The organism is Dyella sp. RRB7 (genome assembly GCF_022761115.1).
Lineage (GTDB): Bacteria > Pseudomonadota > Gammaproteobacteria > Xanthomonadales > Rhodanobacteraceae > Dyella.
The window spans coordinates 1-57671 of sequence record NZ_JAKWJS010000004.1 but is presented as its reverse complement, the minus strand read 5'-3'; the positions used below and the strand labels follow the sequence as shown (position 1 = coordinate 57671).

Here is a 57671-nt window from a genome sequence, read left to right as displayed (position 1 = left end):
GGCGACTTCGGCGTCGGCCACGTCGACGCCCAGCACGCGCTTGAGCCGGGCGCGGCGCAGCGTCACCGTGGCCGGCTTCGGCAGGTCGGCCAGATTCTCCGCCACCAGCACCGGGCCTGCCTTGCCGCCGGCGATGGAGAGCAGCAGTTCGGTAGCGCGCTCCAGCGCGCGGCGCGGCAGCGCCGGGTCGACGCCACGCTCGAAGCGATGCGAGGCATCGGTATGCATGCCGAGCTTGCGCGCACGACCCATGATCGCGGCGGGCGCAAAATGCGCGGCCTCCAGGAACACATCGTGCGTGTCGTCGGTAACGCGCGAATCGAAGCCGCCCATCACGCCGGCGACCGCCAGGCCGTTCTGCTCATCGGCGATCAGCAGGAAGCCTTCGTCGAGCTTGGCCTCGGAGCCATCGAGCAGCTTGAGCGTTTCACCGGCGCGCGCGTGACGCACCACGATGTCGCCATTGAGCTTGGTGTTGTCGAACGCATGCAGCGGCTGCCCCAGTTCGAGCATCACATAGTTGGTGATGTCGACCACGGCGCTGATGGGACGCAGCCCGGCGCGTCGCAGGCGCTCGGCCAGCCACAGTGGCGTGCGTGCTTTCGGGTCGATGCCTTCGACAATGCGGCCAAGATAACGCGGTGCGTCGACACCGGCTTCCAGGCGAATGCCACGACGCGCCTCGCTGCTGACCGGCGCCGCCACCTGCTCGCCCGTCTTCACGTGGCTGCCGAACAGGGCGGCCACGTCATGCGCCAGGCCGAACAAGCCCAGGCAATCGGGACGGTTCGGGGTGAGCTTGAGCTCGATGCTGGCATCGGGCAGCCCCAGGTAGGCAGCAAGCGGCTGGCCCACCGGCGCATCGGCCGGCAGTTCCAGCAGGCCGGACGCATCGGCATCGATGCCCAGCTCCTTGGCCGAGCACAGCATGCCGAACGACTCCACGCCGCGCAGCTTGGCTGCCTTGATGTTGATGCCGCCGGGCAAGGTGGCGCCCACGGTGGCGAGCGGCACCTTGATGCCCACGCGCGCATTCGGCGCGCCGCAGACGATCTGCAGCGGCTCGCCCTGCCCCGCATCCACCTTGCACACCTGCAGCCGATCGGCCTCGGGATGCTTTTCGGCGCCGATGATTTCAGCGACGACGACACCGTCCAGACCTTCACCCAGCGGGGTGAGTTCTTCCACTTCCAGGCCGGCCATGGTCAGCGCATGGGCCAGTACCGCGCGGTCCGCGTCGATCTCGACCAGTTCGCGCAACCAGTTCTCGGAGAATTTCATGCGTATCGATTCCTGCCGCGATTTAAGCGAACTGCTTGAGGAAGCGCAGATCGTTCTCGAAGAACGCGCGCAGATCGGAGACGCCGTAACGCAGCATGGCGAAACGCTCCACGCCCAGGCCAAACGCGAAGCCGGTATAGCGCTCCGGGTCGATGCCGCAGTTCTTCAGCACGTTCGGATGCACCATGCCGCAGCCCAGCACTTCGAGCCAGCGCGTGCTGCCGTCCTCCGCATCCCAGCGAATGTCCACTTCGGCCGAGGGCTCGGTAAAGGGGAAGTAGCTGGGACGGAAACGCATGTCGAAGTCACGCTCGAAGAACGCGCGGATGAATTCGGCCAACGTGCCCTTGAGATCGGCGAAGCTGGAGGTCTCATCGACCAGCAGGCCTTCGATCTGGTGGAACATCGGCGAGTGGGTCTGGTCCGAATCGCTGCGATAGACCTTGCCCGGCGCAATGATGCGGATCGGCGGCTGGCGTCCCTGCATCGAGCGCACCTGCACCGGCGAGGTATGCGTGCGCAGCAGGCGGCCATCGCCGAAGTAGAAGGTGTCGTGCATGGCGCGCGCCGGATGATGCGGCGGGAAATTCAGCGCCTCGAAGTTGTGCCAGTCGTCTTCGATCTCGGGACCGTCGGCGCGCTGGTAACCCAGCCGCGAAAAGATCGCGCTGATGCGTTCCAGGGCACGGGTAATGGGATGGATGCCACCACGCTCGCCATCGCGGCCAGGCAGCGTGATGTCGAGCTTCTCGGAGGCCAGGCGGCGATCAAGCTCGGCCTGCTCCAGCACCTGCTTGCGTGCGGCCAGCGCATCGGCAAGACGATCCTTCACACGGTTGACCTCGGCCCCGCGCGCCTTGCGCTCGTCGGGCGACAGCGCGCCCAGCGCCTTGAGCGCGGCGGTCACGATGCCGCTCTTGCCAAGCAGGCCCACCCGCAGCGCGTCGAGCGCATCGAGCGTATCGGCCTTTTCGATATCGGCCAGCGCCTGCGCGGCGCGGCTATCCAGATCGTCCATAGTGATGCGCTTCTCGCTACTTCCCCTCTCCCCTTCGGGGAGAGGGCAGGGTGAGGGGCCACTCTTGCGTTATCGCCGATTCGAAGCGCGCTTCGATTGAAGATTGGGGCAAGCCGTGACCCCTCACCTCAATCCTCTCCCCGGAGGGGAGAGGAGGCAAACGTCGTGAGCACTATCCAAACAAAAACGGGGAGGAGGCGTTTGGCCTCCTCCCCGCTTGATCACATCATATCGTCAGTGCGCGATGCGCTAGACGATCAAGCGGCCAGACTGGCCTTCGCCTTCTCTGCGATCGCGCCAAACGCCTTGATGTCGTGCACGGCGATATCAGCCAGCACCTTGCGGTCGACGGTGATGCCGGCCTTGGCCAGGCCATTGATCAGGCGGCTGTACGACAGGCCGAACTGACGGGCGGCAGCGTTGATACGCACGATCCACAGTGCGCGGAACTGGCGCTTGCGCTGCTTGCGGCCGATATAGGCGTACTGGCCAGCCTTGATGACGGCCTGGTTGGCAACGCGGAAGACCTTGCGACGGGCGTTGTAGTAGCCCTTCGCGCGGCCGATGATCTTCTTGTGACGACGACGGGCGGTAACGCCACGCTTTACACGAGCCATGGTTTATCTCCTCGCCTTACAAGTACGGCAACATGCGTGCTACACCCTTGGTGTCGCAAGCCTTGACGTGGTTGGTGGCGCGGAGACCGCGCTTACGCTTGGTCGACTTCTTGGTCAGGATGTGCGACTTGAAGGCGTGACCGGCCTTGAACTTGCCCGACGCGGTCTTGCGAAAACGCTTCGCGGCCGCCCGGTTGGTCTTGATCTTGGGCATCGGAATGCTCCTTGAGTGGGGATTGGGACCCCGGTTTCTGACTGATCTGGCGGTGACCCTCTGGGCCACGCTTTCCGTCCTGCCACGATCGGTTCACGACCCGTCCATAGGGGTCGAACCGGCGATTATACGTGGGAGTGCCAGTCATTACCAGCCTTGCCCCCTGCGGAAAGGGGGCAAGAAAAAAGCGGCCCGCAGGCCGCTTTTTCGATTACTGCTTCTTCTTGGGGCCGATCATCATGACCATCTGACGACCTTCCAGGCGGGGGAAGGACTCCACCACGCCATTCTCGCCCACGTCTTCCTGGATCTTCTTGGCCAGGTTCTGGCCCAGGTCCTGGTGGGACATTTCACGGCCACGGAAGCGGATGGTGACCTTGACCTTGTCGCCCTCCTCGAGGAAGCGAAGCATGTTGCGCAGCTTGATCTGGTAGTCGCCCACGTCCGTGACCGGACGGAACTTCACTTCCTTGATCTCGACCTGCTTTTGCTTCTTCTTGGCCGCCTGGGCCTTCTTCTGGGCTTCGAACTTGAACTTGCCGTAGTCCATGATGCGGCAGACCGGTGGATCGCCGTTCGGCTGGATCTCGACCAGGTCCATGCCCGCTTCTTGTGCCAAGGCCAGTGCCTCGTCACGGGTCAGGATGCCTAGCTGTTCCGAATCAGCGCCGATCACGCGAACGCGCGGGACGCGAATCTCATGGTTACGGCGATTGCCCTTAGTGTCGGTGGTAGCGATACCACAATCCTCCAGAAGAGTTCTTAAAAGTGCCGGCCCGCGCGCTTAGCGACGGGTCTCGGCTTCCAGGCGTTCGATAAACGCGGCCAACGGCATGCTGCCGAGGTCCTCGCCCGAACGCGTACGCACGGAAACGGCCCCTGATTCCTTCTCGCGATCTCCGACCACCAGCAGGTAAGGGACTTTCTGCAACGTATGTTCGCGGATTTTATAGCCGACCTTCTCATTGCGCAAATCGGCGTGTACGCGGAAACCTTTATCGACAAGGGTTTGCGTCACTTCGCGAACATAGTCGGCCTGGGCATCCGTGATGCTGAATACGGCAGCCTGGACCGGCGCCAGCCAGGCCGGCAACAACCCGGCGTGGTGCTCGATCAGGATGCCGATGAAGCGCTCCATGGAGCCGACGATGGCACGATGCAGCATCACCGGGTGACGACGCTGTGAATTCTCGTCCACATATTCGGCACCCAGGCGCTCGGGCATCATGAAGTCCACCTGCATGGTGCCGACCTGCCAGGCACGACCGATGGAGTCCTTGAGGTGATACTCGATCTTGGGTGCGTAAAAGGCGCCCTCGCCCGGAAGCTCCACCCACTCTACACCCGCGGCACGCAGCGCGCGACGCAGCATTTCCTCGGTGCGATCCCAGAACTCGTCGGAACCGATGCGCTTCTCGGGACGTAGCGCCAGCTTGACGGCGATATCGGTGAAGCCGAAATCGGCGTAGACCCTCATCGCCTGCAAGTGGAATGCCGTGACCTCTTCCTCGACCTGCTCGGGCGTGCAGAAGATATGCCCATCGTCCTGCGTGAAGGCGCGCACGCGCATGATGCCGTGCAGCGCGCCCGAGGGCTCATTGCGGTGGCAGGCGCCGAACTCGCCGTAGCGGATCGGCAATTCGCGGTAGCTGTGCAGGCCGGTATTGAAGATCTGCACATGACCCGGGCAGTTCATGGGCTTGAGCGCGAACGTGTGCTTCTCCGACTCGGTGAAGAACATGTTCTCCTGGTAGTTGTCCCAATGACCGGACTTCTTCCACAACGACACGTCCAGCACCTGCGGGCAGCGCACTTCCTGGTAGCCGCTGTTGCGGTACACGCGGCGCATGTACTGCTCCACCTGCTGCCAGATGGCCCAGCCGTTGGGATGCCAGAACACCATGCCCGGACCCTCTTCCTGCTGGTGGAACAGGTCGAGCGCCTTGCCGATCTTGCGGTGGTCGCGCTTCTCGGCCTCTTCCAGCTGGTGCAGGTAGGCCTTCAGGTCCTTGTCGTTGAGCCAGGCCGTGCCGTAGATGCGCGTGAGCATGGCGTTGTTGGAATCGCCGCGCCAATACGCGCCAGCCACCTTCATCAGCTTGAACGCGCGCAGCTTGCCGGTGTTCGGCACGTGCGGGCCGCGGCACAGGTCGGTGAATTCGCCCTGCGTGTACAGCGAGAGTTCCTCGTTCGACGGGATGCTCTCGATGATCTCGGCCTTGTAGGTTTCGCCCAGGCCACGGAAGAAATTCACCGCCTCGTCGCGCGACTTCACGCTGCGCGTCACCGGCAGGCCTTCCTTGACGATCTTTTCCATCTCCGCCTCGATCTTCACCAGATCGTCGGGCGTGAACGGGCGCTCATAGGCAAAGTCGTAGTAGAAGCCGTTGTCGATCACCGGGCCGATGGTGACCTGCGCGCCGGGATACAGGCGCTGCACGGCTTGAGCCAGCAGATGGGCGGTGGAGTGACGCAGGATATCCAGCGCCTCCGGGCTCTTCTCAGTGACGATTTCGAGGCTGGCGTCATGGTCGATCGGGAAGCTGGCGTCCACCAGCTTGCCGTCCACCTTGCCCGCCAGGGTGGCCTTGGCCAGGCCCGCGCCAATGGAGGCGGCGACATCCTGCACCGTCACCGGATGCTCAAAGGGGCGTTTGCTGCCGTCGGGTAGCGTGATCTCAATCATTTTCGCACCTAAAGAACACGCTCACATTGCGTGCTTTTCGTGAGGAGTCCGGCCATGGATGGCCGGTTTTTGTTTGTCCGCCCGGATGGCGGACAAAAATAAAGGACGCCACGCGCCCTTCCTGAGAAACAAGGCGTGGCGAAATCAGCGTTGGGAAATCGTAGTTGCCATGTCACACGCTCGACCGGCGCCTTCGCGCGGGCCACCTTGTCTCTTTGAGTCCGTGGGGACGCTAGTTTAGCCCAGAGTGGGCTGTCAATTCAGCGGCAGCCACACCCAGCCGTCGCCGGACGATAAAATCGGCGTTTTCACCCGGGGATTCACGATGCGCATACTCATCACCGGCACGGCCGGCTTCATCGGCGCGGCGCTGGCCGAACGCCTGCTGGCCCGTGGCGACGAGGTCTACGGCATCGACAACCACAACGACTACTACGACCCCACGCTCAAAGACGCCCGCCTGGCACGCTTTGCCCAGCACCCGAACTACACCCACCTGCGGGCCGACCTGGCCGATGCGGACGCGGTGAATGGGGCCTTTGGCGCGTTCCGGCCGCAGCGCGTGGTCAATCTCGCCGCCCAGGCCGGAGTGCGCTACTCGCTGAAGAACCCGCAGGCCTACGTGCAGAGCAACCTCGTGGGGTTCGTCAACATCCTGGAAGCCTGCCGCCATGGCAAGGTGGAGCATCTGGTCTACGCCTCGTCCAGTTCGGTCTACGGCGCCAACCGCAAGCTGCCGTTCGCCATCGAGGACGCGGTCGACCACCCCGTGAGCCTTTACGCCGCCAGCAAGAAGGCCAATGAACTGATGGCCCATACGTACAGCCATCTTTACGACCTGCCCACCACCGGGTTGCGCTTCTTCACCGTTTACGGCCCGTGGGGCCGGCCCGACATGTCGCCGATGCTGTTTGCCGACCGCATCAGCCGTGGCGAACCCATCGACGTATTCAACTACGGCAACCACAGCCGCGATTTCACCTATGTCGACGACATCGTGGAAGGCGTGACCCGCACATTGGACCATACCGCCCTGCCCGACCCCGCGTACGACGCGCTGCACCCCGGCCCCGGCACGTCCAGCGCGCCCTACCGCGTCTATAACATCGGCAACGACCAGCCGGTGCAACTGCTGCGCTTCATCGAACTGATGGAGCAGCACCTGGGGCGCACGGTGGAAAAGCGCCTGCTGCCGATGCAGCCCGGTGACGTGCCCGACACCTGGGCCGACGTGTCGGCGCTGCGGCGGGACGTGGGCTACGCCCCGGATACCTCGATCGAGGAAGGCGTGGCGCGTTTCGTGGCGTGGTATCGCGAGTATTACCCACGCAACGAGTGACTACACCTGCAGGAGCGCGACAGGACCGCGGAGTGGCAACGACAGGGTCCGCGGTCGCGCACAGAGCGTGCTCCTACGGAAAGCTCGCTCAGAACGGCTTGGCGATCACCAGATAGATCACCGCCAGCAGCACCAGCACCGGCAGCTCGTTCATCACGCGTAGCGTCTTCGACGCGGGCAACACACCGCCCTGCCCGCTGCGCTTGAGCAGACGCCCGCTCCAGATGAAATAAACCAGCAGCAGCGCCACCAAGCCCAGCTTGGCATGCAGCCAGTGGGCATCGCCAAAATTCGGCAACACCCCCGGGAACACCCGCCAGCCCTGCCACAAGGTGAGGCCCAACAGGAAAGCCAGCCCGAACATGTGGTGTCCGAAGCGATACAGTCGCCGCCCCATCAACACCAGCCTGGCACGCACCGCCGGCTCGTCTCCGGCCTCGGCGATATTCACCAGGATACGCGGCAGGTAGAACACCGTGGCCATCCAGGCGATGACGAACAGCAGATGGAAGCTCTTGATCCACAGGTAAGTCATTGGCTGCTCCGTTGGCGCAAAAAGAAACGGCGCGAACCCGAGGGCCGCGCCGTTTCGTCGGTATTGGTGGGCGGTACAAGGATCGAACTTGTGACCCCTACCATGTCAAGGTAGTGCTCTACCGCTGAGCTAACCGCCCGGATCTCGCACGGCGGACCGCGCGAGCCGCGCAGTATACGTGGTCGGGCATCCGGCGACAACTGGTCCGGCCATGGCCTTGCGGAAACGGGTCAGCGCGTGGCCCGTTCCCGCAGCTGGTGGATCTGGTCGCGCAACCGGGCGGCCTCTTCGAATTCCAGGTTCTCGGCGTGCTTGTACATCTGCGCCTCGAGCTTCTTGATCATGGCCGAGGCCTGGTCGGCACTGAGCGCCGCGTAATCGGCGCCCTTCTCGGCCACTGCACGGCGCTCGCCACGGCTGCCACGGCCACGGCTCGCCCCTTCGCTGCGCGCGCCCTCCATGATGTCGGCGATGCGTCGCACCACCGACTGCGGCGTGATGCCGTGCGCCTCGTTGTAAGCCTGCTGCTTTTCGCGACGGCGCGCCGTTTCGTCCATGGCCGCCTTCATCGAGCGGGTGATGGTGTCGGCATAGAGAATCGCCTTGCCGCGCAGGTTGCGCGCGGCGCGGCCGATGGTCTGGATCAGCGAACCGGTGGAGCGCAGGAAACCTTCCTTGTCCGCATCGAGGATCGCCACCAGCGACACCTCGGGCATGTCCAGGCCCTCGCGCAGCAGGTTGATGCCCACCAGCACGTCGAACTCGCCCAGGCGCAGGTCGCGGATGATTTCCACGCGCTCCACGGTCTCTATATCCGAGTGCAGGTAGCGCACCTTGACGCCGTGCTCGCCCAGGTATTCGGTGAGGTTCTCGGCCATGCGCTTGGTCAACGTGGTCACCAGCACGCGATCGCCCATGGCCACGCGCTTGTGCACCTCGCCCAGCAGATCATCCACCTGCGTACGCACCGGGCGCACCTCGACCTCGGGATCGATCAGGCCGGTCGGGCGCACCACCAGCTCGACCACCGCGTCGCCGGACTTCTGCAATTCGTATTCGCGCGGCGTGGCCGACACGTAGATCGAGCGCGGCGCGCGCTGCTCCCACTCCTCGAAGCGCAACGGGCGATTGTCCATCGCCGACGGCAGGCGGAAACCGAATTCCACCAGCGTCTCCTTGCGCGAGCGGTCGCCCTTGTACATGGCGCCCAGCTGCGGAATGGTCACGTGCGATTCGTCCACCACCAGCAGTGCATCGGCCGGCAAGTAATCGAACAGCGTCGGCGGCGGCTCGCCGGGACCGCGTCGCGTGAGATGCCGGGAATAATTCTCGATGCCCTGGCAGTAACCCACCTCGGCCATCATCTCGATGTCGAAGCGCGTGCGCTGATCCAGCCGCTGCGCCTCGACCAGCTTGTTGTCCTTGTACAACTGCTCCAGCCGCTCCTTCAGCTCGACCTTGATGGTCTCGATCGCGTTCAACACGCTCTCGCGCGTACTGGCGTAATGGGTGCGCGGATACACGGTGTAGCGCGGCACTTTGCGGATGGTTTCGCCGGTGAGCGGATCGAACAGCGACATGTTCTCCACTTCGCCATCGAACAGTTCGATGCGTAGCGCTTCGGTTTCCGATTCGGCGGGAAACACGTCGATGATCTCGCCACGCACGCGATAGGTGCCGCGCTTCAGCTCCATCTCGTTGCGTGTGTACTGCAGCTCGGTGAGCTGGTGGATCAGTGCGCGCTGGTCGATGCGCTCGCCCTTGGCCAGGATCAGGCGCAAGGACAGATAGTCCTCCGGATCACCGAGGCCGTAGATCGCCGACACCGTGGCGACGATGATCGCGTCCTTGCGCGACAGCAGCGCCTTGGTGGCGGCCAGGCGCATCTGCTCGATGTGGTCGTTGATCGACGCATCCTTCTCGATGAAGGTATCGGACGCCACCACGTAGGCTTCCGGCTGGTAGTAGTCGTAGTAGCTGACGAAGTACTCCACCGCGTTGTGCGGAAAGAACTCCTTGAACTCGCCATACAACTGCGCCGCCAGCGTCTTGTTGGGCGCCATCACGATGGTGGGGCGCTGCACTTGCTGGATCACATTGGCGATGGTGTAGGTCTTGCCCGAGCCGGTGACGCCCAGCAGCGTCTGTGCCGCGAGGCCGGCCTCGAAACCCTCAGCGAGTTTGCGGATGGCCTCCGGCTGATCGCCGGACGGCTTGTAAGGTGAGACGAGTTCGAAGCGGTCAGTCATGGCTGTCATCTGGGGGCGCCTCGGCCCATTTTAAATCGACCCTGCTGACAGGGCCTGTCAGCAGGCTATGACGCGGGGCGCGTCGGGGCGATGACTGCTGCCAGATCGCAGGCTGATTAGCCTGACTGGCCAGGCAACGCGGGGGAGCGATGCATGAAGGCATGGCATGAACCGGTCGCACCGGGGCGACAAGGCGGCTTCACGCTGATCGAGCAGATACTGACGATGGTGGTCCTGGCCACCCTCGCCTGCATCGCCGTACCCGCCCTGGGGCAGCTGCGGGAGCGCAGCCAGCTGCAGGTGGCGCAGTCGGACATCCTGGTCGCCCTGCAGCACGCGCGAGGCCTGGCCATCCATACCGGTCGTCGCGCCATGCTGTGCCCTTCACGCGACGGTGCCCAGTGCTCCGACGAGTTGCACTGGGAAGGTGGCTGGCTGGTCGGCCACTATCGCAGCGAACGCGCCGATCAGCTGGACGGCGCCCCCAGGCTGGCCGCCGGCAGCCATCATCGGCTCACCATCCTCAGCACCACCGGCCGTCAACGCATCCGCTTCCAGGCCGATGGCAGCGCGGGCGGCAGCAATACCGGCTTCACGCTGTGCCGCCAGGGCCACACGGAAGGGGCGCTGGCCGTCACCGTGTCCATTGCCGGGCGCATCTACGGCTCAAGAGCCAGTGACGAACAAGCCCATCGCTGCGCGGACGGCGGCTAGCTCACAACCGCCATGGCCGGGGCTAGAGACAGGCCTTGGCCGTCTCGCGATAGGCGCGCAGCGCCAGCACCTCGACGCGCTCATGCAAGATCACGTCGGCGCCACTGGCCCGGCTCAGAACGATCAGCAACTCTTCGCTGCGGGTACTGCCGTTGGACACCGTCACCCGGAAGCCGCCCGGCGTCTCCTCGGCATGCGTCGTGGGCGAAATCTTCGACCACTGGGCAACCACGCAGGCCACGTAGTGGGAATCGAGCTTGCTGGTACTCGCCTGGAATGTGGGCTTGCCCTGCTCCAGACCACCCTCGCTCGCGCAGCCCGCAAGGAGCATCCCCATCAACGCCAGCATGCACAGTCGCATGGCACCCCTCCGTTGCCCCGGCACAGTGTAGCGCTCGCCAGGCGACGGCCGTCTTCTACGGGGGCGCACAAAAAGACAAGGCCCTGCATCGCTGCAAGGCCTTGTCGAAGATGGCGCCCGAAGCTGGACTCGAACCAGCGACCCCCTGATTAACAGTCAAGTGCTCTAACCAGCTGAGCTATTCGGGCGGGGTGAGCTGGATAGTTTGTATATCCAGGAGCGGGCTGTCAAGACTTCCGCGCCACCTGAAATCACTCAATGGGCCGTCGCCCCGGTCAGCACCCGGTAGCAGGGCACATACGCCGTGCCGCCCGGCAGCTTCATGCGGTCCTGCGCCACGAAGGCCTTGAGCAACTCATCCAGGGCGTGCATGACGTCGGCGTCACCATCGATGTCGAACGGGCCGTGCTGCTCGATGGCGCGCATGCCCTCTTCCTTCACGTTGCCGGCGACGATGCCGGAGAAGGCGCGACGCAGGTCTGCCGCCAACTCGTGGCGCGGACGGTCGCGATGGATGGCGAGCGCGCGCATGGCCTGATGGGTAGGGCGGAACGGCAGCTGGAACGCATACGGAATATTGAGCGCCCAGTTGAAGAAGAACGCATCCTTGTTGTCCAGGCGATAGTTACGCACCTTGTCGATGCCACGCACCATGGCACGCGCCACCGCCGCCGGGTCATCCACGATGATCTGGTAGTGCTGGGCCACGGCGTCGCCCAGAGTGAGGCGCAGGAAGCGGTCGATCTGCTCGAAATAGGCGGACGACTGCTTGGGCCCGGTAAGGATCAGCGGGAACGGCACGCCGGCATTGTCCGGATGTAGCAGGATGCCCAGCAGATAGAGGATTTCCTCAGCCGTGCCCACGCCGCCCGGGAACACGATGATGCCGTGCCCCATGCGCACGAACGCTTCGAGACGCTTCTCGATGTCCGGCATGATCACCAGGTGATTCACGATCGGGTTCGGCGATTCGGCCGCGATGATGCCCGGCTCGGTGATGCCGATGTAGCGGTTGTTGCGGCGACGCTGCTTGGCGTGGGCAATGGTGGCGCCCTTCATCGGGCCCTTCATGGCGCCCGGGCCGCAGCCCGTGCAGATGTCCATGCCGCGCAGGCCGAGCTGGTAGCCCACCTGCTTGGTGTACTCGTACTCGTCGCGCGAGATCGAATGACCGCCCCAGCACACCACCAGGTTCGGATCGATCTGCGGCTTGAGGATGCGCGCGTTGCGCAGGATCTCGAACACCACATGGGTGAGGCCGACACTGTCGTCCAGGTCGAAGTTGCCCTGCTCCATCTGCGTCGACACGTAGACGATGTCGCGCACCACGGCCACCAGCAGCTCGTTGATGCCGCGGATGATCTGGCCATCGACAAAAGCTTGCGCCGGCGCATGGGTCAGCTCGATCTTGATGCCGCGATCCTGCTGCAGCACCTGGATGTCGAAATCGGGGAATTGTTCGAGGATGGTGCGCGGATCATCGCTCATGCTGCCGGAAGTCAGCACCGCCAGCGCGCAGCGGCGCAGCAAGGCGTGCAGGCCCGAACCGCTGGCGTCGCGCAGGCGCGCGACCTCGTTGCGGGACAGGATATCCAAGCCACCGGCGGGGGAAATGCGCGCGCTGACGGTGGGGGCTCGACCGGACTTGCCGGCTTGGGTGTCATTCATTGAAACATTCTCCTGGCCGCGCCCTCGCGGCTCATACGTCCGCTCGGAACGTGGCGGACCGGGTAGCTTCCCGCGGCAGGCATGGCAGGGTCAAGCCAAAAGAAGGCCGGCGCCCTTACGGACGCCGGCCTGACTTCAAAACCTTTGCAAGCAAAAGCGCTTAGAAGGTGTACTTCAACGTCAACTGAACCGACCAACGCTGGGCAAGGTCATCGTTGTTGTTGATGTAGGTGGGCACGGCCAGAGGCGAATACACGCCGCCGGAATTGTAGTTCGTGCAGCTCGCCTTGCCACCGCAGTCGATGTTGTAGATGTACTTGCCGGTCTTTGCATCGATGCCGTAGTAGTCGGCAAGGTAACGACCGTTGCTACTGAACGGCTGACGCTTCTCGATACCCCAATGCTTGTTGAGCAGGTTCGTGAAGTTGTAGACGTCAAAGCGAACGATGCCCTTATTGCCCTTGAAGATGCCGGGAATCTCCTGACTGAAGCTCAGATCGATCTGGTTGATCCAGCCAGCGCGGTCAGCGTTGCGGCGGGCTACCTGCCCCTGGTGATCCTTCAGGTAATCGTTCTTCTGGATATAGGCATAAAACGATTCGATCAGCTTCGGATCGGTACCCGGACGGAACACGACATCACCCGGACGCGGGATATAGACTAGATCATTGGTGTAGCCGTCACCGTTGGCATCGTTGCCGAACGTCCAGCTATACGGGGCCGCCGAATGGCCGTCGTAGAAGATGCTGGCGCTGGTGGCGTAGTCACCCCAGAAGCGATGCTGCCAGTTCAACGATGCGATCACGCGACGCGGCACGGAATAGTTGGACGTGCTGGCAACGTTCTCGTTCGAGTTGTAGACCTGGCTGTACTGGTAGTTCGAGTTCGCCACCGACGACGTACCCGGATTCACTTCGGTCGCGTGGCTCCAGGTGAAGCCGATCATGCCCGACCAGTCATCCGAGAACGGCTTCTTCAGGGACAGGGCGATACTGTCCGCCTGACCCTTGCTGGTGTTGGCCAGATTGATGACCTGACCAGAGAACGCCTGGTTGGCATTCGCGCGAACAGACTGCCCCTTGGCTGCCGGGTCCAAGCCCTGCACCGCGTAGTATGAGTTGCGGCCATCAGGCGTCTGGAACGTCGGTGCGCCCAGATTGAGGTTCTGGAACCACACCGCATCGCGCTGATCGATGTGTTCCCAGTCGGCCGTCGCAATCAGGCCGTACCAGGGCAACTCACGATCAACGCCCAGGCTGTACTTCCAGGCGGTGGGAATGTGCCAGCCCGGCGAGATGGTGTTGACCGTCATCTGGCCCGCACCGATCGCGCCGTCGTTCTGGCCGTGCGGGTCGGGACTGAACGCCGGCAAAGGCTGACCGTTAGCACCATTGCAGGGTGCCGCCTGGGTCGGGCCGCAGTTGAACTGCGTCTGCGTCATGCCGGAGTTGGAGAAGATATTGCCCAGCCACACGCCCGGCTGATTGGTCACGAACAGGCCCGCACCACCACGCAGCTGGGTCATCAGCTCGGTGTTGAAGGCATAGTTGAACGACACGCGCGGCTGCACCACGCGATTGCCATTGATCGTGGTCTGGTTTGTGCGCCCGAAGCCACCCGTAGCCTGGCCCTTTGCGTTGACACCCGGCGGGGCAGCAAAGGTGGCGTTATAGAGCGGCTTGTCGTCCATCAGCGGAATGTCGACGCGTACACCATACTGCAGCGATAGATTGTTGGTGACCTGCCAGGTGTCTTGCAGGAAGACGCCCCACTGATTGAGGTTGTAGCGCGCAGCCACGTCGCCGAGGCTCAAACCGGTCGTCGGACGGTTGTAGCGGTACTGGTAGTAGTTGAGCAGGTTGAAGTTCTGCAGACCCGAGTTCGGGTTGCCGGTGATGTCGCGGAAAGTGTACGAGCCGAAATAGTTCTGCAGGAACAAGTTGTAATACTTGTCCTTTTCGTAATCGAGACCACCCTTCAAGGTGTGATCGCCCAGGTACAGCGTACCGGCCCAGGCCGCATTGAGCGTCTTGACCTTCAGCACATTGGCCTGGCTCGAATATTCGGTGCCGAACTCTACTGCCGGACCACCCGATGTCGTCGGATACACCGTGATATCGGGCATATCCACGCCGTTGTACGGGCCGCGATTCTGCTGGAAATTGGCATATGACAGCGTGGTATCAGTCGAGAAGATGTCCGACCAGTCGTCGTAGAAATGCAGCGCGTAGCTCTTGTTGTCGACGTTGGTCTTGTACCAGCCGCTGGACAATACGAGCTTGGTGTTGCTGCCCGTGATGATCGGCTTGTTTTCCTTCGTCTCGCTATAGGTAAAGCTGGCGCGATGATTGTCGGTAATGTTCCAGTCGACCTTGCCGAGGTAGCGCTTGTCGATCAGGTTGGAGTTGCCGCCGCCGACCGAGCCGATATCGGTCAGGCCATACTTTGCAGCGATGTCACGCACCTGCTGCACCTGCGAGCTGGTCAGGCCCTTGATCGGCGTCGCGGCGCCGGAATCTTCCGTGCCATAGGGGCTGCCCGAACCCACCTGCTCGCTCTTTTCCACCGAGGCGAAGAAGAACAGCTTGTCCTTGATGAGCGGGCCACCGACCGTGGCGCCACCGGTCCACTGGCGCTTGAAGCCGGCGTAGTCCTTGTCCTGCTCGTTCTGGCCGATCATGTCCGTGTTCTGGAACACGTAGTAGACCGAGCCATGGAAATCGTTGGTGCCGCTCTTGGTGACGGCGTTGATGTTGGCGCCAAGGCCACGGCGGGTGGCCACGTCGTAGTTCGCCGTCGAGATGTTGTATTCCTCGATGGTGTCCTGCGAGATCGGCGTGCCCAGCGTCGGCAGGCCATTCGCATTCAGGCCGAACGGATCGTTCGCACTCACCGAGTCGACAGTGATGTTGTTGTAACGGCTGTTCTGGCCAACGGCGGAGATTTCGCCACGGGCGCGATCGGTAATGGTGATGCGTGGATCAAGGCGCACGACGTTCTGAATCGAGCGATTCGGGGTCGGCGTGGCTTCCAGCTCACGACGCGAAATGTTGGTCGACAGACCCTTGTTATCCGGCGTGAAGGTCTGCGACAGCGTATTGGCCGAGACGGAGATGGCTGAAAGATTCTGTGCCGCCTGAGCAGCGCCCACCGTCAGATTGACCGCGGTGTCCTGCGCCAGCTGCAGATAGATATTCTCCTGCTCGGTCTGGGTACCATCCTTGGAAACCTTCACATCGAACGGACCACCCACGCGCAGACCCTGTGCCGAATAGCGGCCGCTGGCGTCGGTGGTGGTGGTCTTGGTGGTGCCCGAGGGCTCATGCACGATCTGCACGGTGGCGCCGGCCACCGGCTGGCCGCTGGCATCGAGCACGCGACCACTGATCGAGGAGGAGGTGTCCTGCGCCAAGACTGGCGATGCGGCAAGCAGCGCCGCAATGGCCACCGGCAGCAATTTATTACGCAAAGCGATGTTCATCGAGATTCGACCCCTAAGAGATTCGCAAAAAAACACGGGATCAGCACAGAGGAGTCCCATGCCCCTCCGCCACCGCCTTAAGTGACTGATACCCTGAGATTATTTGATTAGTCCGGGGTGCTCGGAGGTAGCCACCGGCCTGAACTCATCACGGCGAATGTAAGCGCATAATATTACAAATTCGTAACTTATTGACGTATTCCTCACAAAACTTGCGCCTCATGCGGGCTGTCCGCGCATGAACTTGCCGCTGGCGAGTGGCTGTCGCAGGGGCGAAAGTGGGGCCTCACGGCGTTGCTGCAGTACCGGGACCGACGGATGACAGGCGGCTCCTGCCTGGCAGCCAAATCCCGCTCAGACGTGAAAACCACTTTTTCGTGGGGCAAAAAAAAGCCGGCCCCCGAAGGGGCCGGCCTGGATCGGACATGTGGTCCGTTGTTGCTTAGAAGAACGAAACGCCGAAGGTGACCATGTAGGTGCGGTCTTCCAGCAGCGAGTAGTACGGCGTCGAGGTGTACAGCGCCTTGCCGGTCGTCGGGTCCTTGTACTCATTACCCGGGTTGCTGGCCAGGAACGCGCCAATGTTGTTGGCGTTGGTCAGCGCACGCCTGTTGGCCAGGTTGAACACGTTCAACTTGATGTACGGGTGACGCAGCCAATCGGCGAAATCCGGCAGGTTCACGCCAGCGTTGAAGTTGAACACGGTGTAGCCACCGACCTTCTCGGTGTTCATCCAGTCGCCGTAGATCGAGCCGCGGTACTTGGCGTCCAGGCTTGCCCAGAACGGACCGTGGTCGTAGCCGACACGCACGAAGCCGGAGTTCTTCGGCGTGTTGAGGAACGTCTTGCCTTCGGTCGTATACACGCCGTCGCCGAACGTGTTCACGTTGCCGTCGAGGATGGCCTTCTGGTACGAGTAGTTGCCGTACAGCGTCCAGTCCTGAGCAAACTTGTAGCTGCCCTCGGCGGTCACGCCGCGCATGTGCATCTTGGGCAAGTTCAGGTAGACGGTCTGCCCGGTGGTGTTGTCGTAGCCCGAGATCTGCTTGTTGTTCAGATGCGATTCGTAGGCATCGACGTTGGCCGAGACCTGATCCGCGTAGAAGCGCCAACCCAGATCCACCGTGGTGGCCGTCTCAGGCTTGTTGCCGTACTTGCCGGCGGCGGCATTGGCGGCGTTGGACGGGAACTCCTCAACGGCAACGTTCTGCAGCAGTGCGCCGTTGATCGGTGCGCGGAAGGTACGACCCGCGCCGAGATACAGCTGGTTCTCTTCGTTGATCTGGTACTTCACGCCAGCCGTCGGGCTGACCTTGTGGTACGTGGCACTGCCCTCGCCACCGAACTGGTTGTACTTGGCATAGGAGCCGGTGTTGCCGCTGCTGCCCCAGTTCTCGTAGTCGTAACCGCTACGCTGTTCCCACAGGTACGCGGCACCGGCGGTAATGGTCCACTTGTCGTCCGGCGTCCAGGTGTTGGTGGCAAACACCTTGCGGGTATCGGAAGCGGTGTACTCGCGATACAGACGCTGGATCACGCCGTTGGAATAGCGGATGAGATCCGTGGTGGCCCAGAAATCGGTCGGCACGCCATTGGCCGTCGGGGTGAACACTTCCTGCTGCTGCTGGCGGGGACGCTCGTACCAGAAACCGTATTCCAGGCTGTCGTTCTCGCCGAAGTCCTGGTTCAGCTTGGCGATGATGCCGGGACGGTAGGTGAAGGTCTGGGAGTCGTCGTAGGCCACGGCCGTGCCGCCGATCTTGCCGTCGTTGTTCACGTCAAGGTTGGCGTAGCCGATGTTGTTCTGGGTCTTGGTCGACTCGGTGAACGAGTAGCCGCCACCGCCGCCGCCGTTGCCGTACCAGAAGTAAGGCACCACCGACAGGCGCAGGCTGTCACTGAGCTTGAACTCGCCGTCCGCGCTGGCCAGCCAGCTGGTGAACGGATTGGTGTGAAGCTGCCAATAGTTCTTGGCATCGGTGATGTTGTTCGGGTTGTAGGTTGCTTCGTAGCTCTGGAAGTAACCGCCCTGAGCGACCTGGGCCTTGGTCAGGCTGTCGTAGCTGTAGTTACGCTCGCGGTTGTACTGGAACGAGGCGGAGACGTAGTTGTTGTCGTCGATCGTCCACAGCGCCTTGCCGTCGACCTTGGTCACGTTCAGGTCGCCCGGGCCGCGCCAGAAGTCGGAGGTGTTGTTCGAGTACGACAGCCAGGCGCGCACCGGGCCGATGTCACCCGTGTTGAAGCGCAGGAAGGTACGGCGATAGTCGTGGTTGCCCAGGCTCTGGGCGAAATCCACGCCGGCGGTATGCGAGGGGTCGATGGTCACCCAGGAGATGGCGCCACCGGCGGCACCCGAGACCGGGGTGTCGACGTCCGGGTAGCCCTGCAGCACGGTGATGTCACCCATGTTCTCGGTGTCGCCGTACTCGGTCGAATAGACCTTGTAGTTGCCGCTGTCATTGATCGGCGCGCCGTTCACGGTCGTACCGATTTCGTCGCTGGTGAAGCCACGGATCTGGTAGTTGCCGTTGGCCAGGCCGCTCACGTCGTCGGTCGAGGCATTCACGCCGGGAATGCTGTCGATCATCTGCACGAAGGTGCCGCCCGGCGCAGCCTTGACGATGGCGTCGCGGGTAATGGTCGAAACCGCCTTGGGCGCCGTCTGCACCGACATCAGGCCGCCACCCAGCGACAGGCTCTGCGCCTGCACCGTCACCGTGTTCAGCTGCTGCACGCGCTTGGTGTCGTTGGAGGTGGTGGTGTTGGAGGTGCTGGATGCGCCGCGCAGAACGGTCGCTTCCTTGTTGACGGTGGTCTGATCGGCCTGGCCGGCGGCGTCCTGCGCGAACGCAGAACCCGCTGCCATACAAAACACGACAGCAATCGCCATAGAAAGGTGGTTTCGTTTCATCATCGTCGATTCCAGAGGTAACAAAAATTATGTGTGCCGCCCGCCCGGAGGCGGCCAGCAATCGGTTGTGGGATGGAGGAGCGGCAACTAATAAGCAACTTCTTTCGAACCACGAAATATATTTCGTAACTCCTTGCTCAAAATCGCAATTTCATGCCACTTAACGTAATTTTAAACGTTTCCCCCGGGCGTAAAAAAGCCCGATCGGGTGAGATCAGGCGGAGACAGCTAAATCCAGTGATGCATTATCGATCGATGCCGCGAAATAACCTTCGGCGCACCCAATCAATACCCTAAGGGTTACATAAGTATTTTACAGTAAATTTACCAAGTGATCACGGTTGCCCGGCCAATGCCGGTCATGGCGAAATAATCCGCCTCTTTCAAGGATCATCTTTCGCCCCTGACTGGCGCATCCTTGCGCCTTGCACGCAAGGATGCGCATAGGGCGCGGCGGCCCTTATTTGCCCAGGTAGCGGGCTCGCTTGGCCGGCTTGAGCGTCGCCAGGTCGAGCATCACCAGCCCATCGACGCAGCCTGAAAAACCCGGGTCCTCGCCAAAGGCGAGGAACTGCACGCCCTCGGGCTCCACCAGATCAACATACTGGCGATACAGCACCGGCAGGCTCACGCCCAGGGCATCGAGATGATGCTTGAGCTTGCCCAGGCCGGCAGCAGGATCAAGACCCGCCAGGGCGCCGCGTACCAGATCGATCACCCCGGGCGACACTACGAACGGCTGCCGCGCCGAGGCCAGGCCAGGCGCGCCGAAGTAATGCTGGTGAGCGGCCGCGATCCACTCGCGCGCCTCACGCGGCAAGCTGACCGACATACTGACGGGGCCGAACAGGTAACGCAGCTCCGGATGTCGCTGCAGGTAGAGGCCGATGCCCTGCCACAGCTGGTCCAGTGCCCGTGAGCGCCAATAGGCCGGCGCGATGAAACTGCGCCCCAGCTCCAACCCCTGCGCCAGCCGCGACTCCAGCGCCGGCGAATAGCTGAACAGGCTGGAGGTATACAAGCCAGCCATGCCCCGCTCCTGGATCAAACGCCCGCCATGTCCCAAGCGGTAGGAGCCCACGATACGCAGCGCCTTCGGGTCCCACAGCACCAGGTGCTCGTAGTGCGGGTCGTAGACATCCAAATCGCGACGGGTGCCGGTGCCCTCGCCCACCTTGCGGAACGTCAGCTCGCGCAGGCGACCAATTTCGCGCAACACCACGCTGTCGGATGCGCCCTTGAACAGCAGCACCTGCTTGCCGTCATTGAGATCGGCCAGCTTCTCGGCCTGCGCCTGCAATTCGGCAGCGACGCGCTCGGTGGGCTCGGGATGCGCCAGTGGCGCCTGGCCACCGAAGATCAATCCGCGATGGCGCCCCACCCGATACACATGACGGCGCATGAGCTTGGCGGCACGCTTGGCGGAGCCGCCGCTGTGCTGCTCCAGTTCATCCGCCGAAACCAGCGCGCCCACGCTGAAACCGATACGTCGACTCACCGGCGAAATCGCCTCGCGCGGCAACATGGCCGTGCTTAGCGGCTTGGCCAGCATCGACAAGCCATAGAACATGGCCGAGTTGCGGGCCGCCACGTGGATGGGCAACACCGGCACGCGGCTATGCAACGCCAGCCGGGCGAATCCATCGGCCCAGCGACCGTCGCTGACGCCGGAGGGCCGGACGCGTGACACCTCGCCGGCCGGGAACACGATCAACGCTTCGCCATGCTCCAGCGCGCGATAGATCGCACGCATGCGCGAGGCCGCACCCTTGCCGAACACGTCGACCGGCAACAGCAGCTTGTGCAGTTGGGGGATCGACATCAGCCAGTCGTTCGCGAGGATGCGCACATCGCTGCGTACCGAACCCACCAGTTGCAGCAGGGTCAGCGCGTCCATCATGCCCAGCGGATGGTTGGCGACGATCAACACCCCGCCTTCGACGGGAATGTTCTCGCGTTCACGCGGGTTGACGAAGTAGCTGACGCCGAGCAGCTCGAGCGCACGCTCGACACAATCAAAACCTTCAGCCTCGCCGATCGCGTCGAGCGTACGGTTGAAGCCATCCTCATCGGCCAGACGGCCCAGCATGCCGGCGACCGGCCGACGGATCAGGGGATGTTGCGCCAACCATGGCAGACGTTCGGTGAGGGTCTGTTCAACACTGAGCATGACCGCCTCCTGGGATTTATCCCGAATGCTGGTAGCGGATTATGACAGCAAGGTTATGCGGAGAGGACCGAAAGATCACGCCATCGTCTTCGGCCTACGTTTCAAACGGCCAGATGCAGGTACGCCGCCACGCCGCCGAGGAACATCTGCACCGACAGCGCGATCAGCAGCATGCCCATCACCCGCTCCAGCGCGGTCAGCACGCTCTCGCCCAGCCAGCGGAACAGATAGGTGGAAAACAGCAGGATCACCGCCGTGGCCAGCCAGGCGCCCAGCAGGGCGATGGCCCAATCCGCGGTGCGCCCCGGCTGGGTATTGGTGAGCAGCAGCAAGGCCGCCATCGCCGAGGGGCCGGCCACGCCAGGAATCGCCATGGGCACGATGAATGGCTCGCCCTCGCCGGGCTTGCCGAAAATGCCGCCGCCGTCGGCCGGCGGAAACACCATGCGGATACCGATAAGGAACAGCACGATGCCGCCAGCGATGCTGATCGACTCCTGCTTGAGCTGCAGCACCTTGAGGATGTGCTGGCCGCCGATGAGAAAGCCGAGCAGCACGCCCAGCGCAATCAGCAACTCGCGCACCATCACCCGGCGGCGGCGCTTGGGCGCCACATCCTTGAGCAGGCTGAGGAAGATCGGGATGTTGCCCAGCGGGTCCATGATCAGGAACAACAGGATCGCCGCCGACAGCGTGGTCATCTGCGCTTCCATCTCAATGCCTCCCCTTACGCGCGATCATGCTGGCGCCCGCAAGTCGAGCACCGCGCCACGCGCGGTCTGCCCCTGCGCGCCCAGCAGATAGATCGCCGCTTCAGCCGTGGCGTCCGGCAGCGGATGGATGGTGGTGTCCTCGCCAAAATAGGCCGCGCGCCGCAGCGTGGTGCGCATCGGCGCCGGCAGCAAGGCATGCGCGCGCAACGATGTCTTCTCGGTCTCCTGGTGCAATATCTCGACCAGGCGCTCCAGCGCGGCCTTCGACACGCCGTAGCCACCCCAATGCGCGCGCTGCATCAGTGCGGGATCATCCAGCACGAACACGGCGGCACTGTCTTGCGCCTGGGTCAGCAGCGGCATGCACGCCTGGGTGAGCGCGAACGGCGCGGATACATTGATGTGCAACGCCCGCAGCCAGTCGTCCGGCTTGTGCACGGACAGCGGCGTGAGCCCATTGAAGCTGGCCGCCGCATGGACGATGCCGTCGAGTCGCCCGAAGTCGCGCTCCAGCCCCTCGGCCAACGCCTCGTAGTCACGCGGGGTGGCCACTTCCATGTCGAGCGGGTGAATGATCGGCTCGGGCAGGCCTTCGCCGATCATCGCGTCGTACAGTTGTTCGAGCTGGCGCTTGCGCCGACCGGTGATGACCACCGTGGCGCCCGCGCGCGAGGCGGCGCGGGCCACGGCGGCGCCCAGGCCACCATAGGCGCCGGTCACCAGCACCACGCGACCGGCCAGCGAGTCCGCCGTGGGCACCCAACCCTGCGGCAAGCGTGCAGAAGGCAACGACATCAGGAGCTTGCCCCCGCCACGTCCGCCGCCATGCGCGCCAGTTCACCGGAGGCCTTAAGGTCCTCGATGATGTCGCAGCCACCGATCAGCTCGCCTTGAATGAACAACTGCGGGAAGGTCGGCCAGTTGGCGTAATGCGGCAGCGCAGCGCGCACTTCCGGATCGGCCAGCACGTTGACGGCGTGGAAATCCGCGCCCGCATCCTTCAGCGCCTGCACGGCGCGGCTGGAAAACCCGCACATGGGGAACTGCGGCGTGCCCTTCATGAAGAGCACGATGGCGTGATCGGCCAATACGGCCTTGATTCGCTCGTTAACGTCCATAGTCTGTAGTTCATCATTACAATGCATGTAGACCGGTAGTGTATCAGTCGTGCATCGGCCGCCACCGGCCGCGTCGATCCGACCCCCATCCTCAGCCAACGCCCAGGAGCCCATCATGGCGATCGAACTCCCCGCCCTGCCCTACGAGAAGAACGCGCTCGAGCCCCATATCTCCACCGAGACGCTGGAGTATCACTACGGCAAGCATCACCAGGCCTATGTGACCAACCTCAACAACCTGATCAAGGGCACCGAGTTCGAGAATGCCGCGCTGGAGGACATCATCAAGAAGTCGTCCGGTGGCGTGTTCAACAATGCCGCCCAGGTCTGGAACCATACCTTCTACTGGCACTCGCTGAGCCCGACCGGCGGCAAGGAGCCGACCGGCAAGCTGGCCGACGCCCTCACCAAGGCCTTCGGTTCGGTGGAGAAGTTCAAGGAAGAGTTCACCAAGTCGGCCGTGGGCAACTTCGGTTCGGGCTGGACCTGGCTGGTGCAGCGCGCCGACGGCTCGCTGGGCATCGTCAACACCTCCAACGCCGCCACGCCGATCACCGGCAGCGACAAGCCGCTGCTGACCTGCGACGTGTGGGAACACGCCTATTACATCGACTACCGCAACGCCCGTCCGAAGTACATCGAGGCGTTCTGGAACCTGGTCAACTGGGACTTCGCGGCCAAGAACCTGGCCTAAGGCCTGGTAGCGATTCCAAAAGAAACGGGGCCTTTATGGCCCCGTTTTTCTTTCTGCGGTCGCGCACAAGGTGCGCTCCTATATATAGATATAGGTCATCGACAGGTCTTACTTGTCCGACAGCTGGCCCACGGCAGGCTCGGCCTGTTGGTCACGTCCCAGCGCATGTGCAATGCCAGCCAGCCGTTCGACCAGTTGGTCCGCGTTGGCCGCGCATACCGTGGCATGGCCCACCTTGCGACCCGTGCGCGGCTGCTTGCCGTAGTCGTGCCAATGCGCATCCACCGCTTCGAGCACCGGCGCCGCATCGGGCAGTTCGCCGATCCAGTTGAACATGGCCGACAGGCCACGCGCCGAAGTGTCGCCCAGCGGCAGCCCGAGCACGGCGCGCACGTGGTTCTCGAACTGACTGGTAAGCGCACCCTCGATGGTCCAGTGACCGGAGTTGTGCACCCGCGGCGCCATCTCGTTGCCGAGCAGCTCGCCGTCCTTCACGAACAGCTCCAGCGCGAACACGCCCACGTAGTCCAGCGCATCGGCCAGCGTGCGGGCCAGGCCGGTGGCGCGGGCCTGCAGCGCGGCAATATCGGGTGCCGGTGCCAGGCTCAGCGAGAGCACGCCATCGGTATGCCAGTTCTGGGTGAGCGGCCAGGTGCGGAAATCGCCATCGCGTCCACGCACGGCAATCACCGAAAGCTCGCGATCGAACGGCACGAAGGCTTCCAGGATCAATCCATGCGCGGAAGCCTGTCCACCCAGCGCCGCCCAGGCGGCGTCGGCATCGGCCAGGGTCTTGATGCGGAACTGGCCCTTGCCGTCATAACCCAGGCGCCGGGTCTTGAGGATGGCCGGGGCACCGATGAGCGACAACGCGTGATCGAGGTCGGCGCGGGTATCGATGGCCTTGAACTCGGGCGTCTTGAGGCCGCACTCGCGGAACAGGGTCTTCTCGGCCAGGCGGTCCTGCGCCACGGCCAGCGCACGCGGGGCCGGGAACACCGACACCTTGCGGGCCAGCCAGTGCGCCGTATCGGCCGGCACGTTCTCGAAATCGAAGGTGACCACGTCGGCCTGGGCGGCAAAACGCTCCAGCGCCTCGTAATCGCCCCAGTCGGCCACCACCAGCGGCGCCACCTGACCGGCGCAAGCGTCGGCGGCGCTGTCCACCACCAGGCTCTTCACACCCAGCGGCGCGGCCGCCAGTGCCAGCATGCGGGCCAGCTGGCCGCCACCGAGGATGCCCAATACGGGTTGACGGCGAATGGTCACGAGCGCGGATCCGGATGATCGAGCACGCTCTGCGTCTGGCGGGCGCGATAAGCGTCCAGCGCCTTGGCCAGCGAGGGATCATGCAAGGCCAGCACCGAGGCCGCCAGCAACCCCGCGTTCACCGCGCCAGCGCGGCCAATGGCCAGTGTGCCGACCGGAATACCCGCCGGCATCTGCGCGATCGACAGCAGCGAATCCATGCCGTTGAGCGCCTTGGACTGCACCGGCACGCCGAACACCGGCAGCCGCGTCTTGGCCGCCAGCATGCCCGGCAGGTGAGCCGCGCCACCGGCACCGGCGATGATCACCTGGATGCCACGCCCCACCGCCTCCTCGGCGTACTGGAAAAGCAGGTCCGGCGTGCGATGCGCCGATACCACCCGCACCTCATGGGCCACGCCCAGCTCTGCCAGCACGTTGGCGGCGTGCTCCATGGTTTCCCAGTCCGAACGGGAGCCCATCACCACACCAATGCGCAGCGGGAGGGAAGTCGAAGTCATGACCCAAGCCATCCAAAAGGGGTTATTGTACGGACTTTCCGCGTTTCGGCACGATCCCGCTCCCCATGGATAAACGCCTGCTCGACATCCTGTGCTGCCCCGTCAGCAAGGTCCCGGTCCGCCCCCTCACCCGCAACGAACTGGAAGCCCTGAACAGCGCCATCGGCGCCGGTCAGGTCCAGACCGTGGCCGGCGTCGCCATCGGCGAGGCGCTGGCCGAAGGGTTGATCACCACCGATCGCAAGGTGATCTACCGGGTCGAGGACGGCATCCCGGTAATGCTGCCCGAGGAAGGCATCGGCACCCTCCAGCTGCGGGACTTCCCGGCGGCCGCCTAGGCGCCCCCGCGCAGAACCCTGCCTACCGGAACGCATCGCACAGAACGCGATGCGGCGCATGACAGCGTGCCGGGATTTGGCTTATTGTAGGCTGGCGTATTCTCGTAGCGGGCTGATCGCACGTCGGCATCACTTCAGGGGTGGGGCGATGAAAGACGCCAGTGAACCTTCCAACATCGTCAGCCTGAGCCAGCGCCTGGACCCTTCCAGCGAGCGCGGAGGCGCCCTCTTGAACACCGTCCGGGACATCGCGGGCCGCCGCCTGCAGACCTTGATCAACGGCATGTTCGAGCATGTCGACGACGCCCTGTTCGACCTGGCCGAAAAGGCCGAGAACAACGCGGCGCAGATGCATTACTTCGACGGCATGCGCGAGGTGCGCAAGCGCCGCCCGATGGTGGAGCGCAGCTTCCTGGCCCAGGTGACGCGCGAGCTCGGCGACTTCGCCGCCAACTTCCGCAACGCATCCAGCACCCCCAGCGCGCCCACCCTGCCGATCGGCTCGGTGGAGCTGTCGCTGGTGGCCGACAACGAGCTGGAAGAATCGCTGGCCATCACCAGCATGATCGGCAAGAACGAAACGCGCCTGACGCGCGAACTGTTCGCCGTGAACCAGCGCCTGTCGGTGATCTACGGCGGCATCAAGATCGACGACGGCAGCAACCCGGTGGGGCCATCCGCCTTGTCCCAGGCGTTCCGCCAGGCCATGCGCGAGCTCAATGCCGAGATGCGCGTCAAGCTCATCATCTACAAGCTGTTCGACCGCTACGTGCTGGCCTTGCTGGACGAGCTTTACCAGGAGATCAACGCCGAACTGGTCCGCGCCGGCGTGTTGCCGCAGCTGCGCCACGAAGTGGCACGCGCAGGCAACGCGGGGCGGACCGCCAGTGGCTCGACGGCGGGTGGCACGGTCGCCGCTGGCGCGGAAGGCGCCGAAGGCGGTGCGTTCCTCGCCGAAGATGAAAGCGCCGCTTCCAACGAATTGCTGCAGACCCTGCGCACGCTGTTCAGCGCTCGCCGCGCCGCGCCGGAAACGGCCATGCGCGTGCCCGCCGGGGCGATCCAGATGCCCAGCGCGAACGAGTTGATCGGCGCGCTGAGCGTGCTGCAAAGCCAGGCCGCCATCAGCCAGCCCTTGCCATCGCACGCAGGCAATGCCCTGGAACTGGCCGGTGAGGTGCAGCAGCTCAAGGAGCACCTGTTGGCGCAGATCGGCTCGCTGCGCGGCGAACGGCCCAGCCAGGTGTCGACCATCGACGAGGACACCATCGACCTCGTCGGCATGTTGTTCGAGTTCATCCTCGAAGACCGCAACCTGCCCACCGACATGCAGGTACTGCTGGCGCGCCTGCAGATTCCGTATCTCAAGGCCGCCATTCTCGACCGCAAGCTGTTCGCGCATCGCCAGCATCCGGCGCGCCGCCTGCTGGACAACCTGGCCGACGCGGCCAAGGGCTGGTCGGCGGAGTCCGATCGCGACCATCGCCTGCACGACAAGATCAAATCCATCGTCGATCGCCTGCTGCAGGACTTCGACGACGACCTGACCATCTTCGAGCGCCTGTGCGTCGAACTGCAGGAATTCCAGGACATCAGCCGCCGTCGTGCCGAACTGGCCGAGCAGCGCGTGGCCGAATCCACCCGCGGTCGCGAGAAGCTGGAACAGGCGCGTCGCCGCGCCGCCCGCGAAATCCTCAGCCGTATAGACGGCCGTACCCTGCCGCCGCTGGTCCACGGCATTCTTTCGCGCGCATGGGCCAACTACCTGGTGCTCACCATCCTGCGCCAGGGCGAGGACTCCCCGGAGTTCCGCGATGCGCTGCGCTTCGCCAGCGATTTCATCGACAGCACCAAGCCGGCCCGCACGCTCGACGAGCGGCGCGCGCTGCGCCAGATGCTGCCCGGCATCGAGCGCGCCTTGCGCCGCGGCCTGGCCAATGTCGCCTTCCAGGAAAGCGACATCGACCGCCTGCTGGCCCAGTTGCACACCTACTATCGCCACCAGCTCGGCGAATCCGTACCCGAGGCCGAAGTACAAGCGGCGGAGGAATCCGTCTCGCTGCCGATCCCCGAGAGCATCCAGCCGATCGTCGAAAGCGAGGCGGAGCTGGCCAGGTCGGAACCCGAACCCGAACCGCCGATCGACACGCCGGAGATGCAGCTGGTCGCCGAACTCAAGCCCGGCACCTGGCTGGAATTCATGTCCGGCCCCGAGACGATCGAGCGCGCCAAGCTGTCGTGGATCAGCCCCATGAGCGGCCGCTACCTGTTCGTGAATCGCCGCGGCCTGAAGGTGGCGGATTACGCCCCGCACGAATTGGCCAACGCACTCGCCAGCGGCACGGCGCGCGTGCTCGAATCCACCGCCCTTTTCGACCGTGCGCTGGACGCCATCGTCGGTCGTCTCAGCCAACCCGCCCCGGCCAACAGCCCCGCGAACGAATGACCTCACATCCTCTTGCCCCGCCCTCGTCCGACCTCATCCGGGCGGACGTCGAGCGCACGTTTGCCGAAGATATCGGCAGCGGTGACGCCACCGCCGACCTGCTTCCCGCCGATGCCCGCGCCACCGCCACGCTGACCTGCCGCGAAGACGCGGTGATGGCCGGCATCGACTGGTTCAACGCCTGCTTCCGCCAGCTCGACCCCGACGTGCGGATCGAGTGGACCTTGCATGACGGCGAGCGGGCGCGCGCCGGCAGCGTGATCTGCCGTATCCAGGGCAATGCGCGGGCGATGGTGAGTGCCGAACGTTCCGCGCTCAACTTCCTGCAACTGCTGTCGGGCACCGCCACCGCCACCGCGGCTTATGTAGCGGCCGTCGCCGGCACCGGCGTGCGCGTGCTCGATACGCGCAAGACCGTACCCGGCCTGCGACTGGCCCAGAAGTACGCCGTGCGATGCGGCGGTGGCCACAATCACCGGGTCGGCCTGTACGACGCCATCCTGGTGAAGGAAAACCACATCATCGCCGCTGGCGGCATCGGCCCTGCGGCCGAGGCGGCACGTCGCCTGCATCCGTCGCTGCTGCTGGAGATCGAGGTGGAGAACCTCGACGAACTGCAGCAGGCATTGGCCGCCGGCGCCGACCGCATCATGCTGGACAACTTCACCCTGCCGCTGATCCGCGAAGCCGTCGCCATCGCCAAGGGCCGTGCCGAGCTGGAGATTTCCGGCAACGTGGACCTGTCGACCATCGGCGACTACGCCCGCACCGGCGTGGATTTCATCTCGGTGGGTGCACTGACCAAGCACGTCCGGGCAGTGGACCTTTCCCTGCGCCTGCAGCTCGATTAGCGGCGGTGGCGCACAGGATGCGCCCCCCCCTTCCAGCCCAAGCCTTGCAACCTGTCGGCCACGCCTACACTCTGGCGCCATGAGCGAACTCTCGGACCTGATCCTGCTGTTGGCGCTGCTGTCCGTCGTGGGACTCTGGCTGAAGCTCAGCCGCGCCCGCGAGCAGGCGACCCACGAGGCGCGCCTGCAATGCAAGCAACACGGGCTGCAACTGCTCGATGAGAGCGTGGGACTGCGTGGCGTGCGGTTGCATCGCGCCCGTAGCGGCCTGCTGCTTGAGCGCTGCTATACGTTCGAAGTGAGCATCGACGGCGACGACCGCGAGCCGGGCCGGCTATGGATGGTTGGGCGCACCATGACCGGGCTCAGTCTCCCTACCATCCAGAGTCACCTGCCCGGCATGTTGGCCGACCACACCCCGCCCACCGGCGGGGATAACGTCGTACCGTTGCGGCCCCGGCTTCCCCGGGACAGCCGCCTTCACTGAAGCGGGTTACTTGACCACCCGCAGGAACGGCGCGCTGCGCTTGGGCTTCTCGCCTGCGTCGTCGCCCGGAGGAGCCGGCGGCGTATCGTCGGGATCGGGCGAGGACGGCGGCGGCGCATCGCCCCCTTCCTCGGCGGGGAACATCATGCCCTGCCCGTTTTCCTGCGCGTAGAGCGCCAGCACGGCCTGGATCGGTATATGGATGCTGTGGCTGACACCCGAGAAACGCGCCTGGAAGCTGATCCAGTCATTGCCCAGGTCCAGGTTGGCCACCGCACGCATGGCCAGATTGAGCACCACCTGTCCGTTCTTCACGACCTGGGGAGGCACCCGCACGCCCTCGCGCCCCGCGTCCACCAGCACGTAGGGGGTGAGATTGTTGTCAGTGATCCAGTCATAGATCGCCCGCAGCAGATAGGGGCGATTGGAGGACATCGGCGGGAGCTTGTCGTCGGTCATTCAGAAGCCTGTCGGAGGCCAGTCCACGGAGTTACCCGCAGCCAGGCCAGGAAGATCGAAAGAGTGTAATGCGAGCTGAGGCAAGATGCCGCAGGGCTGTAGGATTATGCATGGGCGGGCGGCCCCCTGCAGGGACAGCCGCCCCAAGCAGAACGCTTGCCTGGAGGCGTCCTTTACGGGCGCATCGCCTTTTCCTCGGCGGTCATGCTGCGCGCATAGCCCTGGCTGGCAAACAGCCGCTCGCCGTAGTCGAGGATCGGCTTGCCTTCGCGCCCCAGGTCCACGCCCAGCCAGGGCAGGCGCCAGACCACCGGGGCCACCAGGCAATCCGTCAGGCTCATTTCGGGGTTCAGGAAGAACCGCGATGCCTTGAACAACGGCAGCGACGCCAGCAGATGCCCGCGCAGGCGCTTGCGGGCGGCGTCCGCCGGGCGGCCGCCCTCGCGAATGGTGTCCACTTCGGGCAGCCAATCCAGTTCGATCCGCACGGTGGCCAGGCGCAGGCGCGCCCGCGACAGCGGATCGATGGGCATCAACGGGGGGTGCGGGTAGCGTTCGTCCAGGTACTCGCAGACGACGGCGGTGTTGTAGAGGGTCAGGTCACGGTCGACCAGGGTTGGCGTAGTGCCGTAGGGGTTCAGGTCGAGCAGGTCTTCCGGGGGCTTGGCCGGATCCACCAGCACCCGCTCGTAGCTGACGCCCTTGGCGGCAAGCACCAGCCGGGTGCGGTGGCATTGGATGCCATCAGCGGTGGTGTACAGGGTGAGTGCGGTACGCGAACGAGCGCTTTGGACCATGCGCGATCTCCCCATCGACTTTGAGCAAGTACGGCGGCACCAGGCCGCCGTACCTCAGGCTATGGCGCGGCGTCCGCCTTAGTGGACGTCCTTCCAGTATTCCTTCTTTAGCAGATATGCCAGGAAAGTGAAGCCCGCCAGGAAAAGCAGTACCCAGATGCCGTAGCGCTGGCGCTGCAGCGCGGCCGGTTCGGAGGCGTATTCCAGGAAGTTGGTCAGGTCACGGGTGGCCTGCTGGTACTGGGCCGGCGTGAGCTTGCCCGGCTGGGACAGCTCAAGCTTTTCCACCTCGTCGCTGCCTTCCTTTTTCACCGCCGTCTGCACACCCTGCAGCTCCCACAGCGGGAACGGCATGGAGGCGTTCGGGAACACGGTGTTGTTCCAACCCACCGGACGGGTCGGGTCCACGTAGAAGGAGTTCAGGTAGCCATAGACCCAGTCGGCGGTCTTGGCGCGCACTTCCAGCGAGAGGTCCGGCGGCGCCTTGCCGAAGAACTGCTGGGCCGAATCTTCCGGCATGTGCGAGATCACCACGTCACCGAACTTGGCCCCGGTGAAGTTGAGGTTATTCATCACCTCGTCTTCGGAAAGCCCCAGATCTTCGGCCATGCGCGAGTAGCGCACGTACTTCAGCGAGTGGCAGCCCACGCAGTAGTTGAAGAACAGCTTGGCGCCGCGCTGCAGCGAAGCCTGGTCGCGGATATTGGTGCCGGCCGAGGGCAGGTTGCCCTCTTCCTGCGCCATGACCGAGGTGCTGCCAGCCAGCAGGCCGAACGCAAGCGCGAGCGAGGAAATGGTTTTCTTCATCAGGGACGGTCGCTTAGTCATGGTCGAACACCACCCGCTCCGGCACCGGCTTGGTCTTTTCCCAGCCGAGGTGCGTGTAGCACCACAGGAACACGAAGAACCCGAAGTAGATGAAGGTCATCACGCGGCCGAACGTGTTCTCCCAGAACGTCGCGTCCGACGGGACCCACTCGACGAGCTTCTCGCCGACCACGCCCGCGCCCACCAGGGCCAGCCCGATGAAGGAGCCCGCGAAGGCCATCAGCGCCACCTTGAAGCCGGTGCCGCGATAGCGGATGGAGCGCACCTTGCCGGCATCGATCCACGGCAGCAGGAACAGCAGCGCGATGGCGCCGAACATGCCCAGCACGCCCCAGAACGCCGTGCCGAAGAACGACGGGATCATGCGCAGGATCGCGTAGAACGGGGTGAAGTACCACGACGGCTTGATGTGCGTCGGGGTGACCAGGTTGTTGGCCGGGATGAAGTTGTCGTGCTCCAGGAACCAGCCCCCGAAGGTCGGCGCGAAGAAGATGATGAACGCCGCGATGACCAGGAAGAAGCCGACGCCGAACAGGTCCTTCACCGTGTAGTACGGGTGGAACGGAATGCCGTCGGCCGGCTTGTTCGGATCCCAGCGGTTGCCCTTGGGACCATGCTTGATGTCGACGCCGTCCGGGTTGTTCGAACCCACTTCGTGCAGCGCCGCCAGGTGCAGCACCACCAGTAGCAACAGCACCAGCGGCAGCGCGATGACGTGCAGCGCGAAGAAGCGGTTGAGCGTGGCGTCCGCGGGCAGGTAATCGCCCATGATCCATTCGACCAGGGTGCCACCGATGACCGGCACCGTGCCGAACAGCGAGATGATCACCTTGGCGCCCCAGAACGACATGTTGCCCCACGGCAGCACGTAGCCCATGAAGGCTTCGGCCATCAGCACCAGGAAGATCAGCATGCCCAGCAGCCACACCAGCTCGCGCGGCTTCTGGTACGAGCCGTACATCAGGCCGCGGAACATGTGCATGAACACGACCACGAAGAACAGCGAGGCGCCGGTGGAGTGCATGTAGCGGATCAGCCAGCCCCACTCCACGTCACGCATGATGTACTCGACCGAGTTGAAGGCTTCCGCCGCACTCGTCTTGTAGTTCATGGTGAGGAAGATGCCGGTGACGATCTGGTTGACCAGCACCACGATGGCAAGCGAACCGAAGTAGTACCAAAGATTGAAGTTCTTCGGCGCGTAGTACTCGGTCATGTGCTTGCGGTACATGGGCATCAGGCCCGGTGCCCGCTCATTGACCCAATCGCCGATACGCGTGAATACGTTGGCCATCAGCCGGCCTCCTTCGGATCCACACCAATCTGGATGTGCGTGTCGTCCACGAAGTTATACGGCGGCACCAGCAGGTTCTTCGGTGCCGGAACACCCTGGTAGACGCGGCCGGACATGTCGTAGCGCGACTTGTGGCAGGGGCAGTAGAAGCCGCCCTTCCACTCCGGATCGAACGGCTCGGGCTTCATCACCGGGACAAAGTCGGGCACGCAGCCGAGGTGGGTGCACAGGCCGACCAGCACCAGCCATTCCGGCTTGATGGAGCGGTTTTCGTTCTGCGCGTACTTGGGCTGCTGTTCGGCCGAACCGGCGTCGGATTTGGCGTCGACCAGGCGGGCGTCCTGGCTGGGCAGCGCATCAAGCTGTTCCTTGGTGCGGTTGACCACGAAGACCGGAAGACCTCGCCACGGATAAGTGACCTTCTGGCCCGACTCGATCTTGCTGATGTCGACCGTGACGGGTGCGCCTGCGGACTTGGCCCGTGCACTGGGCTCCCACGACTTGATGAAGGGCACGACTGCCGCGACGACTCCCACTCCACCAACCACTGCCGTGGTCGCTGTGAGGAAGCGGCGGCGGCCGTGATCGACGACTTCGTTCGCCATCAGGCTCTCCGGTACTTAATGCCATTGAGACTAGGAACTTAATGAGTTCCACAGGTGTTTGCCAAGCACGTCGACACATTCCGCAGCACAGAAAGCCTGCCGCGGATGCTGGAAAACCCTGTGACTCCCCCATAACAGCAGGCACGCGCGGTGCCAGCACGCGAAGCTACGTAGCGAGAGCTACGGGACTTCCGTTTCCGGGCACCCTGCGCACCGGGAAGCTCCCGGGACGACCCGCTTCGCAAGCGCCAGCAGAAACCGGCTCCCACAAAATCGCGTTAGTGTAGCGTCAGGGCATGACTCGTACAATAAAAGCGCCGCGCCTGTCTCACTCACGCACTATCCGTCCTAACGCCTTGCCACGAAACGCATAACGACATGAAACATGCCGCAGGCACGCTCGCCTTCATCGCCCGCTTCGTGGTCATCGGGCTCGCGGCTGCCTTCGTGATCAGCCTCGCCTGGCCCGGCGTAGGCAATCACCTGCGGCAACGTGTCGGCCTGGGCCAGGCGCGCGTGGCGACGCCTGCCGAATCCACAACACCCGCACGCAGCGGCGCGCCGCAGTCCTATGCCGACGCGGTAAGTCGCGCGGCGCCATCGGTGGTGAACATCTACGCCAACAAGATGGTCACCGAGCAAGCAGTGCAGATGTATACCGACCCGGTGCTGCAACGGCTGTTCGGTGGCCGCCCCGCCGGCCCCGCCTACAAGCGGCGCGAGCAAAGCCTGGGCTCCGGCGTGATCGTCAGCAGCCAAGGCTACGTGCTCACCAACAATCACGTGATCGCCAACGCCGACGACATCCAGGTGCTGCTCTACGACGGGCGGGTGGCCAAGGCGAAGGTGGTGGGCGCGGACGTCGAGACCGATCTGGCCGTGCTGAAGATCGACGCCGGCAACCTGCCGGTCATCCATATCGCCGACCGCTTCCCGGTGCGCACGGGCGATGTGGTGCTGGCGATCGGCAACCCGCTGGGACTCAACCAGACGGTGACCATGGGCATCGTCAGCGCCATCGGGCGACAGCTGAGCAGCGCCAGCCCCGAGGACTTCATCCAGACCGACGCGGCCATCAACCTGGGCAACTCCGGCGGCGCCCTGGTCAACTCCGAGGGCGAGCTGGTCGGCATCAATACCTTGCTGATCGGCAAGGCCGCCAATGCCGAGGGCATCAGTTTCGCCATTCCGGTGAGCACCGCCAAGAAGGTGCTGGACCAGATCATCGACACCGGCCATGTCGTACGCGGATGGCTGGGGGCGGATTACACGTTTGTCCCGGTGGCCGCCGATAGCGGCCTGCCTGCCGCCGCACGCGGCGCCCAGGTGACCGACATCTATCCAGGCGGCCCGGCGGCCCAGGCCGGCATCCAGCCGCACGACATCCTGCTGCGCATCGGCGCCGACGATATCGTCGACCCGGCCGACCTGCGCCGGCATGAGGCGGCGCTCAAGCCGGGCAGCAAGGTGGAAGTCTCCGGCCTGCGCAATGGCGCCCCCTTCCATACCGAAGTGATCCTGGCCCAACGCCCGCCGCTGACGCCTACCGCCTCACTGGATGGCTGATACGCCAGCCACCACCGGCGCCCGGCCGCCCGTCGCCGCCGGCCGGATGGCCTGGCCGTAGCGCTTGCGCAACGTGCCGACGCGCTCCACGTAGACCTGCGTTTCGGCATAGGGCGGCACGCCGTTGTAGCGCTGCACGGCCGCCGGGCCGGCGTTGTAAGCCGCAGCCGCCAGCCGCTCGTCGCCGTTGAAGGTGCGCAGCAGCAGGCCGAGGTAGCGCGCACCGCCGCGAATGTTCTGGGCCGTGTCGAAGGCATCGCGCACGCCCATGTCCAGCGCGGTGCCTGGCATCAGCTGCATCAGGCCCTGGGCGCCCTTGATCGACATCGCACGCGGGTTGAAGGCGCTTTCCGCATGGATGATGGCGCGCAGGAAGGCCTCGTCCACGCCGGACTCCCGGCTGGCCAGCTGGATCACGTCGGCATAGTCGATGAGGTCGAGCGCCACCGAATCCCAGTGGATGTTCGAGTGCAGGTTGCAGGCCACGCAGGTGGCGATATAGCTGAACAGCATGGTCACGGCATGACCCGGCTGTCCGGCGGGTCGCAGGTTGGTGTACTCCACGCTGCCGTCGTGATGGACCACCCGATAGACCGCGCCACGCAGCACCCTGTCGCCGGTAGCGGACACATCGGCCACCGGCTTGTCAGGCACGGAACCGCTGCGGGCCGGCGTGGCTTCGTTATAGCTCCACTGCCCCGGCTTACCGCCGGGCGCGGCCGCCACGGCGACCGGCGGGACGATGCGGGCGCTGGTTTCGACTGAGTCCGCCACCCAGGCCAGCGAGGCCGGCCTGGGCGGCGAGACAGCCCGGGCGGTCGACTCCACCGAATCCCGCACGCCCACCAGGGACGGAGCCAGCGCCTTGGGCGGCGCCTTGCGACGAACCGGATCGGGTGCCCCTGCCAGGCGACTGCATCCCTGGTAGCCCGCGGTAGTGCTGCTGAATACGATCTCGCCGGCGCTGCCGGTACAGCGATAGAGCGCACCGGCATGACCACGGACAGGCAGCACCAGCAGGCCGGCCGCCAGCAGGCAGCCGGCCACCGCCCGCCACAGCGCGGGGCGACGCGCTCGCCAAGGGAGCCGGTTGCTCACGACCGCCCCGATGACCGCCGCGCTACCGCGACGGCCGCTACCCGCTCAACCACCGACATGCATCCCCCTTCCGTACTCCCCTGTGCGCGAACCCGCCGGGCGCCAGGCTTGGCGGCAGTGTGCCCCTTGCCGGCAGCGGAGCCAAGCAGGACGCGGCCATTTCGTGCGGCAGGACAAACTTGCCCGGCCAGCGCGCCCTCGCCCGCGTCCGACCGGCCTCGCAAGTGCTTGATCCGCCTCATGCGTTGAACTGGCGGCCCCGCCCCCGGGCGCGTAAACTGCGCGGTTCGGCGGCCATCCCGCCGTCCATTCGAACCACGGTACCCAAAGCCCATGACCGGCAAGCTTTTCATCAAGACCCACGGCTGCCAGATGAACGAGTACGACTCGGCCAAGATGGCCGATGTGCTCAAGGCGTCGCACGGCCTGGAATTGACCCAGGATGAGTCCGAGGCGGACGTCATCCTGATCAATACCTGCTCGATCCGCGAGAAGGCCCAGGAAAAGGTGTTCAGCCAGCTCGGTCGCTGGAAGGAGCACAAGCAGGGCGGCAAGCCCGTGCTGATCGGCGTGGGCGGCTGCGTGGCGTCGCAGGAAGGCCAGGACATCATCAAGCGCGCGCCCTATGTCGACCTGGTGTTCGGCCCGCAGACCCTGCACCGCCTGCCCGAACTGATCGAGGCGCAGCGCGCCAGCGGCAAGCCGCAGGTGGACATCAGCTTCCCCGAGATCGAGAAGTTCGACCGCCTGCCCGAGCCGCGCGCCGAAGGCCCCACCGCCTTCGTCTCGATCATGGAAGGCTGCTCCAAGTACTGCTCCTACTGCGTGGTGCCCTACACCCGCGGCGAGGAGATCAGCCGTCCGTTCGACGACGTGCTGGTGGAAGTGGCGCAGCTGGCCGAGCAGGGCGTGCGCGAGGTGAACCTGCTGGGCCAGAACGTCAACGCCTATCGCGGCCCCACCCACGATGGCGGCATCGCCGACCTTGCCGTGCTGATCCACGCCATCGCGCAGATCGAGGGCATCGGCCGCATCCGCTTCACCACCTCGCATCCGCTGGAGTTCTCCGACTCGCTGATCGAGGCCTACGCCAACGTGCCGCAGCTGGCCAACTTCCTGCATCTGCCGGTGCAGGCCGGCTCGGACCGCATCCTCGCGGCGATGAAGCGCGGCTACACGGCGCTGGAATTCAAGCAGAAGATCCGCAAGCTGCGCGCGGTGCGCCCGGACATCTGTATTTCCTCGGATTTCATCGTCGGCTTCCCCGGCGAGACGGACGAGGATTTCGAGAAGACCATGAAGCTGATCGGCGACATCGGCTTCGACCAGAGCTTCTCCTTCATCTTCTCCTCGCGCCCCGGCACGCCGGCGGCCAACCTCGCGGACGACACCTCGCAGGAGGTGAAGCACGCCCGCCTCGCGCGCCTGCAGGCCACCATCAATGAGAACGCGCGCAAGATCAACGCGGCCATGGTGGGCACCGTGCAGCGCGTGCTGGTGGAAAAGCCCAGCCGCAAGAACCCCAACGAATTCACCGGCCGCTCCGAGAACATGCGCTACGTGAACTTCCCCGGCAACGCACGCATGATCGGCCAGTTCATCGACGTGGTGATCACCGAGGCGATGAGCAACTCGCTGCGTGGTCGGGTGCATCTGGCAGACGGCGTCGCCGCCTGACCTCACTACTCCCTCCCCTGCGTGCAGGGGAGAATTGGGGAGGGGTAAGGACGTTCCAAGCGCCAGAACATGCCCCTCCCAGCCTCCCTCTGCAAACATGGGGAGGAGCCAAAGAAAAACCTACCGAGACCCCATGACCAACGGCCTCAACCAACGCGACTTCTCCCTCGACCCGGAAGACAACGCCCGGCTGTCCAACCTGTGCGGTCCGTTCGATGAGCATCTGCGCCAGATCGAGCTGCGCCTGGGCGTGGAGATCAATCATCGCGGCAGCCTGTTCCAGGTGATCGGCGAGGACGGCGCCGCCCGCGCCGCCGAGAAGGTGGTGCGCGCGCTCTACGCTGTCACCGAGAACGAGTCGCTCAACGGCGCCAAGATCAATCTCCACCTGGCCGAGTCGGGTATCGACGCCATCGTCAGCGACGCCGCCGAAAGCGCCCAGGACGTGGCCATCAAGGTGAAGCGCGGCGTCATCAAGGGCCGCGGCCCCAACCAGGCGCGCTACCTGCACGCCATCACCACGCATGACATCAGCTTCGGCGTGGGTCCGGCCGGCACGGGCAAGACCTATCTGGCCGTGGCCAGCGCCGTCGAGGCGCTGGAAGCCAACCGCGTGCAGCGCCTGCTGCTGGTGCGCCCCGCGGTGGAAGCAGGCGAGAAGCTGGGCTTCCTGCCGGGCGACCTGAGCCAGAAGGTCGATCCGTACCTGCGCCCGCTGTATGACGCGCTGTACGAAATGCTCGGCTTCGAAAAGGTGGCCAAGCTGATCGAGCGCAACGTGATCGAGATCGCGCCGCTGGCCTATATGCGCGGCCGCACGCTCAACGACTCCTACGTGATTCTCGACGAGGCGCAGAACACCACCGTCGAGCAGATGAAGATGTTCCTCACGCGCATCGGCTTCGGCTCGGTGGCGGTTATCACCGGTGACGTGAGCCAGATCGACCTGCCGCGCAACGTGCGCTCGGGCCTGCGCCACGCCATCGAGGTACTGCGTGGCGTGGAGGGCATCAGCTTCACCTTCTTCACCTCGCGCGACGTGGTGCGCCATCCGTTGGTGGCCAAGATCGTGCGTGCCTACGAGGCCTTCGAACAGGCTTCCGAGGAGCCGCCGCGATGAGTTCGTCGCCCCTGGCGCTTTCCGTCGGTTATGGCGCTTCCCGCAAGGGCGTGCCCGCCCCCGCCAGTTTCCGGCTTTGGGCGGAGGCCGCCCTGCGCGGCGCCAGGCGCCGCAAGGCCACCGAGCTGGCCATCCGCATTGTCGACGCCGAAGAAGGCCGTGCGCTCAACCGCGAATACCGCAGCAAGGACTACGCGACCAACGTGCTGTCGTTCCCGGTCGAGCTGCCCCCCGGCGTGACGCTGCCACTGATCGGCGACCTGGCCATCTGCGCCCCGGTGGTGGCCCGCGAGGCGGCCGAGCAGGGCAAGCCGGCGCGCGACCACTGGGCGCACATGACCGTGCACGGCGTGCTGCACCTGCTGGGCTATGACCATATGGAGGATGCCGAAGCCGAGGCGATGGAGGCGTTGGAGACACGCATCCTGGCCGGGCTGGGCATTGCCGATCCCTACAATAGGTGAGCTTTAGCCCCCACTCCCCAAAGGGGGAGGGAAATGCCATTGCGGCCTTGTTCCTGAATCGTCACGGATTTTCCGCTAGACTGACTCTTCCGCCCGTCCACGGGCAGCATCCGCACGAGTAATGAACGAGGACCCTGGCAGTACCAGCGGCCCGGCTCACCGTAAGTGGTGGGATCGACTGGGCCACCTGTTTTCCGGCGAGCCGCGCAACCGCAAGGAGCTCATCGATGAGCTGCGCACCGCCCAGGCCAACGGCCTGATGTCCAACGACACCTTGACCATGGTCGAGGGTGCCATCAAGGTCACCGAGCTGAGCGTGGACGACGTCATGATCCCGCGCTCGCAGATCGTGATGGTATCGGCCGAAGCGCCACTGCCCGACATCCTCGCCACCGTGGTCGAATCGGGCCACTCCCGCTTTCCCGTGCACGGCGAAGACAAGGACGAGATCCTCGGCATCTTGCTGGCCAAGGATCTGCTGAAGTTCGTCGGCGACGGCAATCACTTCGATATCGGCACCGTGCTGCGCCCGGCCGTGCTGATTCCCGAATCGATGCGCCTCAACGTGCTGCTGGCGGAGTTCCGCCACACGCGCAACCACATGGCGCTGGTGGTGGACGAGTACGGCGGCGTGGCCGGCCTGATCACCATCGAGGACGTGCTCGAGCAGATCGTCGGCGAGATCGACGACGAACACGACGACGAGGACGAGCCCACGCTCATGCACGAGCAATCGGGCGGTGGCTGGATCGTCAGTGCACTCACCCCGATCGCCGACTTCAACGAGCAGACCGGCGCCAACTTCTCCGACGAGGAGTTCGACACCGTGGGTGGCATGTGCACCTCCGAGTTCGGCCATCTGCCGGAAGTCGGCGAAGAGATCGCCATCGGCGACTACCTGTTCCATGTCACCGAAGCGGATGACCGGCGCGTGCAGGCCTTCCGCGTCACCCCGCGCCGGGAAGGCTGATCGTGCCGCAACCGGGCAGGACGCCGATGAAGGCCACCACCAACACTCTTCGGCGCGTCCTGTCGGGCTTTGCGTTGCTGATGCTGGCTTGCGTGCTCGGCTGGGCGCCGCGTGCGCAAGCCGGCGTGGCCGATGCCCCGGGCAGCAACCTGCAGGTATCGCTGATCACTTACGGCCCGGGCGACACTTACTGGGAACGCTTCGGCCACGACGCCATCGAACTGCGCGACACCGTCAGCGGTGAGGCTGTCACCTTCAACTACGGTGTGTTCGACTTTGACGAAAAGGGTTTCCTGCTCCATTTCGCCGCCGGCCGCATGCACTACCTGATGGACGCCGCGCCAAGCGACGTCGACCAGCAGTACTACGTGCAGGTCGGCCGCTCGGTGACGCGCCAGCACCTGGCCTTCACCCCGGCCCAGGCGGCGGACCTGCGCGACTACCTGCTATGGAACCTGCGCCCGGAAAACGTGCGCTATCCCTACGACTACTACGCCAACAACTGCGCCACCCGCGTACGCGACGCGCTGGACAAGGCGCTTGGCGGCATCATCAAGCAACAACTCGAAGCGCGCCCCGCCGGCATGACCTACCGCCAGCAGACCGCCCGGCTGATGAGCGAGCAAGCGTGGCTGATGCTCATCCTCGACCTCGGCCTTGGCCCCTACGCCGACCAGCCATTGAATGCATGGCAGGAAAGCTTCCTGCCGATGGTGCTGCAGGTTGATATGCGCCAGGTGAAGGTTGTCGATGGCCAGGGCGGACAACACCCGCTGGTGCAGGACGAACAGCTGCTATCGCCGAACCAGCTCGCCCCCCCGCCCGCCCAAGCACCCGACCTGCGCCTGCCGCTGGCGCTTGCCGGCCTCGCCTTCGCCGCACTACTGCTGATCGCCCGCCGCTACGCACCAACCGTCTACGCCTTGCTCGGCTCGCTCTACTTGGTGTTGGCCGGCTTCGTCGGCATCGCGCTGTTGGTGCTGTGGACCCTCACCACCCATCACTCGGCCTGGGCCAATGCCAACCTGCTGCTGTTCAATCCGCTCGCCTTCCTGCTGGTGACGGCCCTGTGGCGCTCGCGCCGCGGCGCCATGCCCTCACGGCTGGTCGACGGCTTGATCGTGGTGCAGTTGCTGGCCGTGCTGGCAGCCCTGGCATTGCACCTGCTCCCCGGTGTCGTGCAGCAGAATCAGCCATGGTTGTTGTTCGCGTTGCCGTGCTGGCTGGTGTTGGCTTGGTGCCTGCGCCAGAAGCAAGCGCCGCGGGCCATCACCCGCTGAGCCTGCTGTCGTTGCCCTGTCTCATGCAGCAGCGCATCATTTGCCCATGAATCTGACCGCGCCGCCAGCTACCGATCCCTCCGCACCCCAATCCATGGTGATCAATTGCGTGGCCTATCGCTTCGATGGCCAGCGCATCGGCGATATCAGCCTGGATGACATCAGCGAGGTGCTCAAGCAGCCGGACACTTTCGTCTGGGTGGGACTGCATGAGCCCGATGAACCCCTGCTCAGCAAGCTGCAGGAAGAATTTGACCTGCATGACCTGGCCATCGAAGACGCCCAGCATGCGCACCAGCGCACCAAGATCGAGACCTACGGCGATTCGCTGTTCGTGGTGGTGCAGACTGCCCAGCTGATCAGCGGGCATATCGCCTTCGGTGAAACGCACATTTTTCTGGGCGCGCGTTACCTGGTTACCGTGCGGCACGGCGCCTCGCTCTCCTACGCCCCTGCCCGCCGCAACTGCGAACACAGCCCCGAGCTGCTTTCGCTGGGACCGAGCTATGGCCTCTATGGCGTGCTCGACTTCATCGTGGACAACCTGCTACCGATCGTGCGCGATTTCCGCGAGGAACTGCAGGAGCTTGAACAGGACATTTTCTCGGACACGTTCAAGCGCAGCACGATCCGGCGGCTCTACGACATGCAGCGAGATCTGATGACGCTACGGCTGGCCGTAGCCCCCATGCAGGACATCATCAGCCAGCTGGTGCGCCTGCATCCGCAACTGATTCCGGATGAACTGCGCGCGTATTTCCGCGACGTGTACGACCATGTGTTTCGCGTCAACGAATCCATCAGCGCCATGCGCGAGATGCTCGCCGCCGCCATCAACGTGAATCTTTCGCTGGTGACGTTTGGCCAGAATGAAGTGATGAAAAAACTCGCCGGCTGGGCCGCTATGCTTGCGGCCCCAACGCTGCTCACCAGTTGGTACGGGATGAACTTCACGCATATGCCCGAGCTGAGCAAGCCTTGGGCCTATCCGGCAGTAATCGTACTGGTTATAGGGGTGGTGGTAACAATTTACATAGCACTCAAGCGATCTCGTTGGTTCTGAGTATCGAGAATCCCCTAGTATCTCCTAAGGATGCTCTGATTTATTCCCCACATGATGCATCCCAGCGTCATCCCATCGAACCGCGTGCCCCCATGAAGCAAACCACGTTCGCCTCGTTAACCTTCGATGCCAAAAAGAAGCGCACGCGTCGCGAGGTGTTCCTGGCGGAGATGGAGCAAGTGATGCCGTGGTCGGTACTCGAAGCGATCATCGAACCGCACTACCCCAAGGCAGGCCGTCGCGGGCGGCCGCCGATGCCGCTGGGCACCGTGCTGCGCATCCACTTCATGCAGCAGTGGTACGCCTTGAGCGATCCAGGCATGGAGGATGCGCTCTACGAGATCGAGTCGATGCGTCGCTTTGCGCGGCTGGACTTGGCCGATGACGCGTTACCGGACGAGACGACGATCCTGAAGTTCCGCCGGTTGCTGGAGACCCATGAGCTGGCCGGCAAACTGCTGGAGGCGGTTAACGCCCATCTTGGCAAGCAAGGCTTGCTGCTGCGCCAGGGCACCCTTGTGGATGCCACCATCATCCATGCGCCGTCCTCGACCAAGAACAAGGACGGGAAGCGCGATCCGCAGATGCACCAGACGAAGAAGGGAAACCCGTATTTCTTCGGCATGAAGGCACACATTGGCGTGGACGTGGAATCGGGCCTGGTACACACCGTCACGACCACGCCAGCCCATGCGGCGGACGTGACGCAAACCGAGTGCCTGCTGCACGGCAAGGAAAAGAGCGTGTGGGGTGATGCCGGCTATACCGGTGCGGACAAGCGTGAAGGGCTAGCCGGGCGCCGGCTGACTTGGCACATCGCCAGCAGGCCGGGCGAGCTCAAGGCCCTTCCGAATGGCAAGCTGAAAGACGCCACGCGCTACGTGGAATACCTTAAGGCCGCGGTGCGGGCGAAGGTGGAGCACCCGTTCCGAGTGATCAAGCGACAGTTCGGCTATACGAAGGTGCGCTATCGGGGATTGGCAAAAAACACAGGGCAGGTGTTGATGCTGTTTGCGTTGTCGAACGTGTGGATGGCGCGGCGCCGACTGCTGGAGTTGACATGAAGGCCACGGCCCTAGTGAGGGCACGCACCCATCCGCCCTATGGCGCAGCCATTTTGATCTCGACGTATGCTCATGCAGGCAGGGTGATGCGTCGAATGTGATTAGTTCAGAGCATCCCTAAGGTAGGAGAACCATTTCTGCACATGTACATATCTGAGCCAGTCGGATACAGGCTGGATCGCCGCATTTTTATCACAATCAAATAAAGCCTCCGGGGAGAAGATGCACAACAGGCTAAGATACGGCATCGCCGCCATAATTCTCGTAGTAACCGCTTTTATATATTGGCCTGTCGTCCACGCCGACTTTGTATGGGATGACTGGCCGAGCTTTCACGACACACCGTGGCTCACCCAGGGAGACCAATGGAAGCACTATATCTTCCGCGACTTCAACTCCTGGGAACTCTATTTCCGACCACTGGTCGTTGCCTTCTTGACCCTGCAGGTTCGACTTTTTAATAGCGCACCAGGACCGATGCATGCGGTATCGCTTGGATTACACCTAATCAATACACTTCTGGTCGGGACGTTGTCGTGGCGTTGCGGCAAAATGATGGAGGGCAACGGCAATCGATTGATGTGGACGATGGCCGGCTGCATGACCCTCTTCGGCTTGCATCCCGCGCTAATCGAGCCGGTAGCTTGGATCGGCTGCCAGTTTGACCTTGTCACAACGATGCTGGTTTTGCTTGGCCTAGTTGCGAATGTATCAATCAGGCGTGACTTGATTCGCGCAACGACACTTACAGCAATCTTTTTCCTGGCCGCTTGCTCCAAAGAGTCCGCCGTTTCTCTCCCTCTATTGGTCGTCATTACCGACTGGGTTTTGTTTGCACGGAAATCGAACGAAAGCATGCCAGCGTCTTTCCGATCACTTCTCCACCGAAACTGGATTGCGTATGCAGGTATGTTCCTGGCGGGAATTATCTACCTCTGTTTTCGCCACTGGGCACTTGGAGGCATCAAAAATCCCTTCAATAGCGACACACCCGCCGCTTCCTTCATTGCGCACCTGCAGGAAGCCTGTTTTGTTTACGTGCGCTATCTAAGGACAATGGTTTGGCCCATCTATGGGATGAGTCCGATCCATCCCCTAGATGTCCAACCATTTACGTTCATCTCAGTCCAGTCGATTCTTACCGACATTTTGGCCCTCGGCATCTTCTTGCCTAGCTTATATTTAGCCATCAAGCGAGCATCATCGACAGCATGCATCATCTTAGCGGCAACTGCGGCACTTCTACCTGTTTTGCATGTGATCCCGCTTAGCTTTGAACGAAGCCTCTATCACGAACGCTATGCAACAACCGCTTTGGCTGTCGTTTGCAGCCTACTGCCTCTTGTGTGCTGGCCGCGGACTTTTTCCATCAAGAGGCTGCCACGAAGGCCGACTGTTACTCTATTTGCGGCGGGCATCTTCCTGTGGCTTGCATTTGCCATTGTCGACATTCGCATCATCCTGCCGATGTGGTCAAATGACACAAACCTTTGGCGCTGGGCGCTGGCAGTTAACCCTCAAGCCTCGCAAGCCAAGGACAATCTGCTGCATACGTACATCAAAAATAAGGACTACAGCCACGCCCGCGAACTGGGAAGTCAGCTGCTGGCCGACCCAGCGCCTTGCGCCAATTGCATGCTGATGATCGCCAAACTAGCAGTCAACGATAAGGATTCGACGCGAGCGGAAATAGCACTGGAACGAGCAAGACGTTCCCCTCTTCTCTTAATGGACAAGGGGATGCTAAGCACGTATTACGTTACGACAGGACAGATGCTCATCCTCCAAGGGAAATTGGACGACGCCGAGAATGTGTTACGCGCGGCAAGCTCACTCACACCGGCAGACCCCTTGACGGAAAGCACTCTGGAGGAAGTAATGTCGCTCAAACGCAGCCAACCATCCCAGAGTAATTCAACCCTCTCAAACTAACGTGCCTCAGCCATTTCAATCATCAGCAAACAAAGGCGACCTCCAGGGCCGCCTTTGTTTTTCTGTCGAGACCTATCACTATTAGTTCAATTTCGTTGCCGATGCATCCGCTGAAGTCCACTGCTTCAACCACGCATTCACCGTCTCATGCCACTGCACGCTGTTCTGCGGCTTCAGCACCCAGTGGTTTTCATCCGGAAAATGCAGCAGTTGACTGGGAATACCGCGACGCTGCAGTGCGGTGAATGCGCCCAGGCCCTGCGTATCGGGAATACGGAAATCCTGCGCCGAGTGGATCACCAGCATCGGCACACGCCAATCCTTGACATGGTTGACAGGGTTGAACTTCTCGTAGTTCTCCGGGTGCTCGAATGGCGTGCCGCCGTTCTCGCGCTCCTCGAACCATAGCTCTTCGGTGTCGTAGTACATGGCGCGTGCATCGAACACGCCGTCATGATCGACCAGGCACTTCCACGGCTCATTCCACACGCCGGCGATCCAGTAAATCATGTAGCCGCCGTAGCTGGCGCCGAGTGCGCAGGCACGGTCACCATCGAGGAAGCTGTACTTGGCCAGCGCGGCTTTCCAACCAGCCTTGAGATCTTCCAGCGGCTTGCCGCCCCAATCACCCGAAATGGAATCGGTGAAGGCCTGGCCGTAACCGGTGGAACCGTGGAAGTTGATGGTGACCACGGCGAAGCCCTGGCCCGCATAGGTCTGCGGGTTCCAGCGATAGCTCCAGCCGTTTTCCATCGCGCCCTGCGGACCGCCATGGATGATGAAGGCCACCGGGTATTTCTTGCCGGACTTGTAGCCAACCGGCTTCACCACATAGCCCTGCACCGTCTCGTTGTTCCAGCCCTTGAAGGTGAAGAACTCCGGGTCGCCCATCTGCGCATTCTTCAGGCGATTGGCGTTGTAGTGGGTAACCTGCTTGAGGCCCTTGCCGCGCAGGTCGGCAACGTAGAGGTCGGCCGAACGCTTGAGGTCATCGCGCTGAACCAGCAGGTGTGACTTGCCCAGCGCATAGCCGCCGACGGTGCCGTCGGTCACCACCGTGCTGACCTTGCCGGTGGCCACATCGATGGCGAACAGCGGATGCTGGCCGTTATCGTCCGCCGTGGCGTAAAGCGTCTTGCCATCATCGGAAACCTGCAGGCTGCCGGCGGAGCGATCCCAGTTTGGCGCCACTTCGCGCTTCTGGCCGGTGGCCAGGTCCAACGCCATGATGCCGAAGCGATCCGCCTCGGACACCGGCGTCTTCATGGCCAGGTAGTACAGCGTCTTGCCATCGGGCGAGGCCACCGGAAAGGCATCCCACGCCAGGTTGGCTGCCGTGAGGTTGCGCGGTGCGGCGGAACCATCGGCGGGCACGCTGTAGACGTCGAAGTTGGTCGACCACGGCTCGGCCTTGCCGGCGATGCGCACGTCGAAATAAACCGTCTTGCCATCGGGCGAGAAGCTGAATTCGCCATCGTCTCCGAACGGCTTGCTCGGCACGTCGCCGTCGATGCCGCGGGTCAGCAGCACCGGCTGCTCGGCGGCATGGTCCAGATCGGCGATAAAGAGCTGCGCGCGGCGACCGTCAGACCATGTGTCCCAATGACGCACGAACAGCTTGTCGTAGACGGTGCCGGAAGCCTTGTCCGCCGCACGGCCATCCAGGCGTTCCTTAGTGCAGGCCAGGTCGGCGCAGTCGGTGAAGACGCCAAACGTCAACAACGCCTTCTTGCCATCCGGCGAAAGCTTGTAGCCATCGACGTCGATCGGGGCATTCGTCACCGGTACGGCCTGCGCGGCCTGCGGGTCCACAACCTTGCCGGATGTACCCAGCGGACGACGCCACAGCTGCGCGACACCATCTTTCGGCGCCACGTAGTAGAAGGCGCTGCCATCCGGCGCCCAGCGCGGGCCGGAGGCCTTGTCGACCAGCCTGACCGGATCGCCGCCCTTGTCGAGATCCAACAGGTAGATCGAGGTGACGCCCTTGTTGGCCGCGTAGTCGGTGACGCGCACGGTATAAAGCGCGTAACGGCCATCGGGCGACAGCTGCGGGTCGCCGACGCGGTCCATCATCACCAGATCACGGATACTGAACGGATGCGGGCCGTGGTTCTCGACCTCGGCCGCTACCGCAGAGGTTCCGGCCAGCGCGAGCGCCAGCGCGACAAACAAGGGTTTCATCGGGGGGTTTCCTGGGTGCTACGAGTGCGCTGACGGTAAGAGGCGCGGCGGCCCGGCGCAAGCTCTTACCCCCTTCCAACCCGGGCGGGGAGGGAGATGAGGCGCAGCTATACCCCACCGCAGTACCCATGATCGACGCCACCGCGACAGCCGTTGCCCCCTCTGCTACCGGGGTCAGCATGCCCCCAAGGTCTGTACGTCTGTTCCTCTAACCAAGATATGGGAGCGCTTCTCCTTCTACGGCATGAAGGCGCTGCCAACGCTCCAACCTCGGTGATGAAGCGATGGATCAATGGCGTGTCGGAAATCCAATCCTAGCCGTGACGGGTATCACAAATTCTTGCGCCATCTTGATCGATGCAGGCCGACCCTGACATAACCCTTCGGTCTTGGTACAAAAGCTGCTGCGCTCGTCCCCGACATACCTTGGGGGGAGCTTGCCATGTCACGCCCGCGATTCAACGCAGGCTTTACGCTTATCGAGTTGATGATTGTCGTGGCCATCATCGCCATCATCGCGGCTATCGCCATTCCGCAGTATCAAACCTACATGGTGCGCGCGCAAATGACGGCTGCCCTGGCAGAGATCGATCCCGGACGAACCGCATATGAAACCCTAGTCAACCAGGGCACTACCAACGGTGCCGTCTACGCAAACGTAGACAACCTGGGGCTTGCATCTCAGACGTCTCGCTGTTCCACGATCTCAGCCATCACCCCTGTGGATGGCGCCGGCTACATCAACTGTGCATTGCAGAACAGCATTCTGCCACCAGGCGGATACATTCAGCTCAACCGTAATACTTCCGGGCAATGGTCCTGCGTCTCGAATGTAGATCCTAAATACCTGCCCGCAAGTTGCGTCAGCAGCTAAACAACGGAGTCGAAAGGTGACCAAAAATGTCATCACGTGACCACCATGGTCGCACCAGCGACGAGACGCACTATTCCCACGAGACCCGATCCGCAGTAATGGCAAGACAGTCCAGCGTCCGGCTTGTTGCTTAGTGCCAACCCCTGCACAATCCCACCACCTGCCTGCGGGCAGGGGCCTGCCAGAGGTAGTAGTGGCATACAAGATGCTGCAACTGCCACGAGTTTCCTGGTCGTTCCACGACAATTGTGGGGGACCGGATCCGCCTAGGGGGTACGGGACCGGGGCTCAGGGGCACAACCTACGGTTAGCTAACCAAAACAGAGGAACCACCATGAAGAATGCACAGAAGGGCTTCACCCTTATCGAACTGATGATCGTGGTTGCGATCATCGCGATCCTGGCGGCCATTGCTATTCCGCAATACCAGACCTACGTCGTTCGCTCGCAGGTCACCCGCGTGGTTGGTGAAACCGGCGACATGAAGGTTGCCGTTGAGGACTGCCTCAACGCCGGTGCAACCACCTTTGGCAGCCCGGCCAGCTGCGTCGACACCAGCACCTCCTCCGACCTCCTCTCGGGCAATAATGGACATCCGACCGTTGGTTCCTGGGGGCAGACCGCCACCATCACCGGCACCTTTGGTAACCATGCCAACTCTGCTCTCAACGGCGGCTCCATCGTCTGGACCCGCAATGCGAGCGGTGGTTGGACCTGCTCCGCCCCTGGCGTGGTGGCGAAATACGCCCCGGCCAGCTGTCCGTCCGCTGCTGCCGCCTCGGGTGGCTAAGCTGTAGCAATTCCGGACAGGAATCCTTGTTACGGATCAGCGAGGGCCGCCACCATGGCGGCCCTCGCCTTTTGACATCCACGAAAACAACAAGAGTCAAGCTCATGCGGCTACATTTCCGGCCCCTTACATACCCGATGCTGCTCACTCTTGGCCTGCTGGGCGTTGCTCTTATTTCGTTCTGGCCCGCATTATCCGGTGGCTTCATCTTTGACGACTATCCGATCTTTGCCGAGAACCCGGCCATTCACGTCGGTAGCTGGCACTGGCACGACCTGCAGCAGGTATGGGGGTGGTCACGCATCAACATACAGCGCCCCATTGCAATGTTGAGCTTTGCATTGAACTACGCATGGGGAGGCAGCACCTGGGGGTTCAAGGCCACCAATCTCGCGCTTCATCTGTTCAACACCATTCTGTTGATGATGCTAACTCAGCGCTTACTGCAGGTAGGCTGGACATCAACCAATAACTCCGAAGCCGAGCATCAACGTCGGCGCGTTACGGGTTATTGGGCCATAGGTATCGCAACACTGTGGGCCATCCATCCACTGCAAGTTTCCGCCGTGATGTACGTAGTGCAGCGCATGGAGTTGCTGGGCTTTGCATTCGTGCTGCTTGCGCTGCTGTCGTACTGGCGCGCGCGTCGCCGACAAATGGAAGGGCATCGCGCCTGGCCTTGGCTTGGCTTGTGCGCCATGCTGACGGTGATTGGCTATTACGCCAAGGAAACCGCCGTACTGGTGCCTGGCTATGCCCTATTGCTGGAGCTGACCCTGCTGCATTTTTCGGCTCAGGCGTCCACTACCCGCCGCGCTTGGAAAATTACCTACCTCGGCGGAGGCCTACTGGCGGCGCTGGTCTTCATGTTCTACCTGTTGCCGCACTACACCACCGATGCGGCTTACGCCGCACGCAACTACAACGCCTGGCAGCGCGAACTGACCCAGCTTCGCGTACTTTCGCTGTACATAGGCTGGATACTGCTGCCGCTGCCGAACCTGTTGCATTTCTACTACGACAATTACCCCGCTTCTCAAGATCTGCTACACCCCATCACTACCCTACTCGGCGGCCTGTTTCTAATTGGCCTTGTTGCCTTGGTTGTCGCCATGCGGAAACGTCGCCCCCTGCTCGCCCTTGGCATAGGTTGGTTCTTTGTGGCCCACGGCCTGACCAGTGCGCCAATTTCCTTGGAGCTGGTGTTTGAACACCGAAATTACCCAGCACTCTTCGGCATATTGCTGGCATTGGCCGATCTGCTATGGCTCTCTACTCGCTGCGCCGACCAGCGCGTCATCGTGCTGATCGCCGGCATATTGGTGCTCAACTTCGGCCTACTGACCTTTATTCGCTCTTCTATCTGGGGAAACAGATTGTTGCTGGCGCAAAACTTGGTCGATGACAACCCAGGCTCCGCTCGCGCCGCTTATGATTTGGCACGGCGCTACATGTTCATGGCACAGAACAACCCGAGCTCACCGCTCTATTCGCTCAGCATCAAGGAGCTGAGGAGGGCAACTACGCTACCCAGCGCCTCGCCCATGGCGGAAGAAGCCCTGCTTCTCGTCAATGCAGAACACCACGATCAACCAGATGTTCCTGCGCTTTGGGAAAGTTTTTTCGACAAGCTGAGAAACCGTCCGCTAGGTCCAGAGGCTTACCTCGCCCTGGACAAGCTGACAACCGAGCGCCTACAGGGAAAAACAGATATTGACGCCCAGCAGCTGGCGCGTGCCTATGAAATCGTCATTAAACGCGTGCCCGCCCGAGCCAACCTGCATGCAAGCTATGCGGAGCTTGGTGGTGCGGTGTTGCACGACACCAACCTGGCTATCCAGCACTGGCAGCAGGCGCTGCGACTCGACAAGGACGTTGCCGGATACGCCCGACAGCTCGCTAGCTACCTGCTGGAAAACCATCGATATCAGGAAGCCCAAGCGGTAATCGCCCAAGCCTGGCAGTTGCAGCCCACGCTGCGCAGCGATGCTGCGCTGCTCACCATGCAAAGCAAGGCCACAAAGGAACTAGCCGCCTCCCAACTCTCGGCTGGGCCGCTCCAATCGGCACATGAAGTCAACGGAGGCAGGCGTCAATAAAACATAAGACCAGGTCCGAACCATCGCGCGTGTACGCCGGTTATCCTTTATATCCGCCTTATTGGGAATATTTCCACGATACGCGACGGGATGGTCCAGCTAGAAAGCGGACGACTCAAGTCCCTAATCATCACGTGTCTCGCCCACGATAAAGTAAGCCATGCCGATCTATCCCGCCACATTCTGGTCCGTCATTGCACCGACGCCACCTCGAATTTGCAAGATGGATTGGCGCATCGAACATTGCAGGCTTCCCGATATCCCCGCCAAGCACCATGTCATGCATCGGCATGCTACAAATTCACTCATCTCGGCTGCACTGTATGTCGATCGATAGCTTCTATATAGACGCCCCACCGAGACGCAGCTATGTCAGATTGCCCTCTCTCATTGGCCTGGCGAGCGTATGCGCACTCCCTTCTCTCACCTTGGCACTTAAAAAAGCGCAGTCTCTCGAATGGGATCAAACAACGGTCATCCTCAGCAGCACCTTTCTGAGTCTCTTTGTCTTGACTGCGGCATACAGCCGCCTTCCCCGTCTTATCGTCACCGTTTTAACCATCTTGGCAATCATCGGAATAGGAGAGGTTGCATTCATCCGTGAATATGGCTGGACATTCGATGCCAACTCGATCTCCCTACTGCTAGAAACCAATCGTGCTGAAGCATCGGATTTCTTCAGCTCCCTGCCTTCTTTTCTGCTGCTGAGCTTCACCCTTCCGGCCATTCTCGGCTATCTGGCATGGCCAGAAAGCCGCGCTTATAACCGGCTATGGAGACCCCGCCTATTGGTCTATAGCGTGATCACATGGATCGCCATTACCTGTATCGCAGGGCTACCCACCATGGACAATTCCGGTGCACAAGCATCGACACCTGTATTTCCTATGGAAAAACGAGGCCAAGATAAAGCCATTGAAGCAACCTATCCCACAGGGCTCCCCTGGGTCATATATAGCTTTCTAAACGAACGGCGAGCATTGGTATCCGCAATCTCCAGAGACAAGGACTTCAGATTTACGGTCCACCCACCAGTAACGAATGGTCATCGACGTTTCTACGTACTAGTCATCGGCGAAACATCGCGTGCAGACCACTGGGGCCTAAACGGCTATCAGCGAGACACCACTCCGGAGCTCTCGCAGCGTGGTGATGTAGTGTCATTCAAACGGATGTATACGCCCTGGCCTTTTACACGCTTGGCGGTACCCCTGATGATCAGCCGCAAGCCAAGTACGATAGCCAGCCCTGCATTTGCAGAGGCCTCCATCGTCACCGTATTCAAGCAAGCAGGATTTCGAACCTCCTGGATTTCGCTCCAGGCGCCGGTAGGTTTTCACGATTCCCCCATTTCAACTTATGCCTACGAATCAGATGATGTTCGGTTCTTGAATCCTGTGGACTATCGCTATGAGGGCAAGCACGATGATGCAGCGGTCGCGGAGTTGCGGCAGCTCATTGATGCTCCCAATCAAAAAGACAACTTTGTCGTCATCCATACATTGGGCAGCCATTTCCGCTATACCGACAGATACCCGAGGACGTTCGCAAAATTCACTCCCGACGATCCGAATGGTACTCAGGCACAACTATTCAATCGAAATGACAAGCAAGTCCTGATCAACGGCTATGACAACACCATTCTTTTCACAGACCATGTCTTGAGCAGTCTCATTAACGAACTTGCCAGGCATGAGAACATGGAAAGCTGGCTACTCTATTCTTCAGATCACGGCGAGGCCCTTTTTGATGACTGCCGCATGCAGAGCGGGCATGGACAGTTTTCAAAAGCGACTCAACACCCCGCAGCTTTGTTCTGGCCTTCGCCGCTCTATAAGAAGTTGAATCAGGACAAGGTATCTCTTATGCAGAGCCGGCGGGACATGCTAGCTTCGACCGATATGTTTTTTGAAACCATGACTGATCTGGCTGGGATCACCGTAGATGGCAACCGCCCGAACAATAGCTTGTTATCTGTACATCCACGACTACCTAATGAAATCGAGCAGGTTGAAGTCGATTTTAAATGTCCGGCGGGCAAATTGTAGCGTGCATAAACTAGATGGAACTGACAGAGCGAATACGACTCCATCAGATATCTCGCGGACCGTACGGGCCATGAAAGATTCCTGTGGCCACACAAAGGAGGCCGCACACCCCGAACCTCAGGACAGCGGACCCAGTGTTCAACCGCCTCGGTCCAACCAAAGCTAGCCTGCTGTAAGCTGCTCTGGTCCATTTAACAACCTAGCCACGGCTGAACTTGTGTCAAGCGAGCCAAACCTAAAGGCTGGAACGATGCGCCGAACGCTGTAAGCTGCTGCCATCCCAGTCGATGCCGACTCCAGAACTTGTGGCGCATTTCTTTATGTCATCCCGTTCGGGCTGGCGCCTGCTAGCGCTGACCCTGCTCATTACCACCTTGCTCTATTGGCCTGGCCTTCACGGTGGCTGGCTGTTTGACGACTACCCAAATATTGTAGACAACAAGGGGGTCCAGCCTGATGACGCTACTGTCTCCTCGCTGATCAATGCTGCGCTTTCTTCGCCATCGAGCGAGTTCAAACGACCACTCGCCTCGCTGACCTTTGCCGTCAATTTCCTGCTGAACAGGCTGGACCCGTTCTGGATGAAGCTGACGAACCTGATCATCCACCTGCTCAATGGTGTGCTGGTTTTCCTGTTCGTCCGCGCGTTACTTCAGTGCGTGGCGCCCTGGACTATGGCAAATCCCGCGGACTCTGCGCAAAACATACGCGCCACATTGTTGGCTCTGCTGATTGCAACTGCCTGGCTGCTACTACCGATCAATCTTACCGCCGTGCTCTACGTCGTACAGCGAATGGAGAGCCTAGCCAATCTCTTCGTACTCGCCGGGCTGATCGGCTATATCCACGGCCGCCGCGTCATACTTGGCGAGGCGAATGGGCGCCTTTTCTCTCCTGGATTTCTGCTGTGCCTGGCAAGCATCACGCTTCCTGCGGGCCTGGGGGTGATGGCCAAGGAAACGGCAGTGATGCTGCCGCTCTATGCACTACTGCTGGAGTGGTGCCTGTTCGACTTTCGAAACCACGCCTCCAACACTCCACTTGGTACATCACCGGCAACGGACCATCGCCTCATTGCGATGTTTGTCGTGATCCTGGTGCTTCCTCTGCTCGCTGGCCTTGGCTATCTCCTACCCGAACTACTGAAGCCCAAGGTGTGGTCGACCCGCGACTTCACCATGGCCACGCGATTACTCAGCGAAGCACGTGTCATCATCGACTACATACTTTGGACGCTGGTGCCCACCCCACATGAGCTATCGTTTTATCATGACGACTTCGACGTCTCGACCGGGCTGCTGGCGCCATGGACCACAATGGCGGGCATCGTCTGCCTAGCCGCTCTCACGACCGCTGTTATCTGGCTTCGGCCCAGGCATCCCATCGCCGCGCTGGGTATCGCACTTTTTATCGGCAGCCATCTTTTGACTGGCACTATCCTGCCGCTGGAGCTTATCTACGAACATCGCAATTACTTCGCCAGCCTTGGCCTGCTGCTTGCCGTCGTGCCAGTCATTACGCCTTTGCCGCTCACACAAGCGACAGGACAACACGCCAAAAGTACAGTATTGCGCCCCCATGAGTGGCTGACTCATGGATTGGCCCTGTTGCCAATCACTCTACTGATGGCTTGGTGGACGTGGCAGACTGCCGCGACCGCATATGCCTGGGGAGAACCCCTGCGCCTCGCCAAAGAGCTGGCAAACCGGGCACCGGAATCACCACGCGCCCAGTATGAACTGGGGCGCACATATATCATCTATTCCAATTATGACCCTGGCTCACCCTATACCCGACTAGCCTATGAGCCGCTTGAGAAGGCCGCGAGCCTTCCCAAGTCTTCCATCCTGCCGCAGCAAGCGCTGATTTTCATGAACTCGCGAATGCATATGCCCATTGAAGAAACATGGTGGAACAGCATGATTGCGAAGCTAGGTTCCAGAAAACCAAGCATACAGGACGAAAGCTCGCTGATTGCACTAATGAACTGCATGCGCGAAAACCAATGTGATCTTCCCAGGCCCCTCATGAAAAGAGCGTTTGAGGCAGCTATCGCTCACCCTGACCCTAGCGCACGCATACTGGCCGCCTACGGTGAATTCGCGTGGAACCAGCTCGCAGACATCCAACTGGGCAAGCAAGAGATGTCTGCCGCGATCAAGGAAGCTCCAACCGAAACTGCATATCGCATAACTCTATTTCACATGCTTGTGTCAGAACGAAGATTCGATGAAGCACATAGGCAATTGAACGAACTCGAACGCCTAAACATCGGAGGCTATCTGGACGATAGGTTGAAAGTGCTCAAAGGCCAGCTCATGTCATCTGGCGAGTCCAAATGACACCCTCACCCCGGAACGCATTGATCGACGCACTGGCAATCGAGCAGCAACATCGCCACATATGAATACTGAGCGATCCAAAACACGCAAATCCTGGTGGCATTGGCTGCGAGTCGGCGGACTTATCTTGGGTTTCGGTTTCATGGCCTGGCTTCTGTCGCAGTTGCTTCGTGACCCAGCCCTTCTGAAAAGCCACTTTGATATGTGTGGCGCCCTGGCGGCAGTTACGGTCGGTGTCATTGGCAACCTTATCGTTGCCATAGCATTCAGCGACATGGTCTCCAAGTCGGCTCCATCGATCTCTTTCGAACGCCGAATCTCGGCCTACTATTACTCACAGCTAGCGAAGTACATTCCAGGCCAGATAGCCGCCCTGCTCATTCAGCGGTCCATTCTTGCCGGGCCACGCGCTTCGACAGCAACGATCATGTCGAACGTGGAGTTGATGATTATCAGCTGCTGGCTTTGCGGTAGTGCAGCAGTCGTCCTACTAGCGCACACGGTAAGTAACGCTGGCGCCATGTTCATTGCGGTCGTCGCGGTCGCAATAGGCACTTGGCTCATTAGGAAGGACTGGCAACCAGTCGTTCAGCAGCTGATCCGGCTAATCCCGCGATATCGCACCTTGCACCATGCTTATCCAGAGGCTCAATGCATTTCGCTGCCGCGATCGATCGCGCTGAGCACGGGAATGTTGGTACTCCCAACCGCCAGCAGCTATATACTCCTCACCTTAGGGATGAATATCGACTACACAGCAGCACTACCGCTGACTGTGTCCCTGATGCTTGCATGGGTAGCCGGGGTTCTAGCTTTCGTATTTCCTGCCGGCATCGGTATCCGAGAGCTTGTCTTCTACCTACTCGGTAAGACGCTCGCATCAACCCCTGGCGCGGAACTGATGGCCGAAGTGGCCATCGCCTCCAGACTTGTGCATGTGCTTATGGACATTGTCGGCGTTACGCTTTTTTTTGCGGCCAGAAAACTATACTCACGCCTAAATCGCTGATTTAAAATGGGCATGCATGACCGCTTCTTGCAACCGGGAAATACCGATTCAGCGGGTAATCCCCCCGCCAATTAGCTGACGTCAGAAGTGGAATTTTCTCGTAGTCTGACCCGAGGAGGTTCCATGAAGAAATCTCGATTCACCGACAGCCAGATTTTGACGGTGCTCAAGCAGGCCGAAGCGGGTACGCCGGTACCGCAGCTGTGCCGCGAGCACGGCATCAGCTCAGCAACGTTCTACAAGTGGCGCAGCAAGTTCGGTGGTATGGATGCCTCACTGATGTCGCAGCTCAAGGAACTGCAGGACGAGAACCGTCGACTGAAGAAGATGTACGCCGATGCCCAACTCAGCGCAGAGCTGTTGAAGGAGGCGATGGCAAAAAAATGGTGAGGCCATCTCAACGCCGGGAGATGGCCCGATGGGTGGTGGGAAGCGGGCGCACAAG

The 57671-nt window shown here is 62.3% G+C and carries 47 protein-coding genes, 2 tRNA genes and 1 pseudogene (1 of these 50 running past the window's edge); 23 read left to right on the top strand and 27 right to left on the bottom strand.

The genetic code is table 11. From position 1 onward, the window contains the following. The 6 genes from pheT to thrS all read right to left on the bottom strand — a co-directional run. A protein-coding gene (pheT, locus tag MJ606_RS11315) for a phenylalanine--tRNA ligase subunit beta (RefSeq protein WP_243049625.1) crosses the window boundary here: on the bottom strand, positions 1-1281 show its 5' portion. It extends 1152 nt beyond the left edge of the window; the window shows 1281 of its 2433 coding nt (coding positions 1-1281); the start codon lies at positions 1279-1281; its stop codon lies beyond the left edge, outside the window. Between the two features lie 22 nt (positions 1282-1303). After that, positions 1304-2299 carry a phenylalanine--tRNA ligase subunit alpha gene (gene pheS, locus MJ606_RS11310; protein ID WP_243049624.1) on the bottom strand — a complete coding sequence of 332 codons (996 nt, stop codon included), beginning with the start codon at positions 2297-2299 and terminating at the stop codon, positions 1304-1306. 257 nt (positions 2300-2556) lie between these two features. Beyond that, positions 2557-2916, bottom strand: a complete 360-nt coding sequence (gene rplT / locus MJ606_RS11305) for a 50S ribosomal protein L20 (protein WP_017463630.1) — start codon at positions 2914-2916, stop codon at positions 2557-2559. A 16-nt stretch (positions 2917-2932) separates the two neighbouring features. After that, a complete protein-coding gene (gene rpmI / locus MJ606_RS11300; RefSeq protein ID WP_038615747.1) occupies positions 2933-3130 on the bottom strand; it encodes a 50S ribosomal protein L35 in 198 nt (65 codons plus the stop codon). 211 nt (positions 3131-3341) lie between these two features. Next, the gene (gene infC, locus MJ606_RS11295; protein ID WP_343214818.1) at positions 3342-3869 is read right to left on the bottom strand and encodes a translation initiation factor IF-3; all 528 of its coding nucleotides are present in this window, start codon (positions 3867-3869) and stop codon (positions 3342-3344) included. A gap of 45 nt (positions 3870-3914) precedes the next feature. Further along, entirely contained in the window at positions 3915-5816 is a 1902-nt protein-coding gene (gene thrS, locus MJ606_RS11290; RefSeq protein WP_243049623.1) for a threonine--tRNA ligase, read from the bottom strand. A gap of 325 nt (positions 5817-6141) precedes the next feature. Here thrS and MJ606_RS11285 point away from each other — a divergent pair, with 325 nt between their 5' ends. Further along, positions 6142-7155, top strand: a complete 1014-nt coding sequence (locus MJ606_RS11285) for an NAD-dependent epimerase (protein WP_243049622.1) — start codon at positions 6142-6144, stop codon at positions 7153-7155. Between the two features lie 88 nt (positions 7156-7243). Here MJ606_RS11285 and MJ606_RS11280 read toward each other — a convergent pair whose 3' ends face one another. The 3 genes from MJ606_RS11280 to uvrB form a co-directional block, all read right to left on the bottom strand. Then, entirely contained in the window at positions 7244-7690 is a 447-nt protein-coding gene (locus tag MJ606_RS11280) for a CopD family protein (RefSeq protein WP_243049621.1), read from the bottom strand. Between the two features lie 64 nt (positions 7691-7754). Continuing rightward, positions 7755-7829 (bottom strand) — tRNA-Val (locus tag MJ606_RS11275). 91 nt (positions 7830-7920) lie between these two features. Then, positions 7921-9939: an excinuclease ABC subunit UvrB gene (gene uvrB, locus MJ606_RS11270; protein ID WP_243049620.1), complete on the bottom strand. Its 2019-nt coding sequence runs from the start codon at positions 9937-9939 to the stop codon at positions 7921-7923. Positions 9940-10092: 153 nt separating this feature from the next. Between uvrB and MJ606_RS11265 the strand changes: the two genes are divergently transcribed. Beyond that, entirely contained in the window at positions 10093-10653 is a 561-nt protein-coding gene (locus tag MJ606_RS11265; protein ID WP_243049619.1) for a GspH/FimT family pseudopilin, read from the top strand. A gap of 22 nt (positions 10654-10675) precedes the next feature. Here the strand turns inward: MJ606_RS11265 and MJ606_RS11260 are convergent, their stop codons facing one another. The 9 genes from MJ606_RS11260 to grxD form a co-directional block, all read right to left on the bottom strand. Further along, positions 10676-11014, bottom strand: a complete 339-nt coding sequence (locus MJ606_RS11260; protein ID WP_243049618.1) for a hypothetical protein — start codon at positions 11012-11014, stop codon at positions 10676-10678. Between the two features lie 111 nt (positions 11015-11125). Continuing rightward, positions 11126-11202: transfer RNA gene (locus MJ606_RS11255), tRNA-Asn, on the bottom strand. Between the two features lie 67 nt (positions 11203-11269). Further along, a complete protein-coding gene (gene ppnN / locus MJ606_RS11250) occupies positions 11270-12682 on the bottom strand; it encodes a nucleotide 5'-monophosphate nucleosidase PpnN (protein ID WP_243049617.1) in 1413 nt (470 codons plus the stop codon). Between the two features lie 160 nt (positions 12683-12842). Beyond that, positions 12843-16163 (bottom strand): carboxypeptidase regulatory-like domain-containing protein, encoded by a 3321-nt coding sequence (locus MJ606_RS11245; RefSeq protein WP_243049616.1) that lies wholly within the window; start codon positions 16161-16163, stop codon positions 12843-12845. 442 nt (positions 16164-16605) lie between these two features. Beyond that, positions 16606-19032: a TonB-dependent receptor gene (locus tag MJ606_RS11240; protein ID WP_243049615.1), complete on the bottom strand. Its 2427-nt coding sequence runs from the start codon at positions 19030-19032 to the stop codon at positions 16606-16608. A 505-nt stretch (positions 19033-19537) separates the two neighbouring features. Further along, positions 19538-21247: a lysophospholipid acyltransferase family protein gene (locus tag MJ606_RS11235; RefSeq protein WP_243049614.1), complete on the bottom strand. Its 1710-nt coding sequence runs from the start codon at positions 21245-21247 to the stop codon at positions 19538-19540. A gap of 101 nt (positions 21248-21348) precedes the next feature. After that, on the bottom strand, positions 21349-21948 hold the full coding sequence (locus tag MJ606_RS11230) for a YhgN family NAAT transporter (RefSeq protein ID WP_243049855.1): 600 nt from the start codon (positions 21946-21948) through the stop codon (positions 21349-21351). Positions 21949-21984: 36 nt separating this feature from the next. Next, positions 21985-22755, bottom strand: a complete 771-nt coding sequence (locus MJ606_RS11225; protein ID WP_243049613.1) for an SDR family NAD(P)-dependent oxidoreductase — start codon at positions 22753-22755, stop codon at positions 21985-21987. Further along, positions 22755-23078, bottom strand: coding sequence for a Grx4 family monothiol glutaredoxin (gene grxD / locus MJ606_RS11220; protein WP_243049612.1), 324 nt, complete (start codon positions 23076-23078; stop codon positions 22755-22757). Before grxD ends, MJ606_RS11225 begins: the two co-directional genes overlap by 1 nt. A gap of 115 nt (positions 23079-23193) precedes the next feature. Between grxD and sodB the strand changes: the two genes are divergently transcribed. Beyond that, complete coding sequence (gene sodB, locus MJ606_RS11215) at positions 23194-23772, top strand: superoxide dismutase [Fe] (protein ID WP_243049611.1); 579 nt, start codon at positions 23194-23196, stop codon at positions 23770-23772. 108 nt (positions 23773-23880) lie between these two features. On the opposite strand, the gene MJ606_RS11210 is transcribed toward sodB, so the two are convergent. Together MJ606_RS11210 and purE are read right to left on the bottom strand one after the other, a co-directional pair. Continuing rightward, positions 23881-25041 (bottom strand): 5-(carboxyamino)imidazole ribonucleotide synthase, encoded by a 1161-nt coding sequence (locus tag MJ606_RS11210; RefSeq protein ID WP_243049610.1) that lies wholly within the window; start codon positions 25039-25041, stop codon positions 23881-23883. Continuing rightward, a complete protein-coding gene (gene purE / locus MJ606_RS11205) occupies positions 25038-25541 on the bottom strand; it encodes a 5-(carboxyamino)imidazole ribonucleotide mutase (protein WP_243049609.1) in 504 nt (167 codons plus the stop codon). The genes MJ606_RS11210 and purE overlap by 4 nt, the downstream gene beginning before the upstream one ends. A 65-nt stretch (positions 25542-25606) precedes the next feature. On the opposite strand from purE, the gene MJ606_RS11200 reads away from it, so the two are divergent. From MJ606_RS11200 to MJ606_RS11185, 4 genes are all read left to right on the top strand, one after another. Then, on the top strand, positions 25607-25879 hold the full coding sequence (locus MJ606_RS11200; protein WP_243049608.1) for a Trm112 family protein: 273 nt from the start codon (positions 25607-25609) through the stop codon (positions 25877-25879). A 148-nt stretch (positions 25880-26027) separates the two neighbouring features. Next, entirely contained in the window at positions 26028-28325 is a 2298-nt protein-coding gene (locus MJ606_RS11195) for a DUF1631 domain-containing protein (RefSeq protein WP_243049607.1), read from the top strand. Continuing rightward, positions 28322-29176 carry a carboxylating nicotinate-nucleotide diphosphorylase gene (gene nadC / locus MJ606_RS11190; protein WP_243049606.1) on the top strand — a complete coding sequence of 285 codons (855 nt, stop codon included), beginning with the start codon at positions 28322-28324 and terminating at the stop codon, positions 29174-29176. The genes MJ606_RS11195 and nadC overlap by 4 nt, the downstream gene beginning before the upstream one ends. A gap of 79 nt (positions 29177-29255) precedes the next feature. Continuing rightward, positions 29256-29663, top strand: coding sequence for a DUF3301 domain-containing protein (locus MJ606_RS11185; RefSeq protein WP_243049605.1), 408 nt, complete (start codon positions 29256-29258; stop codon positions 29661-29663). A 6-nt stretch (positions 29664-29669) separates the two neighbouring features. Here MJ606_RS11185 and MJ606_RS11180 read toward each other — a convergent pair whose 3' ends face one another. From MJ606_RS11180 to petA, 5 genes are all read right to left on the bottom strand, one after another. Further along, positions 29670-30122: a ClpXP protease specificity-enhancing factor gene (locus tag MJ606_RS11180; protein WP_243049604.1), complete on the bottom strand. Its 453-nt coding sequence runs from the start codon at positions 30120-30122 to the stop codon at positions 29670-29672. A 173-nt stretch (positions 30123-30295) separates the two neighbouring features. After that, positions 30296-30919, bottom strand: coding sequence for a glutathione S-transferase N-terminal domain-containing protein (locus MJ606_RS11175; protein ID WP_243049603.1), 624 nt, complete (start codon positions 30917-30919; stop codon positions 30296-30298). 78 nt (positions 30920-30997) lie between these two features. Continuing rightward, on the bottom strand, positions 30998-31726 hold the full coding sequence (locus tag MJ606_RS11170; protein WP_243049854.1) for a cytochrome c1: 729 nt from the start codon (positions 31724-31726) through the stop codon (positions 30998-31000). Between the two features lie 13 nt (positions 31727-31739). Further along, positions 31740-33041: a cytochrome bc complex cytochrome b subunit gene (locus MJ606_RS11165; RefSeq protein ID WP_243049602.1), complete on the bottom strand. Its 1302-nt coding sequence runs from the start codon at positions 33039-33041 to the stop codon at positions 31740-31742. Then, positions 33041-33646 (bottom strand): ubiquinol-cytochrome c reductase iron-sulfur subunit, encoded by a 606-nt coding sequence (gene petA, locus MJ606_RS11160; RefSeq protein WP_243049601.1) that lies wholly within the window; start codon positions 33644-33646, stop codon positions 33041-33043. The genes MJ606_RS11165 and petA overlap by 1 nt, the downstream gene beginning before the upstream one ends. A 378-nt stretch (positions 33647-34024) precedes the next feature. On the opposite strand from petA, the gene MJ606_RS11155 reads away from it, so the two are divergent. Further along, positions 34025-35212 carry a trypsin-like peptidase domain-containing protein gene (locus MJ606_RS11155; protein ID WP_243049600.1) on the top strand — a complete coding sequence of 396 codons (1188 nt, stop codon included), beginning with the start codon at positions 34025-34027 and terminating at the stop codon, positions 35210-35212. Here the strand turns inward: MJ606_RS11155 and MJ606_RS11150 are convergent. Continuing rightward, positions 35198-36310: a lytic transglycosylase domain-containing protein gene (locus MJ606_RS11150; protein WP_243049599.1), complete on the bottom strand. Its 1113-nt coding sequence runs from the start codon at positions 36308-36310 to the stop codon at positions 35198-35200. The two genes, MJ606_RS11155 and MJ606_RS11150, sit on opposite strands and share 15 nt — an antisense overlap. A 333-nt stretch (positions 36311-36643) precedes the next feature. On the opposite strand from MJ606_RS11150, the gene miaB reads away from it, so the two are divergent. The 8 genes from miaB (at position 36644) to MJ606_RS11110 (ending at position 45880) form a co-directional block, all read left to right on the top strand. Next, positions 36644-37987, top strand: a complete 1344-nt coding sequence (miaB, locus tag MJ606_RS11145) for a tRNA (N6-isopentenyl adenosine(37)-C2)-methylthiotransferase MiaB (RefSeq protein WP_243049598.1) — start codon at positions 36644-36646, stop codon at positions 37985-37987. Positions 37988-38120: 133 nt separating this feature from the next. Then, positions 38121-39107 carry a PhoH family protein gene (locus tag MJ606_RS11140; RefSeq protein ID WP_243049597.1) on the top strand — a complete coding sequence of 329 codons (987 nt, stop codon included), beginning with the start codon at positions 38121-38123 and terminating at the stop codon, positions 39105-39107. Then, a complete protein-coding gene (ybeY, locus tag MJ606_RS11135; protein ID WP_243049596.1) occupies positions 39104-39571 on the top strand; it encodes an rRNA maturation RNase YbeY in 468 nt (155 codons plus the stop codon). Before MJ606_RS11140 ends, ybeY begins: the two co-directional genes overlap by 4 nt. Before the next feature lie 121 nt (positions 39572-39692). Then, positions 39693-40541, top strand: coding sequence for a transporter associated domain-containing protein (locus tag MJ606_RS11130; protein WP_243049595.1), 849 nt, complete (start codon positions 39693-39695; stop codon positions 40539-40541). A gap of 26 nt (positions 40542-40567) precedes the next feature. After that, on the top strand, positions 40568-41821 hold the full coding sequence (locus MJ606_RS11125) for a DUF4105 domain-containing protein (protein ID WP_243049594.1): 1254 nt from the start codon (positions 40568-40570) through the stop codon (positions 41819-41821). A 46-nt stretch (positions 41822-41867) separates the two neighbouring features. Beyond that, a complete protein-coding gene (gene corA / locus MJ606_RS11120) occupies positions 41868-42884 on the top strand; it encodes a magnesium/cobalt transporter CorA (protein ID WP_243049593.1) in 1017 nt (338 codons plus the stop codon). A 92-nt stretch (positions 42885-42976) separates the two neighbouring features. Next, complete coding sequence (locus tag MJ606_RS11115) at positions 42977-43948, top strand: IS5 family transposase (protein ID WP_243049853.1); 972 nt, start codon at positions 42977-42979, stop codon at positions 43946-43948. A gap of 222 nt (positions 43949-44170) precedes the next feature. Further along, a complete protein-coding gene (locus MJ606_RS11110; RefSeq protein ID WP_243049592.1) occupies positions 44171-45880 on the top strand; it encodes a hypothetical protein in 1710 nt (569 codons plus the stop codon). 81 nt (positions 45881-45961) lie between these two features. Here MJ606_RS11110 and MJ606_RS11105 read toward each other — a convergent pair whose 3' ends face one another. Then, positions 45962-48064, bottom strand: coding sequence for a S9 family peptidase (locus MJ606_RS11105; protein WP_243049591.1), 2103 nt, complete (start codon positions 48062-48064; stop codon positions 45962-45964). Positions 48065-48506: 442 nt separating this feature from the next. Between MJ606_RS11105 and MJ606_RS11095 the strand changes: the two genes are divergently transcribed. The 7 genes and pseudogenes from MJ606_RS11095 to MJ606_RS11065 all read left to right on the top strand — a co-directional run. Beyond that, positions 48507-48938, top strand: a complete 432-nt coding sequence (locus tag MJ606_RS11095; RefSeq protein ID WP_279236806.1) for a pilin — start codon at positions 48507-48509, stop codon at positions 48936-48938. 334 nt (positions 48939-49272) lie between these two features. Beyond that, positions 49273-49728, top strand: a complete 456-nt coding sequence (locus MJ606_RS11090; RefSeq protein ID WP_243049590.1) for a pilin — start codon at positions 49273-49275, stop codon at positions 49726-49728. Positions 49729-49865: 137 nt separating this feature from the next. After that, on the top strand, positions 49866-51827 hold the full coding sequence (locus MJ606_RS11085; protein ID WP_243049589.1) for a hypothetical protein: 1962 nt from the start codon (positions 49866-49868) through the stop codon (positions 51825-51827). A 323-nt stretch (positions 51828-52150) separates the two neighbouring features. Then, a complete protein-coding gene (locus tag MJ606_RS11080) occupies positions 52151-53875 on the top strand; it encodes a phosphoethanolamine transferase (protein ID WP_243049588.1) in 1725 nt (574 codons plus the stop codon). 320 nt (positions 53876-54195) lie between these two features. After that, entirely contained in the window at positions 54196-56217 is a 2022-nt protein-coding gene (locus MJ606_RS11075; protein WP_243049587.1) for a hypothetical protein, read from the top strand. A 61-nt stretch (positions 56218-56278) separates the two neighbouring features. Then, positions 56279-57226: a hypothetical protein gene (locus MJ606_RS11070; RefSeq protein WP_243049586.1), complete on the top strand. Its 948-nt coding sequence runs from the start codon at positions 56279-56281 to the stop codon at positions 57224-57226. A gap of 123 nt (positions 57227-57349) precedes the next feature. Beyond that, a pseudogene (locus tag MJ606_RS11065) lies at positions 57350-57671 on the top strand (transposase); the annotation flags it as partial.

Bases quoted from the DNA above. Each gene is read 5' to 3' on its own strand.
- pheS (WP_243049624.1), bottom strand. From the start codon at position 2,299: ATGGACGATCTGGATAGCCGCGCCGCGCAGGCGCTGGCCGATATCGAA.
- rplT (WP_017463630.1), bottom strand. From the start codon at position 2,916: ATGGCTCGTGTAAAGCGTGGCGTTACCGCCCGTCGTCGTCACAAGAAG.
- rpmI (WP_038615747.1), bottom strand. From the start codon at position 3,130: ATGCCCAAGATCAAGACCAACCGGGCGGCCGCGAAGCGTTTTCGCAAG.
- thrS (WP_243049623.1), bottom strand. From the start codon at position 5,816: ATGATTGAGATCACGCTACCCGACGGCAGCAAACGCCCCTTTGAGCAT.
- MJ606_RS11285 (WP_243049622.1), top strand. From the start codon at position 6,142: ATGCGCATACTCATCACCGGCACGGCCGGCTTCATCGGCGCGGCGCTG.
- MJ606_RS11280 (WP_243049621.1), bottom strand. From the start codon at position 7,690: ATGACTTACCTGTGGATCAAGAGCTTCCATCTGCTGTTCGTCATCGCC.
- uvrB (WP_243049620.1), bottom strand. From the start codon at position 9,939: ATGACTGACCGCTTCGAACTCGTCTCACCTTACAAGCCGTCCGGCGAT.
- MJ606_RS11265 (WP_243049619.1), top strand. From the start codon at position 10,093: ATGAAGGCATGGCATGAACCGGTCGCACCGGGGCGACAAGGCGGCTTC.
- MJ606_RS11260 (WP_243049618.1), bottom strand. From the start codon at position 11,014: ATGCGACTGTGCATGCTGGCGTTGATGGGGATGCTCCTTGCGGGCTGC.
- ppnN (WP_243049617.1), bottom strand. From the start codon at position 12,682: ATGAATGACACCCAAGCCGGCAAGTCCGGTCGAGCCCCCACCGTCAGC.
- MJ606_RS11245 (WP_243049616.1), bottom strand. From the start codon at position 16,163: ATGAACATCGCTTTGCGTAATAAATTGCTGCCGGTGGCCATTGCGGCG.
- MJ606_RS11240 (WP_243049615.1), bottom strand. From the start codon at position 19,032: ATGGCAGCGGGTTCTGCGTTCGCGCAGGACGCCGCCGGCCAGGCCGAT.
- MJ606_RS11235 (WP_243049614.1), bottom strand. From the start codon at position 21,247: ATGCTCAGTGTTGAACAGACCCTCACCGAACGTCTGCCATGGTTGGCG.
- MJ606_RS11230 (WP_243049855.1), bottom strand. From the start codon at position 21,948: ATGACCACGCTGTCGGCGGCGATCCTGTTGTTCCTGATCATGGACCCG.
- MJ606_RS11225 (WP_243049613.1), bottom strand. From the start codon at position 22,755: ATGTCGTTGCCTTCTGCACGCTTGCCGCAGGGTTGGGTGCCCACGGCG.
- grxD (WP_243049612.1), bottom strand. From the start codon at position 23,078: ATGGACGTTAACGAGCGAATCAAGGCCGTATTGGCCGATCACGCCATC.
- sodB (WP_243049611.1), top strand. From the start codon at position 23,194: ATGGCGATCGAACTCCCCGCCCTGCCCTACGAGAAGAACGCGCTCGAG.
- purE (WP_243049609.1), bottom strand. From the start codon at position 25,541: ATGACTTCGACTTCCCTCCCGCTGCGCATTGGTGTGGTGATGGGCTCC.
- MJ606_RS11200 (WP_243049608.1), top strand. From the start codon at position 25,607: ATGGATAAACGCCTGCTCGACATCCTGTGCTGCCCCGTCAGCAAGGTC.
- MJ606_RS11195 (WP_243049607.1), top strand. From the start codon at position 26,028: ATGAAAGACGCCAGTGAACCTTCCAACATCGTCAGCCTGAGCCAGCGC.
- nadC (WP_243049606.1), top strand. From the start codon at position 28,322: ATGACCTCACATCCTCTTGCCCCGCCCTCGTCCGACCTCATCCGGGCG.
- MJ606_RS11185 (WP_243049605.1), top strand. From the start codon at position 29,256: ATGAGCGAACTCTCGGACCTGATCCTGCTGTTGGCGCTGCTGTCCGTC.
- MJ606_RS11180 (WP_243049604.1), bottom strand. From the start codon at position 30,122: ATGACCGACGACAAGCTCCCGCCGATGTCCTCCAATCGCCCCTATCTG.
- MJ606_RS11175 (WP_243049603.1), bottom strand. From the start codon at position 30,919: ATGGTCCAAAGCGCTCGTTCGCGTACCGCACTCACCCTGTACACCACC.
- MJ606_RS11170 (WP_243049854.1), bottom strand. From the start codon at position 31,726: ATGAAGAAAACCATTTCCTCGCTCGCGCTTGCGTTCGGCCTGCTGGCT.
- MJ606_RS11165 (WP_243049602.1), bottom strand. From the start codon at position 33,041: ATGGCCAACGTATTCACGCGTATCGGCGATTGGGTCAATGAGCGGGCA.
- petA (WP_243049601.1), bottom strand. From the start codon at position 33,646: ATGGCGAACGAAGTCGTCGATCACGGCCGCCGCCGCTTCCTCACAGCG.
- MJ606_RS11155 (WP_243049600.1), top strand. From the start codon at position 34,025: ATGAAACATGCCGCAGGCACGCTCGCCTTCATCGCCCGCTTCGTGGTC.
- miaB (WP_243049598.1), top strand. From the start codon at position 36,644: ATGACCGGCAAGCTTTTCATCAAGACCCACGGCTGCCAGATGAACGAG.
- MJ606_RS11140 (WP_243049597.1), top strand. From the start codon at position 38,121: ATGACCAACGGCCTCAACCAACGCGACTTCTCCCTCGACCCGGAAGAC.
- ybeY (WP_243049596.1), top strand. From the start codon at position 39,104: ATGAGTTCGTCGCCCCTGGCGCTTTCCGTCGGTTATGGCGCTTCCCGC.
- MJ606_RS11130 (WP_243049595.1), top strand. From the start codon at position 39,693: ATGAACGAGGACCCTGGCAGTACCAGCGGCCCGGCTCACCGTAAGTGG.
- MJ606_RS11125 (WP_243049594.1), top strand. From the start codon at position 40,568: ATGAAGGCCACCACCAACACTCTTCGGCGCGTCCTGTCGGGCTTTGCG.
- corA (WP_243049593.1), top strand. From the start codon at position 41,868: ATGAATCTGACCGCGCCGCCAGCTACCGATCCCTCCGCACCCCAATCC.
- MJ606_RS11115 (WP_243049853.1), top strand. From the start codon at position 42,977: ATGAAGCAAACCACGTTCGCCTCGTTAACCTTCGATGCCAAAAAGAAG.
- MJ606_RS11110 (WP_243049592.1), top strand. From the start codon at position 44,171: ATGCACAACAGGCTAAGATACGGCATCGCCGCCATAATTCTCGTAGTA.
- MJ606_RS11105 (WP_243049591.1), bottom strand. From the start codon at position 48,064: ATGAAACCCTTGTTTGTCGCGCTGGCGCTCGCGCTGGCCGGAACCTCT.
- MJ606_RS11095 (WP_279236806.1), top strand. From the start codon at position 48,507: ATGTCACGCCCGCGATTCAACGCAGGCTTTACGCTTATCGAGTTGATG.
- MJ606_RS11090 (WP_243049590.1), top strand. From the start codon at position 49,273: ATGAAGAATGCACAGAAGGGCTTCACCCTTATCGAACTGATGATCGTG.
- MJ606_RS11085 (WP_243049589.1), top strand. From the start codon at position 49,866: ATGCTGCTCACTCTTGGCCTGCTGGGCGTTGCTCTTATTTCGTTCTGG.
- MJ606_RS11080 (WP_243049588.1), top strand. From the start codon at position 52,151: ATGTCGATCGATAGCTTCTATATAGACGCCCCACCGAGACGCAGCTAT.
- MJ606_RS11075 (WP_243049587.1), top strand. From the start codon at position 54,196: ATGTCATCCCGTTCGGGCTGGCGCCTGCTAGCGCTGACCCTGCTCATT.
- MJ606_RS11070 (WP_243049586.1), top strand. From the start codon at position 56,279: ATGAATACTGAGCGATCCAAAACACGCAAATCCTGGTGGCATTGGCTG.